The following is a 57,013-nucleotide window of genomic DNA, read 5'->3' as shown; positions in this document are numbered from 1 at the left end:
AGCCAAAGCCAATACGTAACAGCGCCAAAAAAGGCAAAAATGCCCGAAGAAATTACGCTCCAGTAAATTTCTTTCCGCACCTGATTTTTTTTCAAAGGCCGCTGACTCAGGATTTTATTACCGGTTTTATTGTTTTTGGTTTTCAAATAATACGAAAAGAAAAATCCGGCCGTGATGAAATAACGGATCAGAAGTATCGCAAAAAAGATGAAAACAAAACCAAAAAAATTTGCCATTTAAACCCGATATTTTTTCAAAATTACAAATTACTTTTTTAGCGTTTCACACCTTCCGGAAACTGAACTTTGTCAGGAGCGTTATTTAAAACCGGCAACACCGCTTTCAAAATCCTGGTTCTGCGTCCGGTTGTATCAGAAGGTTCTACGGGATAACTGATGACAGCTTCCAGCCACGCAAAAGTGTTGTTCCGGAAATAAACCGAAGCTTCCCACTGGCTGTATTTCCACTTTTCAAATTTCGGATATTTTGTCGCGAAATCCTGCTTCGCGGCATTAAGCAAACATTCTTCCACATAAGGCAAATCACTTGTAAAAGCAATTTGCAGCGCCGTTTCATTCCAAATAAAAGGCATTTGTGGCCCGGAATAATTCGTGATTTCTTCCTTTAAGATCAAACTATTCGGAAAACGGATGGTTCGTCCGCTTCGCCGGTCATTGCCCAGATAATCGCCACTGATTTCTAAAATCGAAGTATCCAAATAATTGATCTCCACCACATCGCCGCGGAAATTTTTAATTTGTATTCGGTCTCCGACCAAGTATGAACGCCGAAAAATGAGGTAAATCCACGCGATAAAAGAAGCAATCGGCGCCTGCAGTGCAAAACCCACAACCAAGGAAATTAAACCAAAACTGACCGCCGCCGCATATAAATTTTGAAACAGAAAAGACGCCGCCACTATGACACTGAATACAATCGCCAGAAATCGCACGATTCGCAACAGATTATAGCGGTCACCTTCCAGACTGTCCTGACTGTTGATAAGCCGCTCTAAAACCTTGCTGATGAGAAAAATTACTGCAATCAAAAAAAGACTGAAAGAGAATTTTCGCACAAACGGAATATATTCCCGAAACGGTTGGAAAACAGGTAACATCACCAAATAATAAGTCGCGATCAGCAGCAGGCCAAATGATCCGTAAATCATAATCCATTTTTTATTATCGCGATTTCCCATAAGTGAATTTTCTGATAAAAAGGTAAGAAAAAAAGAAGGCTGGCGCAAACTTTAATTGATGAAGGAAAACGAAAGTGCAAAAAAATAACCTGTTATAGCAGCAAATTTTTTAATTAAATGACAGAAATTCCTGCTTTTTCCGCAGAATTTCATTTAGAGTCTTTCCGCGCAGTCCCGGCAAAAAACTTATCTTTGCACCTGAAAAAATTGCAACAAAAATGAACGCTTTTATTGAAGAATTGAAATGGCGCGGCCTTTTTGCCGACATGATGCCGGGAACCGAAGAACAACTCAATAAGGAAATGACTACTGCTTATATCGGCTTCGATCCTACCGCAGATTCGCTTCATATCGGAAGTTTAATTCAGATTAAAATATTGGCGCATTTTCAGCAACACGGTCACAAACCAATCGCTTTGGTGGGCGGTGCAACGGGCATGATCGGCGATCCTTCTGGAAAATCAAGTGAAAGAAATGCGCTTGATGAAGCAACATTAAATCATTATGTAGATTGTCTTAAAAATCAGCTTTCCCGCTTTTTAAAATTCGACGGAACGGAAGCCAACAGCGCGGAGATGGTGAACAATTACGATTGGATGAAAGATTTTTCCTTTTTGGAATTCATCCGCGAAGTTGGCAAAAACATCACCGTGAATTATATGATGGCGAAGGATTCAGTAAAGAAAAGAATCACCGGCGAAGGCGGCGCAGAAGGCATGAGTTTCACCGAATTTTCTTACCAGCTTTTGCAGGGTTATGATTTCCTTCATTTATATAAAGCGAAAAATGTGCGGCTGCAAATGGGCGGCTCGGACCAATGGGGAAATATCACCACCGGAACTGAACTGATCCGCCGAAAAGCGCAGGGCGAGGCTTTCGCACTTACGGTTCCATTGATTACAAAAGCGGACGGTTCGAAATTCGGAAAATCTGAAGCTGGTGAAAATTACTGGCTGGATGCTAAAAAAACTTCGCCGTATAAATTCTACCAGTTTTGGGTTAATGCCACCGATGCTGATGCTGAAAGATTTATTAAATTCTACACTTTCCTGTCAAAAGAGGAAATTGAAAATTTAATTGCAGAGCATCAAACCGCGCCGCACGAAAGAAAACTTCAGAAAAAACTTGCAGAAGAAGTAACCGTTTGGGTTCACAACCGTGAAGAATATGAAAAAGCAGTAAAGGCTTCGGAAATTCTGTTCGGCCGCTCCACTGCTGAAGATTTGGTAAATCTGGATGAAGCGACTTTCCTGGAAGTTTTTGATGGTGTTCCGCAAAAAGAAATCGCTATTGATGAAGTTGTGGGCGGAAATTTCATCGATCTTATTTCGGAAAAATCCGGATTTTTAAAATCAAAAGGTGAAGCAAAGCGAGAATTGGCCGGAAATTCAATTTCCATAAATAAAGAGAAAGTAACCGACACTTTCCAAATAGAAAAAAAAGACCTTATTGACGGCAAATTTTTGCTTTTACAAAAAGGGAAAAAGAATTATTTCATTGTAAAAGCCATTTAAAATCTGAAAAGAAATATTTAACATAATATTATGAAAGCCGGAAGATTTCCGGCTTTTATTTTTAAAGATTTCACCTTATCTTTGCCTTTAATATTTTATTATGGTTATCCTTCTATTTATCGTAGTTCTGTGGTATTCGGGACTATTTTTCCAAACCTTTTTTCTGCACCGTTACGCGGCACATCAAACCTTTAAAATGTCCAAATTCGGCGAAAAACTGTGCTATATTTTAACGTGGGTTACACAGGGTTCCAATTATTTATCAGCTTACGGTTACGGCGTCATGCACCGCATGCACCATGCGTATGCAGATACCGAAAAAGATCCGCATTCCCCGAAATACGACGACAATCTATTCAAAATGATGTGGCGTACAAAGAAAATTTACGCTGATATCAATGCTCAGAAAGCAATCATCGAAGATAAGTTCACCAAAAATGTCCCACAATGGGAAAAATTCGACAAGTTCGCGAGCTCCTGGGGTTCTCGAATTGGCTGGGGAATCGCGTATACTGCATTCTTTTACTTTTTCGCAACTGCGTGGTGGCAGTGGCTTTTGCTTCCGGTTGCATATATGATGGCGCCAATTCACGGCGTGATTATCAACTGGTTTGCACACATTTATGGTTATACTAACTTCAAGGTTTCTGATACTTCCAAAAATCTGCTGCGTTTCGACTGGCTGATGATGGGCGAAGCCTATCACAATAACCACCACAAACACGGTGGCAGAGCCAATTTCGGCGGTGTGAGATGGCACGAAATAGACGTCACTTATTTAATTATGATTTTGCTGGATAAGATGAAACTCATCAAACTGAATCCGGTTGCGGTCGTAAAAAGAGAACATTAAAAATTACCGGGTATTTCCCGGTTTTTTTGTTTTTTATAAAATTTCCAAAACGTTATCTTTGCTTTATGGATTTACATTACCGCATTCGCGAACCCGAAAATATCACTTCAGAAACTCCTTTATTAATTCTCTTGCACGGCTACGGCAGCAATGAAGAAGACCTTTTCAGCTTCGCGCCGACGTTGCCGGAAAACTGGTTGATCATCAGTTTCCGCGCGCCGCTTACAAGCGCTTATCAGGGATTTTCGTGGTATGATATCGATCTGATGAAGCTCGAAAACCGAATTGATGTACCACAGGCAAAAGCTTCTGTACAGGCAATTTTAGAACATATTGCGAAAATCAGGCAGCAGTACGGACTTACCGAAGGACCGACCCATTTGGCCGGATTTTCTCAGGGCGGAATTATCAGTTATGCTTTGGCGCTGCAAAACCCTGAACTTTTCAGTAAAGTAGCCTGTTTAAGCTGCTATTACGAGGAGAAATTAGTTGGTGATGTTTCAAAAAACAAAAAAATGATCGAAAAACTCCGGTTTTTTATCTCACACGGAACCGACGATACCGTAATTCCGCTGGAATGGGGACGAAAAGCTGCTGATATTTTATACGATATGGGCGCATATTTTTCCTTCCGGGAATACATGAATGGTCACGGCGTGAACCAGAAAAACTATATGGATCTAATGGAATTTTTTAATAAATAAAAGCAAATTTTCCTACATTTAAGCATCATTTTTAAATCAAAATTTATGAAAAGATTTCTCCTTTTTTTAGTTTTAATAGCTGCGCAAATTTCTGCGCAAATCACATTAAAAATCACTGCAGTTCCGGCAAACACGCCCGCGGGAGCTACAATTTATGTTGCCGGAAATTTTAATGGCTGGAATCCGGCTTCCACACCGATGGTTTCCGACGGCTCAGGTAATTACACTTATACCATCCCGGAAGGAAGTGGCACTTTGGAATACAAATTCACGCGCGGCAGCTGGGCGACCGTTGAAGGAAACGCAACGGGCGGACAGTTACCAAACAGAACGGCGACTTTTACCGGGAGCGCACAGACTTTAAATCATACTATTCAGACCTGGGAGGATTTAGGTGCCGGAAATCCGAGTACAGCTGCTTCTAACGTGCATATTTTAAGCACTGACTTTGCTATTCCGCAACTGAACAGAACCAGAAAAATCTGGATCTATCTTCCACCGGATTACGAAACGTCTACCAAAAAATATCCTGTTTTATATATGCAGGACGGCCAAAATATTTTCGACAACAAAACTGCTTATTCAGGCGAATGGCAGATTGATGAAACTTTAAACAAATTATTTTCTGAAGGTGATTATGGCGCTATTGTTATCGGAATTGATAACGGAGGTGAAAAACGCATTGATGAATATACACCGTGGAATAACCCAAAGTACGGCGGTGGCGAAGGTGATCTTTATATGCAGTTTATTGCAGAAACGCTGAAGCCTTATGTGGATTCGCACTACCGTACAAGACCTGAAAAAGAGTTCAACGCTTTGATCGGAAGTTCTTTAGGTGCTTTAATTTCTAATTATGGCGGAGTGAAATACAGCGAAACTTTCGGGAAAATTGGCTCTTTCAGCCCGGCTTACTGGATTGTTTCCCAACAGTTTAATGACTTCATTGCTAATTCTACCGCTGATTTGTCAAGAACCCGTATCTATTTTGTTGCCGGTGCCACCGAAAGCACCACGATGGCAGCCGATATTGCCGCGGTGAAAAACGGCATGGAAGCAGACGGTTTAAAAGCTAAAAATACATTGGTGAAATTAGACAGTTACGGCCAACACAATGAAAATTACTGGAAAGGCGAATTTGCTGCGGCGTATCAATGGCTTTTTAAAACCACAACGCTGAATACCAAAAATGCTGTTAAAAAAAAACTCGTTGTTGGTTTCGAAAAAAATCAGATATACGTTGAAGGTTTAACCCAAAAATCGCAAGCTAAAATTTATGATTTGTCTGGCAGACTGCTTGAAAAAGTTGAACTAAAAAACGGCTGGAACGAGATTAAGAACACCTTGAAAAAAGGTCATTATATTCTTCAGACAGAAAACGCCGCGGTGCGGTTTATGTCAAAATAAAAAAATCAAAAAAACGAAGCTGATTTCTCAGTTTCGTTTTTTTTTAAAATCTTAAAAAATGCGGTTTTAACGGCTAAAATTTAAGGTTCAATTACGGTGGAATTTTTCACTTCTTTAATCATAAATGAACTTTGCGTACTCGCGATATGTTGCAAATTGGTCAGTTTACTTACCATAAAATCACGATATTCTGAAATATCGGCAACACAGATTTTCAGGATATAATCGTAATCGCCGGAAACGTGAAAACATTCCAAAACCTCCGGAAACTGCGTAATTTCATTTTCAAACTGTACGATGTACTGCTTTTTATGCTGCGCCAGTTTTACATGACAAAGCACCACAAAACTTTTATGCAGCTTGCCTTTATCCACAAGCGCCACATATTTTTTAATCACCTCGTTTTTTTCGAGCTTTTTAATTCTTTCGAAAACTGCAGTAACCGATAAATCAAGCGCCGCCGCGAACTGTTTCGTGGTTTTTTTGGAGTCATTTTGAAGCAAAACGAGCAATTTTTTATCTTTATAGTCAAAAATCATCGGTAATATTTTCGGCATTTGATTAAATGCTTATCCAAAATTAAAATAAAAATCTAAAATTTACCACTTTAACCGTTAATTTTTCTAAAGTTTAGGCAAACCTTTGTTTTTAAATTGGATTAATAACAATTTTAATCAATACAAAAACAAAGCTTATGAAAAAGTTCGATGCGGCCAATAATATTCAGGATTTGCAATATTTTGGCGAATTTGGCGGTGTAAATCCGTCAATTTCAGACAGTTCAACCTACACTTTTCTTTCCGCGAAAACCATGTTCGATACTTTCGAGGGAAACACCGAAGGCTGCTATCTTTATTCACGACATTCTTCACCGAGTAATCTTTACCTCGGCGAAGCTTTAGCACAAATGGAAGGCACAGAAAGCGCGAACGTTACGGCTTCCGGAATGGGCGCCATCACTTCTACCCTGCTGCAGCTTTGCAAAAGCGACGATCACATTATTTCAAGCCGTACAATTTACGGCGGAACGTATGCTTTTATGAAGAATTTTCTGCCGCAATATCACATCAAATCTACGTTTGTTGATATTACCGACCTTTTACTAGTGGAAAATTCAATTACCGAAAAAACCAAGGTAATTTTTTGCGAAACGGTCAGCAATCCGTTACTTGAAGTTGCTGATTTACGTGGCTTGGCCGCTATCGCGAAAAAACACAATATTAAATTGGTGGTCGATAATACCTTTTCACCACTTTCAATTTCGCCAACGCTTTTGGGCACAGACATTACAATTCACAGTTTGACAAAATTCATCAATGGAAGCAGCGATGCCGTAGCAGGTGTAGTTTGCGCCAGTTCAGAGTTCATCAATGATTTAAAAGACGTAAACACCGGCGCATGCATGCTTTTGGGACCAACGCTCGACAGTTTTCGCGCTGCAAGTATTTTGAAAAATCTGCGCACACTTCATATCAGAATTAAAAAACACAGCGAAAATGCCCAGTATTTAGCGGAAAAATTTGAACAGGACGGCGTATCGGTAAAATATCCAGGTTTAAAAAATCATCCGCAACACGAGCTTTTCAAAAGTATGATGAATGCAGATTATGGTTTTGGCGGACTTTTAACTTTGGACGTAAATACCGTGGTAAAAGCAAACGAGTTAATGGAACTGATGCAGAAGGAAAACCTTGGTTATCTCGCGGTAAGTCTCGGTTTTTACAAAACGCTTTTCTCCGCTTCGGGAAGCTCAACTTCGTCAGAAATCCCGGAAAACGAGCGAAAAGAAATGGGACTTTCAGACGGCTTAATCCGAATGTCCGTCGGCCTTGATCACGACATCAAGCGAACCTACGAAAAAATGAAATGGTGCATGGAGCAGGTCGGCATTCTGCAACCAAGAAAAATGGAAAAAACACTCTAAATATCAGCGTAAAAAAACAACCAAACTTGGTTGTTTTTTTTGTTCAAGAATTTATTTATCAAAAGTGTTAGGATGAACTTTTTTGATTTCCGTCACCGTTCCAAGCACTTTATCTTTCAGCGAAACCTGGTATTTTATAAGTTTCTGAGCAATTTCCTCATCACAGATTGCGACAATTTTCGCGGCAAGAATTCCGGCATTTGCGGCGCCGTTTAAAGCGACCGTCGCCACGGGAATTCCCGACGGCATCTGTAGGATTGAAAGAACCGAATCCCAGCCATCAATAGAGTTTGAAGATAAAATCGGAACACCGATAACCGGCAAAGTTGTACAACTTGCCACCATTCCAGGCAAATGTGCGGCGCCGCCAGCACCCGCGATGATTACTTTTAGGCCTCGTGATTTTGCGGTTTTCGCGTAATCGAACATGCGCTCGGGCGTGCGGTGCGCAGAAACTACCGTCAGTTCATAAGGAATTTCGAGTGAATTGAGAAAATCTGCCGCCTGTTCCATGATTTCCAGGTCACTTTGGCTTCCCATAATTATTCCGACCATATTGATATTTGTTTTAAAGCTTAAAGGTAAGGAAATTTAAAAATTATTTTTTGGCTGTTAAAGGGGCATTTTTTTCAGAATCAGCAATTGCCCGGGCGGCCGCAGCTCCGGTGCTAAAACACGCCTGCAAAAGATATCCACCGGTCGGTGCTTCCCAATCTACCATTTCACCGATGCAGAAAACGTTCGGGAAATTTTTTAATTCAAAATTTGAATTTAATGCTGAAAACGAAACGCCGCCCGCCGTAGAAATTACTTCGTCGATCGGACGGAAACTGAGAACATCCAGCGGAAATTTTTTGATGAATTTCGCAAGCTTTTTGACATTTGTATAACTTTCCTTATCTAAAGTTTTTAAAAGATTAATCGCAGTCGTCGGCAGTTTAAATTTTCTTTTTAAAACAGAACTTATTTTTTCGGTGCCACTCAAATTTTCTAAAATTTCAATTTCAGGTAAATTGGGTTTCAGATCTATATAAATCGTTTGCGGAAAATCGTTTTTTCTTGTAAAACGGTTCAAAAAATAAATCGGGCTGCCTTCCACGCCGTATTTTGTAAAAACAATTTCGCCGGTTTTGCTGTGATCGTTAAAATAAACTTTTATATTTTTCAGATATTGGCCTTGCAAATGGTGAAAACCTGAACTGGTATTGTATCCGGAATTTGCAGATTCTAACGGCTTTATGGCGATTTTTTTCGCTTTCAAAATGTCAATCCATTTCGCATCTGAACCTGTTTTTTTCCAGGAACCGCCGCCCATTGCGAGAATTAATTTTGAATATTTAAGCTTGATTTCACCGTCTTTATTTTTAAGCAAAACAGATGAATCATCGAAATCTAAAAAAGTATTTTCGTAATGAATCTGCACACCCAACATTTCCAGTTTTTTCAACCACTCATTTAAAACCTGAATGGGTTTAAAGTTTTTCGTCGGGAAAATCTTGCCCGAACTTCCCACATAAGTAGTTATTCCCAAATCATTTAACCACGCAATAACTTTTTGATTATCAAAACTTTGTACCGATTCGCGAATTTCTGGCGCGTCGTATTTTTCAACAAAAGCATTCAATTCTTCGCTGTGTGTCAAATTAAAACCGCCCTTTCCCGCCACTAAAAACTTTCGTGCGGCAGCTTTATTCTGCTCATAAACGTGAACGCTAAAACCTTTTTCTGCCAGCTTTTGCGCCGCCATAAGTCCGGCTGGACCGGCACCGATGATAATAATTTGATTTTCGAACATTTGCACAAAAATAGGTTTTTAGAATTCCGGAAAAAAATGCCGTTTTAGCAGTTAATTTTTGTTCCAGTCTGTGAATGGAAAAAGCGTCAGATTCGAATTGTAATATTTTTCATCGCCGGTCACTTCATCTTCCACCCAAACCGGAATCTGAAAAAGTTCTGCTTCGTCTTTCAGTTCAATTTCCGCGACGATGAGACCTTCGTTGTCACCGAAAAATTCGTCAACTTCCCAAAGATTATTTCCCACCAGAATTTTATACCGCATTTTCGACAGCGAAGTACTCGCAAACTGATCCAACAACTCATTAGCTTCATCAAATGGAATTTCATATTCAAATTCCGCGCGCGTCGCTCCGACACAAATTCCTTTAATTGTTAAAAAACCTTTGTCCGGAGTCTGCTGCACACGGATGGTCTTTGCGGGATCGGTCAGCAGATAACCTTGCCGGTACATTTCGCCGGCGGGCTTTTCCAGCATTTGCCACGCTTTTTTATCAACCAAAAATTTTCGCTCAATTTCTACACCCATAATTTTTGCTTTTGTTACAAAGTACACGCATTTCGGCTTTTAAACCAACTTTCAGAAAGAAAACACCATACATAATTGGTCAGCACTTTCATAAAATTTACCTTTGCAAAGATATATTTCGCTCGTTTCTGCAACAATTTTCAATATTTAAATGTTCAAAGATTCCAGATTAGTTATCGCCATCGTTACCGTTGCTATATTTTGGGGAACTACATTTTTGGGAATCCGCGTCGCGGTAGAAACCATTCCGCCCTGGTTTGTTGCCGGAATCCGCCAGTTTTTAGCCGGTATAATCCTGTTTTTTCTGCTTATTTTTTCGAAAAAGCTGAAGTGGATCGGTTGGATCAATTTCCGAAATCAAATCATTCTTTCCACTTTAATGCTTATAGTAGCAAACGGAATGACCACCGTCGCCGAAAAACACCTCACAAGCAGTTTGGCATCGCTGATCAGCGCCGCTTCGCCGCTTTTGGTGTTTCTGCTCAGCATTTTATTCAGCATGCAGAAGTTCAACATTCGCGGGTTAATCGGTGTATTGCTGGGTTTTAGCGGAATTGTGCTGATTTTCAAAAACGGCTTGCAGGATTTGCTAAACGCAGAATATCGGATTGGCGTCATTTGTATGTTCATTGCGATTTCGGGCTGGGCTTTGGGCACCATTTTCACAAAAAAAATCAATCACAGCCCACAAAATATTTCGCTGAATCTTTTTTACCAGTTCAGTTTTGCGGGCGTTGTACAGATCATTTTCGGTTTTATCGCGGCAGACAATCTCAGTTTTTCTTCATGGTCGCTTACAAGTATTGCGGCAACGGTTTACCTTGCAATTTTCGGCTCTGTAATCGCCTTTTTTGCGTTTCATTACGCTTTGAAAAAAATCAGTCCGACACAGATTTCCATTTTGTCGTACGTCAATACAATTATCGCCATTTTCCTCGGTTGGCTGGTTTTAAACGAAGAAGTCTCCGCCACATTTATCGCCGCCACCGCGCTGATCATTATCGGCGTTTTCATCACCAATTACAAACCCGGAATGTTCAGAAAATCCTGATTTTGGGCGCCTTTTTCCGTCTTCCACTCCCTCCCGATTTTACATCGGGATCCGTTCAAGCCGGGGCGCGGTGTTAAAACTCCAGATTCAGCCCAAAAATAAAGTTCCGTTTCGCGGCCGGATTGTAAAAACGGCCACCAAAAGCATTAATGTCATAACCTAAAACATATTCTGAATTATATAGATTCTGAATCTGCACGCGGAAATCAGCTTTCGTTTTTCCGAAGTTTAACGGATATTTCAGCAGTAAATTGACGATAAAACTCGGTTCAGACCAGACGGAATTTGCGTCATTCAGCGGAAATTTCGAGGTATAAAAATGCGAAAAAGCAACATTCATTTTTTTAAAAAAAACCAAATTAATTAGGCTGGCGAAACTTTCCTGCGGAACGCCGGTCAAATCATTTCCGGAAAAATTCGCTGCTTCCTGACCATATTTTCCGAATTTAAAATCGTAAAAATTGCCTGAAAATCTCAGCTTTAAATTGCTGAAAAAAGCATTGTTTAGCTCGAAATTTTTTGTTTCAAAAAGAATTTCTACGCCTTTCTGCACCGTATTTCCCTGATTTAGAAAATATTCCTGACCGTTTTCATTCTGCCTTCTTACAATTGCGTCTTTCAAGCGGAAATCAAAATAACTTGCTTCAACGAAAAGCAAATCTGCAAATTCTTTCCGGAAACCAATTTCTTTATTCCAGCCGTATTCCGGCAACAAATTCACATTAATTTCCTGAGTCGATGAGCGGATTTCTTCATTTGTCGGCGCAGAATTTCCTTTTCCGATTTTTCCTCGCAACGAAAAACCTTTATCAAGTCGATATGTTGCGCCAAAATTCGGTAAAATGTGGTTTTTAAATTTCACTTTTCCGCTTGCAGAATTTGGAAAAATATTTTGCCATTCGTAAGAATTGTAGTTTAAACTTACCGCAATATCCGTAAAAAGTCTTTGGTTAAAATTTAGCTTTTGGGACAAAAAATAAAACCCAGAGTTATTCTTCAGCTTATCGAAATTTTGCGGAAGACCCTGTTTCCCGCTATTGTTATAGTAATTTTTAATATAAATCGAATTGGTGGCGCCTTCAAAACCTAAGCGCCATTCTACATTTAAGTCATTCCAACTCTGTTCATAATTCAAGTGCGTTCTAAGGGCAAAATTACTTTCAAAACGGTTTTCAAAATTGGTGATAAACGGATTTTCAAAATCGACATAAGAACCTTGCACGAGGAAAAAATTATTCAGTTTATCCGTTAATTTCAGGTCATTTGAAATTCCCGCCAAAAGCATTTTATTTCGGATTCCCGCATTTTGCTCTTTTGCACCGGGAAGCGTTTTCGTGGGAAGTCGCGCCTGCCGCAGGTCTTTTTCCATTTGCTCCAAAGTCAATCCGCCAGGCGTTTCGTACGCTAAATCGGTAAAAGTGATCACCGATTTCAACACGCCCTTCTCGGAATAAGAAAAATTGTCTTTCAGAAAGATTTGTTTTCTGTTTACCGCCGATTGTTCGCGATACGAATCGGTGCGGTAAAAATTCTGGAAAATCTGGAAAAAATGTTTGCCAATCGTCTTCGAAAAATTCGTGCTTTCGTTAAAAGTTCCGAAACTTCCCGCAGAAAAATTAGCTGCTAAACCGTCACTTTTTTTCGTTTTCAAAAGTAAAGTTCCGCCAGTAACAGCGCCAAAATCACCACTTTCCGGACCTTTATAAATTTCGATACCGTTGATGAGTTCCGGAGAAATCACATTAAAATAAGTATTGCCCGAAGCGTCCGACAAAATAAAATTATCGAGGTAAACTTTAATATTTCTGACGCCAAACGGCGAGCGCAACGAACTGCCGCGAACCGCAATGCGGTAACTTCCGGGCGAACGTTCTTCAACGGTGCTGCCGGGATTTTGGTTAATGGCTTCCAGCAAACGTTCGGGCGAATTGCTATCGAGAATATTTTGCGAAATTACACCAACTGATTTGGTGGAATTGAGAAAAGCCGTCGGTTTTTTATAAGCTTCAATGATGACTTCGGAAATCAAAGTCGCGGAATCCTTTTGCTGAGCGGAGATTCGTAGAAAGATGGCGAAAAGGAAAAAAGTGAAAAATTTGCCCATAAACCGCCCAATTTTTTTTTATTCCGCAATAACTTTTACCAACGACTTGATGTGAATGAGCTGCTCCAAAAGTTCTTCCCGCGAATTTGCCAAAACATTGATGTGGCCCATTTTTCGGCCAGGTTTTGTTTCGGTTTTTCCGTAGAGATGCACGTAAGAATTTGGTAATTTCAAAACTTCTTCCAAACCTTCATATTTTACTTTTCCGCTGTAATTTACTTCACCAACTAAGTTCAGCATTCCGGAAAATTGCTTTACGGAGGTGTCCGCCAAAGGTAAATTTTTTAAAACGCGGTAAAACTGTTCAAACTGCGAATTTGCGTTTCCTTCCTGGGTCTGGTGCCCGGAATTGTGCAGACGCGGCGCGGTTTCATTCACCCAGACTTTTCCCTCTTTATCGAGGAATAATTCGATGGCGAACAAGCCTGCCGAATCCGCAGCGGACATGAACTGTTCCGCGATTTTATCAATTTGTTCCTGAACTTCCGCGGAAATTTCGGCGGGACAAATATTAAAATCCAGTAAATTGAGTTTTGGATCGGCAATCATTTCCGTTACCGGAAAAGTTTTGATTTCACCGGCTTCATTTTTCGCGATAATAATCGACAATTCTTTTTCGATGTCCACCAAATTTTCTAAAACTGAAGGTTCATCCCACATTATATCCAGATCAATTTCCGAACGAATGACCTGAACGCCTTTGCCGTCGTAGCCACCGGTGTTGAGCTTTTGAACAAACGGAAAAGCAATTTTTATCTCATCTTCTAAACTTTGTATTACCTGAAAATCCGGGCTTGGAATGCCGTTTTTTTTGTAAAATTCTTTCTGAAGAATTTTCTGCTGAATAATTTTAATAATATTTGCGCTTGGAATAACTTTTATCCCCTGATTTTCAAGTTCTTCCAAAGCTACCGCGCTGACATGTTCAATTTCGATGGAAACGACATCTTTGTCTTTTCCGAAATCTAAAACTGTTTGAAAATCATTAAAATTCCCTTGGGTAAAAGTGGAAATTTTGGCACAGGAGCAGTCAGAATTTGGATCGAGTGTGTAAAATTCGTCATCATATTTTAAAGCTTCCTGAATTAACATGCGGCCAAGTTGCCCGCCTCCTAGAATTCCGATTTTCATTTATTTTATTTTACTGATTTTTAAATAGCCGATTTGCGTAAAGTTTTCCTGATTTTCAGCGTCCGATTTTTCCAGAATGATGGAATATTTTTCCTTCATTTCAGCAGGTAAAATATCGTGGACATTGTAGATGTCATCAATGTCAACGCCGTGTTTGTCATCAATATGACTGGTTGCATTTTCGAAACCCATGGTTTTGTAAAAAGTGGTTTGCTTTACTCTTTTTACAATTTCCGCCATCGATTTTCCGACCATCAAAAACTGCTCGTGCAGTTCTTCAAATTTTCCGGGTTGATAGCCGCCGAGATTGATGAAAAAAAGCTGGTTTTCCTGCATATTTTTCCGCTTTTCTACAATCTTGATTTCAAAACCGTCCACAAAGCGGACTTCTTGATAACAGTCGATGTGAATCTCACCGTTCGCTTCGGACCAGAAATTTTTCATGTCTGGAATCAGGTCTCTCAAAGAAGGGGCAATCCCGAAAAACACGTCGTGCTGCTCGATATTTCTGCCTTCCGGCGAGGCGCCTAAAATGATGTAAAATAATTTCATGGGGTAAAAAAACAAAAATACGGTTTAAAAAACTTTTAGAAAATAAAAAACTGAGATTTAAAGCGCGCAAGCGGCAGCATAAAATATATAATTCTTAAATTTGTGACATGTCGGAAATCTTAATTCTGTTCTTTGGCGCTGTCAGCGCGGGTTTGCTTGGTTCATTAACCGGTCTCGGCGGCGGCGTCGTCATCATTCCTTTATTAACACTCGGTTTCGGCGTTCCCATGCATTACGCCATTGGCGCGTCACTGATTTCGGTGATCGGTACTTCGTCTGGGGCGGCGGCGGCCTTTGTAAAAGAAGGTTTTACGAACGTGCGCGTCGGGATGTTTCTGGAAATCGCGACTACGACGGGCGCGATTGTCGGTGCTTTAATTTCCGGACTATTAAATCCGAACACCATCGGGATTATTTTTGCGAGTATTTTAATACTGACCGTAATTTTGAATTTACGCGCGAAACCCGATCATCAGGAACAATTGATTAAAGGAAGTTTGGAGCATAAACTGCAACTTTACGGTTCTTTTCCGGACAAAGGTATTATTAAAGATTATTCCGCGCGAAATACTGTTTCCGGATTTTTCATGATGGCTTTTGCCGGCGTAATGTCCGGTTTACTTGGCATTGGTTCCGGCGCGCTGAAAGTTTTGGCAATGGATAATCTGATGAAACTTCCGTTCAAAGTTTCCACAACAACAAGTAATTTTATGATTGGCGTAACTGCCGTGGCGAGTTCACTGATTTATTTCCAACGTGGCGAAATTATTCCTGTGATTGTAGCTCCGGTGCTGATTGGCGTAGTGGTCGGAAGTTATATTGGATCGAAAACGCTGATTGTTTCGAAAACCAAAAAGCTAAAAGTGGTTTTTGGCGTTGTGGTAACCATCCTTTCGATTTATATGATGTATAACGGAATCAGCCAAAATTTTAAATAAATGAAGAGACATTTTACAGATCTTGATTTAAACCGGTCCGTGGGAAATCTCCTGCGTTTAGGCGTAATTTTGTCGGTAATAACCTCATTTATCGGTTTTCTGAAACTGTATTTTGAAGGTTTTGAAATGCCGAAAAATTATGCGGCGCTGGAAGTTCCCGAAGGTAAAATTTGGGCTACTTTTTGGCAGGCACTCTTAAATGTAGAAGGTGTCGCGATTATTCAGCTTGGGATTTTACTGCTGATTTTTACGCCATTGGTGCGCATTATTTTCGCGATGATTGGTTATCTGAAAGAGAAAGATTACACGTATGTCATCGTTTCGCTGATCGTTTTGGGAATTATGCTGGTGAGTTTCCTGATGGGATTCGCGCATTAAAAATGAAAAAATTTGCCGTTAGAAGGGCGAAAATTTTAGATTTTTCAAAATAGCTTCGGCTTTCAATTCGGTTTCCTGCCATTCTTTTTCCGGTGAACTGTCTGCGGTAATTCCGCCGCCAACGTACAGCAAAGCAGCATCACTAAATATTTCCGCGCAGCGAAGATTTACGAAATACTGGATTTCGGCCGAAGTTTCAACTTTAATGTAACCGGCGTAAAATTTTCGCGGATTGGACTCAAACTCTAGTATCGCATTTTTACAGAATTCCTTCGGAATGCCGCAAACAGCGGGCGTCGGGTGAAGTGCTTCAATCAGTTTTTCAACATTTTCAGCATCAATTTTTGCTTTAAAATCAGTTCGCAAATGTTTGATATTTCCGGAAATTTGGTCGTAAGTTTCAGATTGCGCAAGGTTTTCAGCGAAATTTTCTAAAGTATTTTTGATGAAATCCGTGACGGGTTTTTGCTCTTCGATTTCTTTCGTCGACCAATTTTCGTTCAGCGGAAGTGTCGCCGCCAAACTCATGGTTTCAAATTCGCCGTTTTCTTTATTAAATTTCCCTAGAACCTCGGAAAAAGCGCCAATCCAGCAAATTCCATCTTTCAGAAAAAAATAGACAAAAGCGTTTGGATATGTTTCGCATAAATTCAAATAGGTCTCGGAAAGATTCAGTTTTCGGTTTTCGAAATCGACTAATTTTCGGCGCGAAATGACGAGTTTTTGGAGATTTTCCTTTGTAACAAAATCGATGACGCGCGAAATTTTTTCGGTATAATCTTCTTTTTTTTCCGGGCTAAAAGCCGGTAATTTTCTGGAAATTTCCGTGCTAAAAACCGGATTTTCTAAAAACTGTTCTTTCGAAATTTCCTTTATTTCGCCTTTAAAATCGATTTTTTCCAAAAGATCAAAGTTGAAAAACGACACCGCATTTTCCGCAGAAGAATCTTCCGCGGTTAAAATCTGATCTGAAAATGGAAACCGAAAGTAAATCATTAATCCAATTTAATTAAAAAAATTGCCGCCAAATTGGCAAAAAATGCCTTTTTAGCGCGGAATAATATTGTTGGTCATCGTGGTGTGATTGATGAGCACGCCTTTCTCATCGCGAATTTCGATTTCGGAAACGTGCATTGTGTTGCCTTTTCGGATGAAACGCGCGGTTCCGGTGACGATTCCCTCTTTTTTGCTTCGCAAATGATTGGAATTAATATTCGTGCCGACCGGCGCAAATTTTTCAATATCGACGTGCAGAACGGAAAGACACGAACCCAACGTTTCGGCTAAAACGCAGCTCGCGCCGCCGTGCATTATTCCGTACGGCTGATGAATTTTCGGCGTTACGGGCATCGTGGCAGAAAGTGTTTCGTCGGTAACGTCGGTGAAAACGATGTCTAAAGTTTTGCCGAGCGATTCTTCGCCCCAGGAATTTAATTTATCTAGAATTTCTTCTTTGCTTTCCATGAAACTTTTAATAATTAAAATGAAATTTTTTGCCTTTTTAGCGCCTAAAAAATTTTAGGATTCCAATTTTCCGGGTATTTCGGGGTAATTTTCTTGTAATACTGTTCCATGTCCGTCATGATTTCTTCGTAGCTACGGCTTTCCAGTTCTTCTACCGAAATTTTTTTGCCCAGATACATCACTTTTTCTTTAAAATCTCCAGCAGCATAAACAATCGGAACTTTTGCGGCAAGCGCCATGTGGTAAAAACCTTTTCGCCATTTCGGCACGCGGCTTCTGGTGCCTTCCGGCGTGATTACCAAACTGAAATCTTCTTTTTTAAAGAGATCGACGACGAATTTCACCAAATCGTTTTTCTGGGAACGGTCAATGCCGATTCCGCCAATCGCTTTTACGATAAATCCGTACCAGGCTTTTGTGTGCGCGTCTTTGATGATAACTTTCAGCTTTTTTCCCATGGACCAATAGGCGAGATTTCCGAGGAGATATTCGCCATTCGAAGTGTGTGGCGCGACAACGAGAATGCATCTGTCGAGATTATCGACATCACCTTCAAGAACGACTTTCCAGCCGATGATTTTGAGAATTAATTTGGCTAAAAGTTTTTTCATACAATAGAAATTTTTGATTCAGTTCCTGGCAACATTAAAACAAAAAAGTATAACCAAACTCAACTGGTTATACTTTACAAAGATATTGATTAAAATCCGTCTTAAAATAAATTGCTGACGAAATCTACAATCTTGATGGCTATTTCTAATACAAACTGTACCATGTTTTTAAGTTTAAATGTTAATTGCTGTGCTGAAAAATTAACTCTACGAAATTAGGGATATTAAATTGGATATAAAAACCCTTAACTGTTAATTTATTATTAAACTTTGCAGATTTTCGAAGACTTGCTGGAGTCTGTTGAATTATCTGCAGTAAAGGCGGCTATTCTGTTTTGATAGAAATTACTTTTTTGCCGTCTTTAATGGAAATATTTACGTTTTCCATTCGTTTAAAGTTATTTTTCATTGAATCCATAATTTTATCAGCAGCAGCTTTTGGCATTTTGGTCCCGTTGATGATTACGCTGTCTTTGTCGTTAGAATTGTACTCGATGGTGGAACCGTTTACTTTCACTTTATTTTTCTGGATTACAATTCCCTGTGCGTCGTCATCGTCATCATCAGTTCCATCGCCGTTCAGGTCACCATCGAGGTTTAATGCATTTTCTTTTACTTTGAAAACCTGAGTAGTCATGGGAACTACGAGTTCATATTGCACATTGTAATCGCGGAAACGGTCCTGATAAGGATATTTTACAAAGTTTGGCAGCAAGATTTTATTACCTTGGATTTCTACCGGAACATCAAGCTGAACAGGAACATTATAACCTTCGCCATCTTTTTTGATAATAAGGTAAGGCGCCTGAACGTCAGCTTTTCTGGTTACTTCAACGTATGGATAATCACCTTCGTACACCATTTTTTTGTCCGAAAAAATATCGTCATCATAAGCGGTAAAATTCTGCGGAATGGTAATTTGCTTCACATCAACATACAAGCTGTCAGATGTCGTGTTGATTGCCACGTTTTCCACGTCTTCTTTATGACCTTTGTAAATCATATCGCGTTTTGCCATATTTACACCGAAATAGGTTCCGAAGGCAAGTAAAATCAGGAAAAGCGCTCCAACTACATAACCCACATTTCTCAATTGAGTTTTTGGTGAAATCAACTTAATGGAAAGCAAGCTGAATAAAATTGCCGGAATTAAAACACCGATGAGCATCATCGCGTATAAAACCTGGCTCATGCCATCGTCATCGAAAAGGAAATTAAATTCCTGCATTGGTGGGAAATCTGCACCACCGAACAAGCCGAAGATGAAAAATGCTCCGATAATGGAACCCAGCGCCATCAGTCCAAAAATCCCGCCTAAAACGTAACGGATCACGTTCCAGATTCCGCTACCGGCTCTGGTGATATAAGGTTTGTTTTCGTTGTAAATTTCGCCTACTCTTTGCGTAGATTCGTTGGCGAACTGTACTACTTTGGTAGATTCCTGCTTTAAATTATCGAAGTTCAAAGGCTTTCCCTTCATTTTCAAAAAATCGGTGGCTGTTTGTGCATTTGGTAAAACAATCCAAAGAATGATATAAATAATGATGATAAGCGTGGTTGAAATAGCAGCGGTAAAAATTCCCAGCACTGCAATACCAATCCAGATAGCGCGCATGGCGCTGATATCTAAACCTACATAATGTGCCAGTCCGGCGCAAACTCCGGCAATTTTCGCGTGTTCCGGATCGCGGAAAAGCTGTTTGTTGCCTGTAAAAGCTGCGGAAGATTTTTGGCTTTTTCTTTTTCCAGATGGTTTCTCAGAAAAATACACTTCTTCCTGCTCTTCAATCATTTCCGGTGAGCCGATTTGTGAAATCACTTTTTCAACATCGCCATCGTTAATCACTTCGCGTTTTCCCAAGAGATCGTTGAAGATTTCCACCATTCTTATCTCGATGTCGTGCATAACTTCTTCGACTTCAGTTTCATCAAGTGAGCTTCGCAGCGCGTTCAGATAATCACTGAGTTTAATATAAGCGTGTTCCTCTATGGTAAAAGAGTAGCCCGCGAGTCCTATAGAGAGTGTCTTGTTCATAGTTTTAAGAATTTGGTTGGAACGTACTTTGGGCATCGTTCGCTGGGTTATTGTTTTTAGTGATTTGGTCTACGGATTCTGTCAGTTCCTTCCAGGTGTTTTGCAGTTCGGTAAGGAATAAACCTCCTTTTTCCGTCATCTGATAGTACTTTCTTGGCGGTCCCCCGGTGGATTCTTCCCAACGGTAAGAAAGAAATTCGCCGTTTTTCAGGCGGGTAAGCAAGGGGTAGAGCGTGCCCTCCACCACATCCAGTTTTCCGTTTTTAAGTTCTTCAATGAGATCGGAAACATACATTTCGCGGTCATTGATCAAACTCAAAATACAGAATTCCAGAATGCCTTTTCGCATTTGCGCTTTGGTGTTTTCTGTGTTCATATTATTTTGGTTATTTGGTTCTGTATTGCAAAATTTTAAAACATTCCATTTTTCATTTTTTAGAAAAGAGCAGAATTTCATCAATCTTACATTGCAAAGATATAAATAAATAATAGTATTATGCAATACAAAGTAGTAAATATTTTAAAAATATTTCTAATTTTTCATTGATTAAAGTCCGGACACAAAAAAAACCGCCCATTTCAGGCAGTTTTTTAGATTTTTCCAATTTGAAAAAAAAGCGGTTAAAAGCAGCATTTTTTTAAAGTTTATTTAAAATTAAAAAATATGCCCAAAAAGCGGCAAATAAATCGCTTATTCTTCCGGCCATTTTATAGAATGGTAATGCAGCGTACGATTTTCTGACTGTAATTTCTCCATTTTTTCTAAAAGATGACTGATGATTTCCAGCCCGGGCAAGTTCACTTCCAAATCATAATACCAGTTGGTAAACCTTTCGAAAGCCGGCAGCTCATCGTAGAGAAGATATTTAATTTCATTTTCGGTCACCGGAGAAACCAGCCCAGCTTCTTCCAAAGAATCAAAGAAGGTAATTTCTACATTATATATTTTTACGAGTTCTTCTCGGGAAATTCTTTCGCTCATTTTGCTAAATTTTTAAGTTTCAGGAATAATTCTTTTTCCTCTTCGGAAAGATTTTTCGGCAAATCGATGTGATAAGTTACGAGCAAATCCCCAAATTCGCCGTCTTTTTTATAAACGGGAAAACCTTTTCCCTTCAGCCGCACGGTGGTTCCGTTCTGGATTCCGGGTTTTACTTTCAAGTTTACATTTCCGTTCAAAGTCTGTACGTGCACTTCGCCACCCAAAATTGCAGTGTATAAATCAATGTGCAGTGGTGCGCTCAGATTATCGCCCTTTCTTTTAAAATGTGAATCTTCTTCGATATTAAAGGTGATGAAAAGATCGCCGTTCGGTCCGGCATTGTGCCCTGGATTTCCGTGACCTTTCACTTTGATTTTCTGACCGTCTGCGATTCCGGCAGGAATGGTGATGCGCACTTTTTTACCGTTGATTTCAAAAGTTTGCTGATGCGTTTTTGCCGCTTCGCGAAGTGGTAAATTCAGAGTTGCTTCCACATCCTGGCCTTTAAATTTCCCCGAAGCACTGCCGCGCGTTCGGCCACCAAAACCACCGCCACCGCCAAACATACTTTGGAAAAAATCAGAAAAATCAGCGCCATCTGCAAAATCTTCAGCGCCGAAACCTCCATACGACTGTTGGCCACCACCTTGTCCGCGATATTGCTGCTGCGCTTTCTGATATTCCTCGCCATGTTTCCAGTGCTCACCGTATTTATCGTATTTCGCGCGATTCTCCTTGTTGCTCAGGACTTCATTGGCCTCGTTGATTTCTTTAAATTTTCTTTCCGCTTCCTTATCGCCGGGATTAATGTCGGGGTGATATTTTCGGGCTAATTTCCGGTAGGCTTTTTTGATGTCGTCCGCAGATGCTTTCGAATCTATTCCCAACACTTTATAATAATCGATAAACGCCATGAAATAATGCTTTCTTCAAATTTATAAAAACTAAAACGTTTTCTATTTTAAAATTTTGTTAAAACTCCGGCGGAAAAATTTATAATTATTTTACTAAAAAATTCCGGGCAAAATGACACGATTTTTGCTACTCACCTAAAATGAAAAATTACCTGCTGCTTTTTTCAGTTCTCGCGCTTTTAAACTGTTCCAAAGAAAATTCTGCTGTTTCGGAAAGCACGAAAAACAGTACGGTAATCACCGATGAAAAAACCAAAAATTTGCCCGAAAAGCCGGTAAAAATTCCTGTTTCCGCTCAGATAAAAGAGCTTAATGAAGAAATTCTTGATACTTTAAAAAGTAGAGATATTGCTGCTTTTGCACAATTTATTCACCCTGAAAAGGGCGTTTTATTTTCAATGTACGGATACGTCGAGCCCGCAACCGATAAGCATTTCAGCCGTTCAGATTTTATAAAGTACAGCAACACCAACACGAAGTTTACCTGGGGCGCAAAAGACGGCACCGGCCAGCAACTCGTACTTTCTATCCAGGATTATCTCGCAGATTGGGTTTTCAAAAAAAATTTCTCCGGCGCTGCTTACTATTTTAATGTATTTAAAGGCAGCGGAAATTCTTTAAATAATTTGAAAACCATTTATCCGGGCGCTGTCTTCACAGAAAATTACATTGCCGGAACGGAAGAATACGGCGGTTTAGACTGGAATTCCCTGCGTTTTGTTTTTGAAAAACATGAAGGAAAATACTTTTTGGTCGCGGTGGTAAATGACCAATGGACTGTTTAGTTCGACAACAAACCGGAATTATAAACATTCAGTTATATTTGATTAAATTTTTATAAATGAAAGAAGTTCTAAAAAACTATTCCGGCATTATTTTCCTTTTAGGCGGGATTATCATCGGAAGTCTCATTGGGATATTTGCTCCAGATACAGTGGGATATTTAAAACCACTCGGCGATATTTTTCTGAATTTACTTTTCGTGAGCGTAGTTCCGCTCGTTTTTTTTGCTGTATCAAATTCCATTGCCCAAGTAGAAAAAGAAGGAAAATTCGGGAAAATTATATTATCCATGATTTTTACATTTCTTCTTTTCATCATTATTGCAGCACTTTTTACCATTGCCGTTGTTTACTTTTTCCCGACAGAGGCGCTACCTTCAAACTCACCTGAAACACTTGATGTCGGAGCGGATGTCACTTGGGGAGACCGCATTGTAAGCTTTTTCACCGTCGGTGAATTTACTGAACTGTTTTCGCGAAAAAACATGTTGGCACTGCTTATTTTTGCCTTCCTCACGGGAACCGCTGTACGAAAAGCGGGTGAAACCGGCAGACCATTCGCTCTTTTTCTCACTTCGGGTTACGAAGTCATGAAAGAACTTTTGCTCATTGTGATGAAAGCTGCACCCATCGGTTTGGGTGCGTATTTTGCGTATCAGGTTGCAACGGTAGGTCCGCAACTTTTCGGCTTTTATGCAAAACCACTGGCCGTGTATTATGTTGCCGGGATCGTTTATTTTCTGCTGTTTTTTACGTTGTATGTTTTTTTAGCCAAAGGAAAAGACGGCGTCCAAAAATTCTGGAAAAACAATATTTATCCAAGTTTAACCGCCATTTCTACGTGTAGCAGCTTTGCGACGATGCCTGCCAATTTGGAGGCCGCTGCAAAAATTGGAGTTCCTGACGCGATTTCTAATATTGTGATCCCGATTGGAAGTACACTGCATAAAAACGGTTCGTCCATGTCCTCTATTATTAAGATCTACGTTGCTTTTCTAATAATTGGCGAAGATTTTTTCGATCCGATGAATTTACTTTTAGCTTTGGGAATCACCGTTTTTGTAAGCATCGTCGCCGGCGGAATTCCGAACGGCGGTTATATCGGTGAGATGCTCATGATTTCGGTATATCAATTGCCGGTAGAAGCTATTCCTGCCGTAATGATTCTCGGGACTTTGGTTGATCCTTTAGCGACGGTTTTAAATTCTACTGGCGATACGGTCGCGGCGATGTTTGTAACTAAAATTTCCGGCGCAAAGTTTACGGAACCCAAAGATTTTGCGGTGTAAGATTCCATTTAATTCGTACTAAATAAAAAAGGCCGGTTCTCACGAACCCGCCTTTTCTTTTGCTGAAATATGAGTTATTTATAAGCTTCAATCGTTTTGTTAATCAAATCGATTTGTGCATTGATGGTTTTGCTTGTCGGATTTGCTTTTAGAACCTGCATTTTTTTCAGCAGCCCGTCCTGAAGAATTTTTACAATCATCATTTTCGCCTGCGAATTATTCCCGATCTGACCTTTCACCTGAGTTAAAACTTTGGTCACATTTTCGGTAGCTTTAAGGTTGTCCGAACTCATAATCCAGTTGAAACCATCTTCCGCGGCAGCGCCCAATTCCGGGTTCTGAAATTTCAAAAACGGATAAAATGCCGCTGTAGACGCAATGGCGGGCATTTGTTTTTCAATTTTATTTTTAACAATTGCCGGAAGAAGTTCAGCAATCAGTTCATCGCTGGAATTTTCCAGATCAATTTTGTCCGCTAAAGCAGCGATTCTACTCGGATCAATCGCCGCGATTGCGGAAAGTGAATTTGCTTTCACCGAATTGGAAACAGCATTCATTCCTTTTTCAAAAAGCGGCAAATATTTTTTGTCTTTTGTTTTTCCTAATGCTGAAATCGCCGAACCCTGAACCAAAGTTTTTGGGTCTGAATTGGCTATTTTTTCCACTTCTGCCAAGGCAGATTTTGCCTGATCAGCTTTTGATAAATCCAAACCGCTCAGCGCTTTCATTCTGATTCTGAAATTCGAATCTTTTAAAGCTGCAGTTAAAGTTTTCAGTGCCGCCGGATTTTTTGAAGCATTTTCCGCCGCATTTTCAACGGCTTTATAGCGGCTTAAAAATTCTTTCGAATTCTGATACTGCATTAAAAACTGCTCCGGTGTTTTGCTGTCGGTAAATATTCCAACTACCACTCCATCTGCATTGACGTTGATAAAGTCTGGATTTTTGGTCACATTAAAGGTGAAATCATTTTTATCTTTTGCGCTTACCCACACATTTTGCCGCGTTGGTTTTCCGTTGTCATAGATATCAATGGCGAGCGGAAACTGGAAAGCTGATCCGGGCTGCGTTTGGTTGATGGTCACTTTCACCTGTTTTTTAACCGGCTCAAAAGTCGCGGTATAACTCACCGTCGGATGCCCGCTGTTAAAATACCACTGATTGAAAAACCAGTTCAAATCTTTCCCCGAAACTTTTTCAAGAGCCAGACGCACTTGATGAGCTTCGCCAGTGCCATATTCATTGGTTTTTAAATAATCGGTCAAACCGGCAAAAAATGCCTCATCACCCAGATAATTTCTCAGCATGTGCAGAATTGCGCCGCCCTTGTTGTAAGAAACACCATCAAACATATCTTCGCGGTCATGGTAACTGAAACGCACCAAATCTTTAGTCGGATTTGAAGGATCCATGAAATAGCCTTGCAATGCTTTCATCATTCCATAATCCGCGAAATCTTTTCCGTATTTATGCTCATTCCAGATGTATTCTGAATAATTGGCAAACGATTCGTTAACGGTCAAATTACTCCAGCTTTCAGCCGTTACCAAATCGCCAAACCAGTGGTGGAAAAGTTCGTGTGAAATTACGTCTTCCCATTTATTTTCATCGATGAGGTCCCCGGGTTTTTGTTGCGCCGATTCCTGGTGAAGAACGGCAGTCGTATTTTCCATCGCACCGGAAACATAATCGCGCGCCGTCATTTGTGCATATTTTGACCACGGGAAATCGTAATTCAATCGTTTAGAAAAGAACTCGATCATTTCCGGCGTGTTGCCAAAAATCTGTTTTGCGTAGGGTTCATATTCCTTCTCAACATAATAATCTACGTCGATATTTCGCCATTTATCTTTCACGACGGCGTAATCTCCAACGCCCATAAAAAACAGGTAAGGTGCATGTTTTTTATCCATCACCCAATGGTCAGTGCGCAGTCCGTTGGCTTCTTTGGTAGAAGATTTCATTAAACCGTTGGATAAAGTCACGTATTTGTCGGGCACGGTCATATAAATTTCCTGCGTGGTTTTCTGGTTGGTTTTATCGATAGTCGGAAACCAGGCTGAGCTGGCTTCAGTTTCACCTTGGGTCCAGATTTGCGTCGGTTTGTCAGCAACTTTTCCCTGCGCGTTGATGAAATACAAACCCTTTGCATCAGAAATTGCGGCGCTTCCTTTGGTGGTTACTTCGTTCGGTCTCGCGGTATATTTGATGTAAACGGTATAATCCTGATTTCGGTTGTAAGTTTTATCGAGATTGATTTTGAGCATATCATCTTTATACTCATATTTTAGGGGGCTTTTTGCGCCATTTTTGTCCAAAGCCACTTCGTGGATGAGCATTGCCTTCGCATTTAAAACCAAAGAATCGGTTGGATAGAAATACGGTGCGGCGGTGAGCCATTCTTCGCCCGCCATCTGCTCTTTTTCGTAATCAAATTTCACCTTAAGTTTCGTATGTTTCAGCTCGTTCATTTTGGTGTGCGAAGCACGGTAAACTTCCGATCTGCCGGAAGTTTCGGTTTGTGCGAAGACATTTCCGGAAAAGAAAATTCCGAGCAAACTAAGGGAAATAATTATTTTTTTCATATGAATTTAGACTATGTTTTAATTTGAAAAAATTTGCCGTTAAAAGCAATATTTTTTTGTTTTTCTTAAGTTTTAAAAAGTTCTCTGAAATGCTGAAAATCAACATTTTTTGGTATAAAAAACTTTTTGAATTTATAAAATAATTGGTAGCTAAATGCACCAAAAAGTTACAAAAAAAAGTGAAGAGCAAACTTCACTTTAAATTTATTCTAAATCGCAACCGGCGCTTTGATTGCCGGATCCGGTGAATAATTTTCAAGTTCAAAATCCTCGAATTTAAAATCGAAAATATCTTTAATTTCGGGATTTAATTTCATCGTCGGCAAAGTTTTCGGGGTGCGCGAAAGCTGCTCATGAACCTGGTTGAAATGGTTATTATAGATATGAACATCACCAAAAGTGTGCACGTAATCGCCGACTTCCAGATCGCAAACCTGCGCCACCATCATCAAAAGCAAAGCATAGCTCGCGATATTGAACGGAACACCTAAAAAAACGTCCGCGCTTCTTTGATACAATTGAAGTGAAAGTTTTCCATCCGCGACATAAAACTGAAACAGCGCGTGACAAGGTGCTAAAGCCATATTCGGGATTTCTGCCACATTCCAGGCGGAAACAATCAAGCGGCGGGAATCCGGGTTTTTTTTAATCTGGTCAATTACTTCGGTAATCTGATCGATCACTTTTCCGTTGGCACCTTCCCAGCTGCGCCATTGCGCGCCGTAAACCGGCCCGAGATCACCATTTTCGTCTGCCCATTCGTTCCAGATGGAAACGCCGTTGTCATTCAGATATTTAATATTCGTATCACCATTTAAAAACCAAAGCAATTCATAAATAATGGACTTTAAATGAACCTTTTTTGTAGTCACAAGCGGGAAACCTTCTGCCAGATTATAGCGCAGCTGCGCACCGAAAATGCTGCGCGTTCCCGTGCCGGTTCTGTCCATTTTGTCGTTGCCGTGATCTAAAATATATTGAAGTAAATCGTGATAATTTTGCATTTCAGAGATATAATTGAAGTTTTCAGGCTAAAAATCAGGCGTTAAATTAAGCAATTTTCACGAAATATTTTTAATGATTTGCGTGTTGCCGTTCAGCGAGATTTCATCACCGTTTTTCTTTCCGGTTAAAGCATTTGCTAAAGGACTTTCGGGCGAAATCAGAAAAATCTTCTGCTTTCCGAGGGTAATTTCTCCCAGCGAAACCGCGATGTAAAAAAGACCTTTATCGGTTTCCACCAAACTTCCCAAACCCACGATTTGGTGCGGATTTAGATTAATGAATTGCAGCGAATTCCGGGCTTTTACATTTTCATTGAGCTGAATCTGCAGATTGTTGATTTCCTGCTGCACCATTTCACGAGAGGTTTCATATTTGTCGCCCATGGAACTTTTGGTTTCGTTGTTCGCAGCGCGGGTTTCCGCGATAAGCCGTTCGAGATTTTCGATTTTTTCCGAGAGCTTCGCGTGCAGAAGATCTAAAATTTCACTTTTATCCATTTTAAAAAAAACCTTAAAAAAGCCCCAAATTTTTTATTTTTTCAAAACAGCGTAACCGCCCACCGGCAAATAAAATTCTTTGTTCGTGGCGAAATTTTTCACCGGACCGCTGAAAACATTGGTAAAAGTTCCGGTAGCATTTTCGTCATCAATGCTGAAATTCACGTTTTCTTTCGAGAAATTTAAAACGGTCAAAACCTCATTTTTTCCGTTTTTTCTGATGTATGCAAAAATCTTGTCATCAGCAGAAGTTTTTAAAATCTGTGTTGTCGCTGCCGGATCACCGCCGCGTAGTGCAGGGTTTTCGGATTTTAAAGTAAGCAAAGCTTTATAGAAATCGTGCAGTTCATTTTTTCCGGTCCATGGAATTGGATCTTTTTCGAAAAACTCCAGACGTTTCGTTTTTAAAGGCAATTCCTGACCGTTATAAATAAGCGGAACGCCGTTCCAGGTCACGGAAAAAACCGCTAAAGGCTGCGCCAAATCACCATATTTTTCATATTCGGTTCCGTTCCAGGTATTTTCGTCATGATTGCTCGTAAACCAGGCGCGCATGGAAGAATCGCCGATTGCAGAATATCTGCCTAATAATTGCTTTAAATCCTCAAATGAAATTTTACCTTCATTATATTCCTGAGTTTTATGCATCCAGGTCCAGACATAACTCGCATCGAAAACTTTTCCGTATTCAGGGCTGTCGAGCTCATCAAATTCTCCGAGGAAAAACAGCGGCTTCAATTTTTCAACTTCTGGTCTTGCCTGCTGCCAGAAATCCACCTCAACCCAACTTGCAAGGTCACAACGGAAACCGTCAACATCCGCTTCGCGAACCCAAAATTTCATGGCATCGATCATTGCCTGGCGCATCGCGGGATTTGAATAATCGAGTTCGATAATGTCATCCATGCCGGAAGCGATCTGAAAATCGTTGGTTTTCGGATCTTTTAAATAATATTCCGGATGCGTTTTGGTCCAAACATGATCCCAGCCGGTGTGATTCGCCACCCAATCGATGATGACTTTGAAACCCATTTTATGTGCTTCGTCCACCATATGCTTGAAATCTTCCATCGTGCCGAATTCCGGGTTGATGGCGGTGTAATCCTGCGCCGCGTACTGGCTGCCCAAAGTTCCTTTTTTATTTTTTTGCGCGATGGGTGTAATCGGCATAAACCAAAGTGTTTTCACGCCCATGTCTTTCAGGCGCGGCATTTCTTTTTCGAAAGCGCGGAAAGTTCCTTCCGGCGTATATTGTCTGATGTTTACTTCGTAGATATTGGTGGTATGTTTCCACTCGGTCGGTACTTCCATTGTTTGGGTATTTTTTTGCGGCGTGCAGGAAACGAGTCCTACACCAAGAATTGCTAAAAGAATCAGTCTTTTCATGGCTAATGATTTAGCGCAAATGTAAAGTTTTTAATTGAATTGGTCTTTAAGTAAAGGTTGCGTTTTGTCATTTTAAAGAAAAATTCGCCGTTTTAAGGGCAAATTTTTTCAATAAAAAAACCCTGGAAAAGCAGGGTTTTTTCTATTTTTTTAAATAAAACTAGTCCAGATCATCGTCATCGAAATCGTCGTCTGCAAAATCATCGTCCTCGTCATCATCAAAAGAATCATCCTCGTCCTCAAAACTTGCACCGGCATAACCATCATCGAAAGACCCGAACTCATCGTCAGCCAAAGGAATTATTGTATTTTTCTTGCTTTTAGCACTGGATTTTGATGGCGCTTTTAAAGGCATTTTACCGAAACGGAAAACGGTAATCGGGTAATTAACCGCAGGTTTTTCATCGATGATTTCCACCAGTTCGCAGAAAAACTCCCACAAATCCATAAAACCGTACTGGAAGTGGATTTTGTCTCCAACGTTTTCGAAAACTTCGGTAATATAAACATCAGACATAATCTCGCCGTCACCATCATCGCTCATATCTTCCAGCGGAACCGATTTCACCACCACTCCATCTTCATCCAGAATATTGAAAATAGACAAATCCTCACCCATGAGTGAAAAAGCACTTTTGATCCCTAAATGCAGGTTCCAAAGTGTCTGTTTGCCTCTAATCTCTACATCTCTGAAAATATCCTCCTTGGCGTCTAAAATAATTCGGAGTTTATAAACCATTATTGCTTAAATTTTAATTAATTTTTAGATTTACTTGTGGGTACAAATATAAAACAATTGAAATTTGGCAAAAAAGTTATTCGGGGATTTTATTAAAAAAGTTTTTCATACATTTTGCCCCAAAACTAAACCTTCGGCAGCGAAAAACTAAATTTTGTACCTTCCAGGTAAACGCTTTCCACATTAATGGTTTCGGCGTGCGCTTCCAGAATGTGTTTTACGATCGCAAGCCCAAGACCCGAACCGCCGTCATTACGGTTTCGGCTGGATTCTATGCGGTAAAATCTTTCGAAAATTCTCGGTAAACTTTCGGCTTTTATTCCCATCCCGTTGTCTTCTACGGTGACGATGACTTTGGAATTCTGAACTGTAGTTTTTACGGTAACCGTTGCTTTTTCGCGGTTTGCATAATTAAGGGCATTGGTGATTAAATTCATCAAAACCTGAGAAATTTTCTGCTTGTCGGCATTTACAAAAATTTGGTTTGAAGCGGTTTGCAACAGGATTTTGGTATCTTTTTTCTGAGCTTCAAGATCCAACAAATCGATCATTTCACGAATGAGCAGATTGATGTCGAAACGACTTTTATTTAAGGTAATTTGGTCACTTTCGTATTGATTGATCATGTCCAGATCTTTCACGATTGTTAGTAATCTTTCCACGGATTTATCGATTCTGTCCAAATATTTATCGCGAATCGCCATATTTTCTATGGCGCCTTCGGTAAGCGTTTCCAGATAGCCCTGAATGGTGAAAAGCGGGGTTTTCAGCTCATGAGAAATATTACCGATGTATTCTTTGCGATACGTTTCCATTTCCTTCATCGTATCGATTTCGGTGGTGTTTCGAAGATTGAGATCCGAAAACCTTTTCCCGAGTTCCTGCAAATTGAGCTGATGATCTTCTTCACCAAATTCTTCCGGCAAAATGGTAGAAATTTTCTGAATTTGCCTTTTGCCGTAATAGCTGAAAAGGAAATCTACGACGAGATAATTGATGATAATCAGGAAAAAAGTGCTGATAAAAAGTCCCAGGAAAAACTCGCCGTTCGTTGCTGTATATTGGCTTTTCACCTCATCAAAAACGAAAACAAGCAGCAGCATAGAAGCCGTGAGGAAAAGCGCGGCGAGAAAAGTTAATCTGTAAATTTTCATGGTTAAAAGGGCAAAAAAATCAGTTTTACCGAACAAATTTAAACAACTAATTTATAACCGATTCCTTTTAAAGTCTGTATGGTTTCCATGCCGAGTTTTTCGCGCAGGCGGCGGATGTGTACGTCGATGGTTCTTTCGCCGACTACTACGTCATTTCCCCAAACTTTTTCCAATATTTCCTCGCGTTTGAAGACTTTTTCGGTGTTCGAAGCCAGAAGATACAGCAAATCAAACTCTTTTTTCGGAAGCAGAAAAAACTGACCGTTTTTGGTGACTTTCACATTGTCTTTATCGATAACCAAGTCGCCAATTTTCAGTATTTTGGCTTCATTGCTGACTTTTGAAGTGAGTTGCAACAGCGCATTAATTTTGGAAATGAGGATTTTCGGTTTGATGATTTTCACCACGTAATCGTTCGCGCCCGCCTGAAAACCTGCCAATTGTGAGAACTCCTCGCTTCTGGCCGATAAAAAAACGATGAGCGTGTTCTGTAGTTCTTTAATGGTTCGCAGTTCAGTGCATGTTTCAATGCCGTCTTTTTCGGGCATCATCACATCCAACAAAATAAGGTCGGGAACAATTACTTTTGCTTTTGCAATCCCGTCATTTCCGTTCGTGGCGGTGGTTACCTGATAACCTTCTTTTTCAAGATTATAAGACAGGATTTCTAAAATATCTTCTTCATCATCAATCAAAAGAATTTTTTTCTGGTTCATTGCTTAGAGTTTATCCTTTCAAAATTACTCAATTTAACGGCTAAAAAATGCATGGTAAAAAATGTTCATCATAAATTAATATTGAGCCGGTTTTGTTAAAGAAACCGTAAGATATAATTAAAGCTGGCGCAACACCTTTTCAGCGGGTAATTTCTTCCTTTGTCCCGAAAGAAAAACTAAAGAAAGAAGAAAATGAAAATTAGAAAATTGGGTCTTGCTTTTATAATGCTGAATATTTCCGCAACTTACTTTTACGCGCAGGATACCATTAATAAAGAGAAAAGAATAGATGAAGTTGTCATTACTTCCTCCGCAAATAAAAAATCTGAAAGCGCACTTTTAATAGATCAGAAAAAAGCGATTATCCAGAAGCAATCCATGGGTTCGGAAGAAATATCGCGGAAAGGAATTTCAAATATCGAACAGGCGCTTACCAAAGTTACGGGAATTACCAACGTTGAAGGCCGCGGCTTATTTGTTCGAGGTTTGGAAGACCGCTACAACACGTTGCTGATTAATGGTTTAGGTTCGCCATCAAACAATCCGTTTCAGAAAATTATCGCATTGAAGCAGTTTCCGACAGACGTTGTGGGAAAACTGAATATCTATAAGACGTTCAATTCTAATTTATACGCTGATTTTGCGGGCGCCACTTTCGATATTGAAACCTTGACTTATGAAAAACCGTTTTCAAAAGTGGAATTCGGCATTGGCATCAATACTTTAAGCACTTTTCGGAATGATTTTAAAATTAATCCGAACGCAAATACCATCGAAGGTTTTATTGGGCTAAATTCCAAAAAAAGGCAATTACCACAGCAAATAAATGGCTACCGCCCGTCGAGCTACAATTTTAATGCTGAAGAATCCAGAAATTCTTTTGGTGAAGGCTGGAATGTGGATAATATTAAATCTTTACCGAACACCAGCCTTGGATTTACCACCGCGCAAAAATTTAAAATCGGTGAAACTTCGAATCTTGGATTTTTATTTTCACTGAATCAGGGAAATAATTTTCAGTATAAAGAAGGCAAAAAAAACCAGTTCCGCCTGAACGGAAATTCCATCGATTATAACAATTTGCTGAACCGGAAAGAATACATCTACGAAACGGAATCTTCGGTTTTGCTTGGTTTAGGTTTTAAAAATAAAGGAACAGCGGTAAATTTAAACGGTTTCTTCCTGCAAAATTCCGAAAACCTAATCCAGGATTATATCGGCTACCGAAATGGTGAAACCAATAATGAGCAATTTATTCGGGTTAATCAGCAGGATATTTCCCGCTTTACCGATTTGCAGTTGACGTCTTCACAAAAAATTTCTGACAGACATTCCGTAAAAGCCGGCGCGAGCTGGGTGAATAATTTCTACCAGCAACCCGACCGAAAAATCATGTACGGAAGACCACAAGACAATAACGAAATAAATCTCTCTTTTGGCGGGAATAATTTGCTGCGACAATATCTGGACGTAAACGGTAAAAATTACTTGTCAGCTTTCGCGGAATATGCGGTTAATCTTGGTGAAAAAGGCGATAAAAAAGATTTTCCATGGCAGATCGCCTTGGGCTACAACGGTTTTGCGGATGTAAGAAATACTTCTTACCGCTTTATTTATTCGGTTTTGGACAATCCGGCGAAGTCGCAAATTACCGTAGACAGAGACGCGCCGCAGGCGCTTTTCGATCAGGCGCTGAGTGACGTAACTTATCATTACCGCGAAGGTTCTACTTCAGAATACAAAAATAATTTGTACCAGTTTGTAAACGCGGGTTACCTCAACATCAATTATAAACCATCGGAATTATGGGATATTTTGGTTGGTGGCAGAGTTGAAAATAATATCAATATAACCCGATATAAACCCATCAGCGTCGGTATTAATGATGATTTTGTAACCTTAACGAAAAACCAATATTACATTTTGCCTTCGTTGTCGGTGAAAAGAAGCTTGAACACGAAATCGAACATCCGTTTTGCGGCGAGTAAAACCATTACGAGACCTATTTTGATTGAATATATGCCGATCACGTACATCAATCCGGATAACGAAAACATTTTCGGAAATAAAAACCTGACCAACAGCGAAAATTACAATTTCGACCTCAAGTATGAAATTTTCCCGAGCAACAAGGAAATGTTCGCCGTGAACCTTTTCACGAAGAAAATCGATAAAGCCATTGAACGTTCCTACATCGCCTCCGGAAATTCTAACGGCCAAACGATTACTTTTTTCAATTCTAAAACCGCCAACCTTGCGGGCGTGGAACTGGAAGGAATCTTTTCCTTAAATCGCCTCAGCGAAGCTTTATCGCGCTGGACTTTCGGTGCAAATACGACACTGATGTATTCTGATGTGCAACGCAGCGCCGACCAATCTCAGGAAACCGACGTTGAAGCCAACCGAAAGCGCGCTTTACAAGGCGCCGCGCCGTGGACGGTAAACGCAGATTTGAAATATGAGTACAAAAACGCCCAAAATTTCACCAAAACCTATTCACTTGTTTACAATGTTTCCGGCAAGAAAATTTACGGAGTTGGCTTTTCCAAACTCGACAATATTTACGAAATGCCTTTCCACCAGCTGGATTTTGTTTACAACAACCATATATCCAAAAATTGGAACGTGAAATTCGCCATTCAAAATCTTTTAAATTCTCAATATAATCTGAAACTCGGCGACAACAGTTTAGTTCAGGTTCAGGAAAGTTCGCTGCTGATGGAAAACTACAAAAAAGGAACTTCATTTAATTTGACCATCGGCTATACTTTCTAATTCAAATCAATCACATTATAAAATAAAAAGAAATGAAAAGAAACATTTTAACATTAATGGCCCTAGGCCTTGTTCTAACTGCAACTTCGTGTACAGTAGACATTCGCGAAGATAATGACACACCGGTAAACACCGGCGGCAACACAGGAACCACCGGAAATGTACTGGACGGTTCCGGAACTTTATCCGGAGAAATTTCAAAGGATTTGCTCATTAAAAAAGGAAATTATACGCTGAAAGGCATTGTAAAAGTAAGTTCCGGAGCAACACTTACCATTGAGCCGGGCGCAATTTTTACCGCAACAACTACCGATGTTAGTGGTTTGGTGATTTTAAAAGGTGCAAAAATAAACGCTGTGGGAACACCGGATTCTCCGATTGTTTTCACTTCAGATAAAAAAACTCCGGGTGATTGGGGCGGAATTACTTTATACGGCGATGCGCCGATCAAGGCTTTAAACGGTGCAACCACCGCGCTTTCCGAAGACGGAAACAACCAATATTATGGTGGCGCGGATGCGAACTCCAATTCCGGGACCATGAAATATGTCCGTGTGGAATACGGCGGCAGAAAAATCGGTGACGGAACTTCGGAAACCAATTCCATGACCTTTTATGCGGTTGGTGCCGGTACGACTTTGGAAAATCTGGTAGCCTATAAAGGTACAGACGATGGTTATGAATTTTTCGGTGGAACAGTAAGTGCAAAAAACCTTGTTTCTTACGGAAATTATGACGACTCTTTCGACTGGCAGGATGCGTGGAGCGGCCAAACCAACTCTAACTGGTACGCGTACCAAACCGGAATCGGGAATTTCGGAATGGAAATCGAAGCTTCTTCTAACGCCGATAATATCTCACCGAAAGTAAATAATATTACCTTAATTCGTGCGGCAGGAACTTTACCCGAAGTTTCAGGTTCTGCGGAAATTTCCGCCATCCAATTTAAAAAACAGGGAACAGGAATTTTCTCCAACGTGTACATTGACGGATACAAAAACACCGGCGGAAAACAAGCGTACGGCGTGCTGATTCAGGATTTAGCAACAGAAACGAGCCAATTAGTTACCGGAAAAATCAAAGTTAGTCCGTTGTTCGCAACCGCAAATAATGACAATGTATTGAAATTCGGTTACGGATTCACTTCCGCAATCCCTGCCACTTATGTTAATGCTACAGGCGTTACAAAAGTTGCGATGACAGGCGGCGCGTGGGCAACGGTAAACGGCGAAAACTTGCTTGCACCGCTTCAATAATTTTATCGAAATTCATATCAAATTAAAAGGGTTTTCAATAGAAAACCCTTTTTTTTATTCCTCATCTTCATATTGTTCCAGATAGTAGGCAAAAGAAAAATCTTCCACTTCTTCATCGGCATCTTCCAAAGTGGTCAGCAAATCTTCGAAATCTTCCAGCTGATCGACGCCCATATTTACAAATTCAATATGCAGCGGCATTTCCACAAAACCCGTAAGCGAATCGTAAAGCGCATCTAAATTATCACCGAAAAATTCTGGAAGCTCCAGTTTTTCCTTCAATTGCTCATAGAATTCTTCGTAATCTCCTATTTCTGTAAAGTCGATATATACTGCTTTCATGGTGGTTGGTGGTCAGTGGTTAGTTGTCAGTAATCAGCGGTCCCGTTATTTACTTTTTACTTGGCTCGTTAACGCTATTGTTTTTCAAAGCTTTTATAATGATTTTTTGTCAACCAAACTTCGCCATTTTTGGTAAAAACAATTCGGTCTGCATTTCGGTTTCCGCAGTTGTAGTTTACGTCGGCTTCGAAATATTGATTTCCCGCGGGCAAAAATTTTTCACGGTTGCTGAATTTATCACCACCAATCGCGCGACCCGGCAAAACATCACAAAGATTTCCTTTTGACGGCACCCAGCCTTCTTTCCGAGCTTCAGATTTGGTTAAATAATATTCAGGCAATTCGTGATTTTCTTTAACGTAGTTGATGACCAAATTCTCTTCGGTGAGTTCATCAATATTTTTAGAAAAATTTGCCGTTGTAGCGGCATTTTTTTCAGAATTTCTGTCGTTTACATTTTGATTAACCGAAACGTTTTTATTTGCCGTTGTTTCACCTTTTTTTTCGATTTTATAATTATTGATGAAATACATCACCGAAAAAGTGGTGAGCGATCCGATGAGGAAAAAAAGCGCCAGCCTGATTTTATCTTTGTTCATTTAGGTATTTAATAAAAATTTAGTGTTTTAGCAGGATTTTTTTTTGTACAAGGTCTGATGTCTGATGTCTGATTTCTAAACTGTCAACTGACCACTATCAAATGTCTTCACCGCCATTCTTCCGGAATATCGCATACTGGAATCGGCTGAATTTTGTGTTGCGCGGCGCGGTTCATCCGCTTGAAAATTTTATAAACCTCCAGATCGCGTCCGGAGTAATCTTCTTCCGTTTTGGTGCCCCATTCTTTTTGAATTTTTTCCAGCTCCGGGTATGATGCTCCGATTTGCTGTTCATCAGTCCGTATTTCATCCCAAAGCCCATCAGCCGGAATTGCATTTTGAATTGATTCTACTAGATTTAACGAACTTGCCAAAGTGTATACTTCCGTTTTATAAAGGTCGGCAATCGGCGAAACATCTACGCCGCCATCGCCGTATTTTGTGTAAAAACCAATTCCAAAATCTTCGACTTTATTTCCGGTTCCGCAGACCAAAAGTCCGTTAATCTGGCCGTAATAATATAAAGTCAGCATTCGCAATCGGCTTCTGGTATTGGCAAAAGCAAGCTTTTCGGCCGGAAATTTTTCCTCATCAACCTGAAGAGTCGAATAAAGCTGCTCAAAAGCCGGCGTTAAATTCACAGATGAAGCTTCTATATTGGTAAATCTCCTTTTCAAATCTTCCATATGCTCCCAGGCGCGAGAAACTTCATCAGGATTCTGGCGAATGGGCATTTCCAGCAACATTGTTTTTAAGCCGGTCATTGCGCACAACGTAGAAACCACCGCGGAATCTACACCTCCGGAAACGCCCACAATATAACCGTTCACATTGGCATTTTTCGCGTAATCGCGAAGCCACGTTACAATCCGTTCCGTAATTTTTTCTGTCTGCATTTGGTTTTTATTAAAAATTGAAGGTTACTGAAGAAAGGAATTATCGCTAAAAAATTGCTTATTTTTGCTAATCTAAATACGATGTAAAAATAATGAAGTTTTTTAAATATCTCTTTTTTTCTGTGCTGTTCCTGAGTTTCAGCATTGCCTGCAACAAAAGCAAGGAAAATAACTGGAAAATCGATCTGAAAGAACCGCCACAAAAAGTAGAAATTACCGACATTTCGAAGGAATTTTACGATTCTGCCGTGCCGCTGGAATCTTTTGCAAAAAAATATCCATGGTTTCAGGGAACTGTTCCGAACGATGAATTTGAAATTCGCCGGAGCGACGCTGAGGAACAGAAAATTTATACCGAAGCGGTTTCGAAAATTGACCTGGCAAAACTTCAGACCGATTTAGGAAATTTATTTGCCCATGTTCAGTACTATTTTCCCGATTTTCAAAATCCCCAAGTTTTCCTTTATTCCTCGGCTTTGCAAGGCGCGCTGGAACCGGTTTTTTATAAACCACAGGAAAATATGCTCTTCATCGACGTGACCGGTTTTATGGGCGACAATAATCCGAATTATGCAGGAATGGAAACCTATTTCCAGAAAAGCATGAATCCGCAAAATATTTTACCAAAAGTTTCAGAGGTTTTCGCGGAACTTTTTGTGCCGGCAACCGGTGATCGCCAGAAATTCCTCGATGAATTGGTTTATCAGGGAAAAATAATGATTTTGCAGGATGCATTTTTACCAGCGGAACCCGATTATTTAAAAATCAACTACACGCCGAAACAATATGAATGGGCGCAGGCAAACGAAGCCAATATCTGGAATTATTTCGTGGAAAACAATCTGATTTTCAGTGATGATATGCGCCTTTCCGAAAGATTTATCAAGCCCGGACCGTTTTCAAAATTCTACACCGAAATCGATAACGAATCTTCACCGCAAGTCGGAATTTTCAGCGGTTGGCAGATTTGTAAAAAATATTTTAAAGAAAACCCAAATACCAAACTTCAGGATTTTCTAAAAATGAATGCTCAGGACATCTTTAATGAAAGTAATTATAAACCCAAAAACTAATGAGAAAGACCCAAATAACCATAGATATTGAACTTGATGACAACCAGGTTCCGGAAAGAATGACCTGGAACGCGGAAGACGGCGGCATCGAAAAAGAGGACACAAAAGCAACGATGATTTCCGTGTGGGACGATAAAAGAAAAGAAGCGCTGCGCATCGATCTTTGGACCAAAGAAATGCCTGTGGATCAGATGAAAATGTTTCTGCACCAAATTTTAATCTCCATGGCCAGCACCTACGAACGCGCTACGGGTGAAGAAGATGTCGCACAATGGATGGACCAAATGGCGGAAGAGTTTGCTGTAAAATCGGCAATAAAATTCTAAAAGCATTAAGCTGAATGCGGCATGCATTACGCTTATAATTACTCATTTATAATACGCTTTAAGCACTGGTGAAACGACACGCCTACCGCTTAAAGCATAAAGCATAAAACATGAATTTCAATACAAAAGTAATACACGGTGGTCAGCAACACGAACCTGCGACCGGATCGGTAAATGTGCCGGTATTTTTAACCTCAACATTTGCGCAAACATCACCTGGAGTTCATTCCGGTTACGAATATTCGCGCGCGGCAAACCCGACCAGACAGGCTTTGGAAGACAGCTTGGCAAGCATTGAAAACGGTGCGCGCGGCTTGGCTTTCGGTTCCGGTTTAGCGGCGATAGACTGTGTTTTAAAATTATTAAATCCGGGCGATGAGGTAATTGCGGTTGATGATTTATACGGCGGAACCTACCGTATGTTTACCCGTTTATTTGAAAAATATCAGCTCAAATTTACATTTGCCAGCTTTGATGATGTTTCAAAAATATCGGCCTTAATCACCGAAAAAACCAAATTAATCTGGTTGGAAACTCCTACAAATCCGCTAATGAAACTCGTTGATATTAAAGCCGTGACGGATTTGGTTAAAGACAAAGATATTTTGGTCGCTGTCGACAATACCTTCGCAACACCATATTTGCAGCTTCCGTTGGATTTGGGCGCAGATATCGTGATGCATTCCGCAACAAAATATCTTGGTGGGCATTCAGATGTCATAGCGGGAGCTTTGGTTGCAAAAACCGAAGAACTGGGCGAAAAACTTCATTTCATTCAGTTTGCGAGTGGTGGAATCCTCGGTCCACACGATTCTTATTTGGTTTTGCGAGGCATTAAAACTTTGGCTTTACGTGTTCAAAGACACTCTGAAAACGGTTTGGAAGTCGCAAAATATCTGGAATCGCATCCGGCTGTGGACAAAGTGTTCTATCCAGGTCTGGAATCTCATCCGCAGCACGATTTGGCTAAAAAGCAAATGAAAGATTTCGGCGGAATGGTTTCTTTCACCTTTAAATCCGGAAAAAAAGAAGACGCAATTAAATTCTTAGAAAAACTTAAAGTTTTCACTTTAGCAGAATCTTTGGGCGGTGTAGAATCTTTGGCCAACCATCCAACGTTGATGACACACGCTTCAATTCCGGCAGAAAAACGTTCCGAATTAGGCATTACCGATGATTTAGTTCGCTTAAGTGTTGGTATTGAAGACAAAGCTGATTTGCTTGCTGATTTGGAAAGAGCATTTGGCTAATCTGGCAATTTGGTAAGGTGGCAATTTTAACTCGGTAAAATTATAAAATGACCGATTTTCAAAAATATATTCAGCGCTATCTCGATTTAATTCCATCCGAAAACTGGTTGGAAGAAATGAAAAAATCCGGGCATAAAACGGCAAATTTTTATGAAAACCTTTCGCCGGAAAAAGCAGAATTTGCATATGCTGAAGGAAAATGGACTTTGAAAGAATTGCTGCAACACCTCATCGATGCGGAAAGAATTTTTGCCTACCGTGCGCTACGTTTTGCCAGAAAAGACAAAACAGAACTTGCCGGCTGGGACGAAGAATTATACGCGAAACATTATTTTTCTGAAGACAGAAACTTAGAAAGTTTGGTTGAAGAATTTCAGGCTGTCCGGAAATCATCAGTGCTATTTTTTCAAAATTTAAATGCGCAGCAATTAGCGGAAACGGGAATTGCAAACGGCAACGAAATCTCCGTAGAAACGCTGGGGAAATTAATTGCGGGGCACAATATTCACCATTTGAATGTTATCGAGGAAAGGTATCTGGTAGGATGATGGGTGATGGATGATGGATGATGGGTGATGGGTGATGGGTGCTAAAAGTAAAATTATCGAAAGCAGAAAAATTTGCCCGTTTTAGCCGCGATTTTCTGCTTTCTTTTTTTGTCTCAAAACGTAGAGGTATAAACTTTCAACTTTTGCACGCGCCCACTCCGTTTTTCGCAAAAATTTTAAGGAGGAATTGATGCTCGGATTATCCGTAAAGCATTTGATGTTGATCTGCTTCCCCAAGTCTTCAAAACCGCCGTAATATTGCACCAATTCTTCCAGAATTGCGTCCAGACGCTTTCCGTGCAGCGGATCTTTTGATTTTTCTTCCATAATAGCCGTAAATTTAAACATAAAAAATTTGCTGTTATAACGGCAAATTTTCCTGTATTTATTTAATTTTGATCATTCAAACTCAATTATGCAAAACCTCATCGATGCCGTACAGGCCGGCGGCACCATTTTATATCCGACAGATACGATTTGGGGAATTGGCTGTGACGCTACCAATGTGAGCGCCATTAATAAAATTTTCGAAATTAAAAAGCGCGAAAAATCCAAATCGATGATTATCCTCGTGGAATCGGTAAAACGGTTGCAGGATTTGGTGGAAGTTCCCGAAATGGCATGGGAAATTATGGATTTGTCGGAGAAACCCGTGACGCTGATCTACGATAACCCGAAAGGTTTGCCGAAAGAAATTCTCGCTGAAGACGGCAGCATCGGCATTCGTTTGGTGAAAGACGTTTACCTTAAAAAACTCATCGGAAAACTGAATAAACCGCTCGTTTCAACTTCTGCGAATTTTAGTGGTGAAAAATCTCCTCTAAAATTTGCCGATATTTCGCCAGAAATCATTAATTCTGTGGACGCTGTGGCAGAAGAAAATCACGATAAAATATCGGAATATGCCGGTTCGTCGGTAATCAGAATGTGGAACGACGGACGCGTGAAAGTTTTGCGGGAATAAAAAATATGCTGCTAAACAGGCAAATTTTCTATTTTTTGTAAAGCTTTTCGTAGAGAGAAATCCACTCTTTAGGTGACATTTTGCGGGATAATTCTGCAATCAAATCAAACGGAATATCATCCATTTTTTTGAAGCGGATGCACGATTTTCCCATATCCAGTTTCCGTTTCGAATACTTCGGAAATTCAGCCACAAACCAGTTTAAAAGTGCCGGATCCGCGTAAATTCCCATGTGATACAACGCCACAAAATTCTTCTGCGACGCCAAATTTAAAAAAGGCAACGGCGTATTTGGCGTACAATGGTAACCAGACGGATAAGTTTCCAGCGGCACGCTCCAGCCAATCATTCCATAGCTAAGGCTTTCCTGAAAGCCTTTCGGAAGATTCTTGGAAACCGTTTCATAAAGCATTCTGAAGGATTCCTGCCGTTCTTCCGGAACATGCGAAATATAATTTTCAATGGATTTTGCGGGAATTTGCATCGCTTTATTTTTTACTAAATTACTCAATCAACTCTTTAAAATAAAAATCCGGAAAATTAATTCCGGATTTTCTTCTTTATTTTTTCAAATATTCATCAAAATAATCGGTGACTTTCTGCATAAGATGCACGCGGTCTTTTCCTAAAACATTATGTTCATGTCCCGGATACACGAAATAATCCAGCTGAACACCATTATCCACAGCGGCTTTTAAAAATTTAATGGAATGCTGCCAAACCACCACGTTGTCCTGCGCCCCGTGAATCATTAATAAATTTCCTTTCAGATTCTGAACTTTGTCCAAAAGATTCGCCTGTTTATAACCTTCCGGATTGGTTTGCGGCGTATCCATATATCTTTCGGTATACATAATTTCATACATATTCCAGTCGATTACCGGTCCGCCGGCAACGCCTACTTTAAAAACTTCCGGGTGTTTCAGCATAAAACTTGTAGTCATAAAACCGCCAAAACTCCAGCCGTGTATTCCCAGTTTCTGCGCATCAACGTAAGGCAGTGATTTCAGATAATCCACACCTTTCAGCTGGTCTTTCATTTCCACTTCGCCTAAATGACGGAAAACTGCCTGCTCGAATTTCATTCCGCGGTTCGAAGATCCGCGCCCGTCCATCGTGAAAATAATATAGCCGTTTTGCGCCATATATTCATACCAAAGGTTGCCGGAAGATGGGAAACTGTTGGTCACCAGCTGCAAATGCGGCCCATTGTAAAGGTAAACGATGGTTGGATATTTCTTCGCCGGATCAAAATCCGTAGGCAAAATAATTTTACCGTAAAGTGGCGTTCCGTCGTCAGCTTTTAAGGTAACATTCTTTATTTCCGGTCTTTTATAGTTTTTTAAAGGATTTTCTGCCGTTAAAATATTTTTTGATTTCAAAGTAGCGGTATTAATCACATTCACCGATCTTGGCGTGCTCGCATTGCTGTAAATATCGTAAAGCTGTGTACCGTCTTTGCTTAAAATACCGGTGTGCATTCCCGGTGCGCTGTCTAATCTCTGGGTTTTAAAATTGTTCCAGTTTACACGATAAATATGTCTTTCCAGCGGCGATTCCTGCGTAGAAATGTAATAGATTTCTTTCTTTTTTTCATTAAAACCTAAAATATCAGTCACCAGCCAATCACCTTTTGTGATTTGCGAAATCAGTCCTTTTTCTAAACTGTAATGGAATAAATGGTTGTAACCCGTGCGCTGACTTTGCCAGATAAAATCGGTGTTGGAGTTCGGTAAAAATAATAGCGGATGCTGTGGTTCAACATATTTAGCATCTTTTTCTTCAAATAAAGTTTTCACCAAATTCCCGGTAACCGCGTCGTACTGATTCATTTTCAAATGATTCTGGTCGCGGTTCAGCACGCCTACGAAAATATATTTTGAATCCGGGCTCCAGGTCACGGCGGTTAAATATTGTTCTTTGTCACCATCAATATTTAAAAATATTTTTTTCTGAGAATTGATATCGTAAACGCCCAATGTCACCTGATGCGAAGTGTTTCCCGCCATCGGATATTTGATGTTCACGTTTTTTGCCGGCGTTACAGACCAGTCGATGATCGGATAATCCGTGACCATGGTTTCATCCATTCGGTAAAACGCAATTTTTGTGCTGTTTGGCGCCGAAAAAATTCCGCCATCGATTCCAAATTCGCTGCGGTGAACGGCCTGTCCATTTACAATTCCTTCATTCTGATCATCGGTAATCTCAACCGTTTTTCCGTTTCGGTTCAGGTAAAGATTATTTTTTACCGTGTAAACGATGGTTTTTTTATCATCCAGCACTTTTACGTTTACAGCATTTTCGTCAATGGAAGTCCAGGGCGAAATTTTCCAGTCGGAGCCGAATTTTTCAAGCTGAAAATATTTACCGTCTACAGTAAAATATCCTTGGTTTTTGCCGGTAAATTTTACCTGCGGAAAAGATTTAAGCTTTTGCTCGGCGGAAAGATTTTTATTGATTTGGTTCAAAGAAACCAAAGTGTCCGCTTTCATGCTTTGAACTTCTGTTATCAGGTATGCGTTTTTGGTTCCCTGAATGTAAAATTTAGCATCATCGGACCAGGAAAACTGCGGAATACTTTTAATAGCAAGATTGCTCCGAAGCCCGTTTACCGCTTCGGCCATGGTGTATTTCTGGTTTTGCGCAGAAAGCAAACTGCTGAAACCGAGTAATAATAAAGGTAATTTTGAAAATTTCATTTCTTAGATTTATAGTGTTAAAAATAAGAAATAAAAAACGATTTGTTAAAGGAATGTTAATTCAAATGCAGATAAATTTCCGCAAGCGGATCTTTGGAACTTTTTTGCTTATTCCATTTATATTGATGCGTCCAGTAAGCAGCTTTTACGGAGAGAATTCCTAAGCCGGCACCGAATAAAACATCAGATATATAATGTTTGTTGTTCGCCATTCGCATTACGCCAATTCCGCTTGCAAAGGCGTAAGAAACATACGGCACCCACTTGTGATTTTCGCCATATTCAATTGCGAGCATCGTGGCGCCCGCAAATGCATTCGCCGTGTGGCCGGAAGGAAAAGAATAAGCAGTGCCGTCGGGACGCGTTTTTTTCAGAGTAGTTTTCAGCACATACACCAAACCGAGATTCACCACTTGAGCCTTCAGCAAAATAGCGGTGCGGTTTTGCCAGTCGGTGCGCGGTTTCATTCCGGCAACTTCAAAACCATAAACTGCTACAAGAGGAGCAAACTGGGCGTAATCATCCAGATGGTTGGTAAAACCAAAAAGATGTTCATTTCGCTCTTCTACTACTTCGTTTTTCACGGATTCGCGGCCGTTCCCATCGAACACAATTCCGGAAGTCATTAAAGCAGCCGGAGCAATAGTGCCTCTTAAATCGAAAGCTAGATGCCGGTTTTCAATTTGTATGCTGTCTTTCTGCTGTGCAAATGTCAGCAGAGGAAAATTTAAAAACAGAAAAAAAGCCAGAAAATGCCGCATAAAAATTTTTCTTTAAAACTAAGGAATGAAAGGCTTACTGCGTTAAATATTATTAAAATTTCTGAGAACTGCTTTTTATTAAATAAATTTATGGTTGAAGGTGACAAAAAAATGCTAAAAGCGTTTCTTAACTTACATCAATGTCTTTCTGCGCTCGCGACGGTATCTTTGTACTATCAAAATTTAATACTAACCAATAAACAAAATATTATGTCAACAAAATGGAATTTAGACCCTACACACAGTGAAATCACTTTTAAAGTAAGACACATGATGATTTCTAATGTTAAAGGCGAATTTAAAGACTTTAATGTAGAAATGGAAAGCGAAGACGACACTTTCAAAAATGCTAAAGTAACAGCGAAAATTGATACCGCTTCCATCAGCACCAACAATACTGATCGCGACACGCACCTGAAATCTGCAGATTTCTTTAATGCTGAAGCCAATCCGGTTATTACTTTCGAAACAGATTCTTTAAACGATGATATCACCGGTAATCTCACCATGAACGGCGTTACAAAACCAATTAAATTGGATGTAGACTTCGGTGGAACTAATGTGGACCCGTGGGGACAGACAAAAGCTGGATTCTCTTTTGAAGGTAAAATCAACAGAAAAGATTTCGGATTAAACTGGAATACCGCATTGGAAACAGGTGGTGTAATGGTTTCGGACGAAGTAAAAATTGCAGGTGAACTTCAGTTCGTAAAAGCATAAAAAATTTCATAGTTTATTTTTTTAAGGTTCACCAGAGTTGAAAGGCTTAGGTGAACTTTTTTCATTTCTTAAAAAACACCAAGATGAATTTAAACGATCTCGAAAATATTTCTCAGCTTTATAAAAATACCGAAAAAATGCCGGTACTTTTTCTCGGCCACGGTTCACCGATGAACGCGATTGAAGAAAACCAGTTCGTGCAGGGTTTCCGGAATATCTCCAAAGAAATTCCGCGTCCGAACGCCATTTTATGCGTTTCTGCACATTGGTTTACGAACGGAACATTTGTCACCGCGATGCAGGATCCAAAAACAATCCATGATTTTTACGGCTTTCCGAAGGAACTTTTTGAAGTGGAATATTCCGCGCCGGGCAGCCCCGAACTGGCGAAAGAAACCACCGAATTACTTTTACCGGAAATTGTGGAAGAAGACCACAGTTGGGGACTGGACCATGGCGCGTGGAGCGTCATCAAACATCTTTATCCAAATGCCGAAATTCCGGTAATTCAGCTCAGCATTGATTACTCAAAACCACCACAATATCATTTCGATTTGGCGAAAAAACTGCAAAAACTGCGGGAAAAGGGAATTTTAATCATCGGAAGCGGAAATATCGTACACAATCTCCGCATGGTGGACTGGAAAAATATTAATACCGCCGGCGCCGGTTGGGACTGGGCGATTGAAGCACGAGAAATGACAAATAACTGGCTTTTAGACGGAAATTTTCAGAATCTTATCAATTACCAAAATCAGGGAATTGCACTTCAAACCGCGGTGCCGAGCCCGGATCATTATCTGCCGCTACTTTACTCTTTAGCTTTAAAGGAAAAAACCGATGACCTCTCGCTTTTCAACGATGAACTTATCGGTGGCAGTTTAAGCATGACGAGCGTAAGAATTGGTTAATTCAAAAAAAAGATTCAACATTATGCTGAATTTTTTTTTCGCCTTAAAATCAGTAAAAATCCCAGTAATTAGCGTCGTAAATTTTGGTGAAATCGCGAACGCAATGCGCAGATTTCACATTTAATTTTAAAGCTCTAATGCCGTTTTCTTTGGTGAAATTAAATTTCGCCGTAGGTTCAGCTGAAGTTTTTTGCTCGCCGTTTTCGTATTCTGCAATCCAGGTATATTTTAAGTTTTCCACCATATTGTCCGGAGCATAAGAAACCGTGCTGTCGTTTGCTTTTATTTCTTTAAAACCGTTAATATCGAAATCGCATTCTTCAGCAACCGCGCTGAGTTTTTTCGGTAAAGCACTAATCACTCTTATGGTTTTATAACATTTTAAAAGACCTTTGTCCGAATCCATTTCCATTGCTAGAAGCGTGCTTCCGCCGGAAATCCCTTTCACCTGCAGTTTACTTTGTTTTAAATTACCATCAAGCAAAATAATGTTGTCTAAACTCGACCAGGTATGACAGTCATCGCATTTTGCGGTATTGTTTTTAACGGTGTAAACCTGCGATTCACCAACGTTAATCACGGATTTTCCTTCAATATAACACTGTGAAAAAACCGCCGTATAACTCAGAATTGTAAAAAAGAACAGAATTTTTTTCATGATATTGTGTTTTAAATTTTCTTAAACCTGAATAACACCTAAATTGAATTTCTCTGTAATTGGTGCATGATCCGCAGCTTCAATTCCCATCGAAATCCAGGTGCGCGTATCTACGGGATTAATGATTGCATCGGTCCAAAGCCGCGCTGCTGCGTACGTTGGCTCGGTTTGTTTTTTATATCTTTTCGAAATGGTGTCCAAAATTTCCTGATGTTCTTCCTCGGTGATTTCTTTTCCCTGTTTTTTCAGGGTAGATTCCTGGATTTGCGCTAAAACTTTTGCGGCCTGGCTGCCACCCATCACCGCAAGTTCACTCCACGGCCACGCCACAATTAAGCGCGGATCGTAGGCTTTTCCGCACATCGCGTAGTTTCCGGCACCGTAAGAATTCCCGGTTATAACGGTGAATTTTGGCACTACAGAATTTGCCACGGCATTCACCATTTTTGCGCCGTCTTTAATAATTCCACCATGTTCAGATTTTGAACCGACCATAAATCCGGTGACATCCTGTAGGAAAATCAACGGAATTTTTCTTTGGTTACAGTTCGCGATAAAACGCGTCGCCTTGTCTGCAGAATCCGAATATATTACGCCACCAAACTGCATTTCTCCTTTTCCGCTTTTTACCAGTTTTCTTTGGTTCGCCACAATTCCCACGCTCCAGCCGTCAATTCTTGCGGTTGCACAAATAATGGTTTTGCCATAATCTGCCTTATATTCTTCATATTCGGAATTATCGACCAGGCATTTAATAATATCAAAAGTATCGTATTGGTCAGCTCTGGACGCGGGCATATGTCCGAAAATATTTTCGATTTTTTCTTTCGGCGGAAAGCTCTCAATGCGGTCGAAACCTGCTTTGTCGTAACTTCCGATGGATTTCATAATATTTTTAATGCGGTCCAGCGCATCTTTATCGTCTTTTGCTTTAAAATCGGTAACGCCCGAAATTTCGCAGTGCGTGGTTGCGCCACCCAGAGTTTCGTTATCGATATTTTCACCAATCGCCGCTTTTACCAAATAACTTCCAGCTAAAAATATAGAGCCTGTTTTATCCACGATCATGGCTTCGTCGCTCATAATCGGAAGATAAGCGCCGCCGGCAACACAACTTCCCATCACTGCTGAAATCTGAACAATTCCCATCGAACTCATTTTAGCATTATTGCGAAAAATACGGCCGAAATGCTCTTTATCGGGGAAAATTTCGTCCTGCATCGGCAGGAAAACACCCGCAGAATCTACGAGATATATTATCGGTAGCCGGTTTTCCATCGAAATTTCCTGTGCGCGCAGATTTTTCTTCGCCGTAATCGGAAACCAGGCACCCGCTTTTACCGAAGCGTCATTGGCAACCACCAAACATTGTTTTCCGGAAACGTAACCCATCACTACAACAACGCCGCCGCTTGGACAACCACCTTGTTCTTCGTACATTCCGAAGCCGGCAAAAGCACCGATTTCAATGGAATCCGAATTTTTATCCAAAAGATAATCTATACGTTCGCGCGCGGTGAGTTTTCCTTCATCGCGCTGTTTCTGCAATCTCTTTTCGCCACCGCCTTTTTTTATTTCGCTTAATAAGCTGTTTATTTCGCCTAATTTTAGTTTATTTTGGTCTTCTCTTTTGTTAAATTCTAAATTCATATGGTGGAAAAATTTGGTTTAAAGGTAACATTTTTAATTATAATATTCTGTAAAACACGATGAACAGCCAGCAAATTTAAATAACAAAACTTTAGTACTTTTTTAACATTTTTACCTAAAATAACGGCATATTTTTACCGTTTACAGGTAAAGTAGAAATTTTTCAATTCCTAGTTTTATTTTTTTAATAGTTTATTATTTGAAGGACCCTAAAAGTTGTAGAGACTTTTAGGGTTTTTTTGCCGCTAAAATGACATTTTTTCCGAAAATTGTCTAAATGGATTTGTAGCTTTGCAGAAAGTATAAAAATAAATTATTGTGGTAAAAAAATCTGCCCTTTTCCGTTTGCATCTTATTGTTTTTTTATGGGGCTTTACCGCAATTTTAGGCAAACTGATTCATGCTGATGCGAGCATTTTGGTTTTTTACCGGATGTTTTTTGCGGCAATTTTCCTTTTTATTTTCATCAGGTTTTTTAAAAAAGAGAGCCTGAAAATCTCCAAGAAATTATTTCTGCAGTTAGGAATAATTGGTGGTTTTATGGCGTTTCACTGGCTGTGCTTTTTTTATTCCATTAAAGTTTCCAACGTCTCCATAGCGTTAAGCTGCCTTTCGCTTTCAACATTGTTTGCGTCGGTGCTGGAACCCATTGTTTTTAAACGGAAAATCGATATTTCGGAGGTCGTTATGGGCATCGTCATTTTAATATGTATGGGTCTAATTTTTAAAACCGAATTTCAGTATAAAGAAGGCATATTTTTCGGAATTTTAACCGCCCTGTTCGGAACCGTTTTTTCGGTGTTTAACGGCCGAATTTTTGGGAAAACCACGTCTGGAAATATTATTTTTTATGAAATTTTTTCGGGTTGCGCCATACTTTCTGTGCTCTATCTCTTCACCGGACAACTCTTTCAGCTGCACGACATCAGCATGCGCGACCTCGGTTTAGTTCTGATTTTAGCCAGCTTTTTCACCGCTTTTCCGATGTTGGAATCAGTGAATTTAATGAAATACATTTCGCCGTTTACCTTAATTCTTACGGTAAATCTGGAGCCTGTTTACGGGATTATCCTGGCTTTTTTTATCTTTGGTGAATCCGAGCAAATGAGCCCTATTTTTTACGTAGCTTCGCTCGTGATGATTTCTGCAATTGTAATCAACGGTGTTTTAAAAGCCAGAAAAGCTACCGCCGCAAAAAATCTTGAAAATTCATGAAAAAACTCGTTTTCGCTACCTTTTTGCTTTTCGGATTTTTCTCCGAAGCACAAATTGTGCGGAAATATTCAAATGAATTTTTAAGCATTGGCGCTGGCGCACGCGGTCTTGCAATGGGCGGGGCGGTAATTTCGAGTCAAAATGATGTTTACTCCCCAATGTGGAATCCGGCCGGACTTATCGCTATAGAACGAGACTGGCAAGGCGCAGCGATGCACGCTGAATATTTTGAATCGATTGCGAAGTACGATTACCTGGCTTTTGCAAAACCTTTGGACCATAACGGTGGTGTTTTCGCGGTTTCTGTGGTGCGCCTCGGCATCGATAATATTTTAAATACAACACAGTTAATCGATCCGGAAGGAAATATCGATTATGATAAAATCACAAGTTTTTCTCAGTCTGATTACGCGGCTTTGATTTCTTACGCATTTCATCCAGGCGGAAATCACCGGCTTGATGTCGGTGCCAATGCGAAACTCGTGTACAGAAATGTGGGAAAATTCGCGAATGGTTTCGGTTTCGGTTTTGATCTCGGCGCGATTTACCACGCAGATTCAGGTTGGAATTACGGCGCCGTGCTAAAAGATGCCACTACAACCGTTAATTTTTGGACGGTGAATCAGGATGAACTTTCTGCCGTGGTGAACGGTGAAGAATTTAATCCCGCACCGAAAGACAAAATGGAACTCACGATGCCTAAACTCAACTTGGGACTTAGCCGGAATTACGAAATCAACCGTGATCTGGAATTGTTACCCGAAGCGGGATTGAACGTAGATTTTGCAAAAACCGCGGCCGTAATTTCCACCGAATTTGCGAGCATTACGCCATATGCCGGCGCGGAACTTATGTTTCAGGATATGATTTTCGTACGCGTTGGCGTGAACCGTTTTCAAAATATTACCGATATCGAAAACCTGAAACGCAAAATTTCATTTCAACCAAGCGCCGGAATTGGCATTAAATATCAAGGTTTAACATTAGATTACGCAATTACAAACTCCGGAATTGGCGGTTCGAATTTCTTTTCAAATTTCTTTTCCCTGAAATTGGATATGGGCGATTTCAGGAATTAAATTTATCTTTACTTAAATTACCGCGATGAAAAAACTTTTGAAATTTGCATTTTTCCTTTTGTTTACCGCAGCGTACAGTCAGAATATTTCAGATTATAGCTTCGTTTATATTGCTGGAAGGACAGGCGATTTTGACGCTAACAAATACGGTCTGGCAACGCTTTTGAGTTCTAATCTTACCGGCAAGAAATATGTTGTTATCAGTGAAAATAATGATTCCTGGCCGGAAGCTCCGAAAAATAATCCCTGCGGAGTTTTAAAAGCGGAACTTGTGGACGCCAGTACTTTCCTGAAAAACAAACTCCAGATTAATTTCAAGGACTGCAGCGGAAAAACCGTCGCTTCATATGAAGCAAAAACAAACATCAAAGAATTTCAACCCGGATTTATAGATGCTTTAAATACCGCTACGAAAACACTTCCCGCTTCAAATCCCGTGCAACTGGCGGTTACCACTCGTACTGAACTTCCAAAACAAACGGCGGCGCGCGGACCAGAACTTGGCAAATCAAGCCAAAGCCAAAACAGCGGCACAAAGAGTGAAAGCAAAGCACAAACGTTCAGTAACGGTACATTAAATTTTAACCGGATTTATATTTCAGACAATCAGTTTATTTTGGTCAACCCGAAAAATTCGACTCCGTATGCGATTTTTAAAGCTTCCACTAAAAAAGACGTGTACAGAGTGCAGCTTCAGGATGGCACCCAAACTTTAGGATATATAGAAGACGGCGCAATAATTATTGAATTACCAAATGCTGATGGAAGCTACAGGAAAGAAGTATTTAAAGAGACTGCTAAAGTGGTGTATTAAAATATGCCCAAACCATTTTGCCTTTCGATTTTCCCAAAATTTCTTCCAGAGTTTCTAAACTGGATTCTTTCACTCTTTTCACCGATTTCAGTTTCAGAAGCAGCATTTCAATCCCGCGCGGGCCAACACCTGGAATCTCTTCAAGCTCCGATTTTATGGTGGAATTTTTACGCCGTGTACGGTGATGTTTTACACCAAAACGGTGCGATTCATCGCGAACCCGCTGTAAAATTTTCAGCGTTTCCGACTTTTTATCGAGGTACAACGGGATGGAATCTTCCGGAAAATAAATTTCTTCCAACCGCTTCGCAATACCAATAATGGTAATTTTTCCGTACAAGCCAAGTAGCTTCAAACTTTTCACCGCTGAAGATAACTGGCCTTTTCCACCATCAATTAAAATAAGCTGTGGCAAAGGTTCCGCTTCATCCAAAAGTCTTTTGTAGCGCCGGTAAATCACTTCTTCCATCGTTTTGAAATCATCAGGACCGACGACGGTTTTCGGGTGAAAAATGCGGTAATCTGCTTTGCTTGGTTTTCCGTCTTTAAAAACCACACACGCGGAAACGGGATTCGTTCCCTGAATATTCGAGTTATCAAAACCTTCGATGTGTCGCGGTTCTGTAGGCATACGCAGAAGCTTCTGCATTTCCGCCATTATGCGATTCGTGTGTCTCTCGGGATCCAGAATCTGAACTTGTTTCAGTTTTTCAATGCGATATTCTTTCGCGTTTTTTTCCGAAAGTTCCACGATTCTTTTTTTGTCGCCAACTTTCGGAACGATCAATTTTACATTCGGAATTTCAAGTGTCAGATGAAACGGAATCAGGATTTCTTTCGAATCAGAATCGAATTTCTGCCGGATTTCAATCATAGCTTCTTCAAGCAAATCTTCATCTGATTCTTCGAGAACTTTTTTAATTTCGGTCGTAAAACTTTGTATGATATTTCCATTCTGAATTTTGAAGTAATTAATGTACGCGGCCGTTTCATCGCTCGTCATCCCAAAAACGTCAACATCATTGATGCTCGGATTTACCACCGTGTGTTTCACCTGGTAATTATCAAGCAAATCCATCCGTTCTTTTACCATCTGCGCATTTTCGAATTCCAGATTTTGCGCGAAAGCCATCATTTGATTCACCAGATATTCTTTTGCAATACGGAAATCACCTTTAATAATTCCGCGAATCGCTTCAATTTTCCGGTCGTAGCTTTCCTTCATTTCAAGCATTTCGCATGGACCTTCACAATTTTTAATGTGATATTCCAGACAAACTCTGTATTTTCCTTCAGCAATTTTTTCAGGCGCTAAATTCAGATTACAGGTCCGGATTTTATAAATGTGTTTGATAGTATCCAGCAAAAACTTCGCAGGACGCACTTTTGCGTACGGACCGTAATATTCCGAACCGTCTTTTATTTTAGTCCGCGTTAAAAAAACACGCGGAAAATCTTCATTTTTAATGCAAATCCACGGGTAGGTTTTGTCATCTTTCAGCATCACGTTGTAAAACGGCTGATGTTCTTTTATCAGATTATTTTCAAGCAGAAGGGCGTCGTACTCGCTGTTTACGACGGTTGTTTCCAGGCGCACGATTTTGCTCACCATGATTCGGGTGCGGTAACCTGCCTGGTTTTTATTGAAATACGATAAAACCCGTTTTTTTAAATTCTTAGCCTTTCCAACATACAAAAGCTGATTAAATTTGTCATAATAGCGGTAAACGCCCGGATCTGACGGTAAAGTTTTAAGTTGAAGTTCTAAATCCGAATTCATAATACAAAATTAGGGATTTGGATTTTAGCACGCGACGGGATTTTAAAGAAATGAAAATTAAAAAAATGGCTCAAACAGCCGGTAAAAAAAATATAAATCAGGTTTTAAAAGCAATTTGCCTTTTGACAGGTTCTTAAAAAACAGTAATTTTAAGCAAAATCTAAACATGAAAACTTACGGTATCGATGAACTGACCATCGAAGATATAATTGCTATTTTAGAAAACCCAAAAAATGCAAGTATAAACGACGAAGCAAAACAAAAAATACTGCAATCTGAGCAAAATGTGCGCGAAATTGTTGAATCGGACCGCACGGTTTATGGCATCAATACCGGCTTTGGACCGCTGTGCGATGTTAAAATTTCGGAAGAAGAAACCGCGCTATTGCAGCATAATTTAATTATTTCTCACGCTGTCGGCGTTGGAAAACCCATTGCAAAAGATCTATCGCGCGTGATGATGATTACAAAAATTCACGCCTTATCAAAGGGATTTTCCGGAGTTTCACTTACTGTTATCGAGCGCCTGATTTTAATGTTGGAAAAAGACATTATTCCCGTCGTACCTGAGCAAGGTTCTGTGGGCGCATCCGGAGATTTAGCACCTTTGGCGCATTTGGTTTTGCCGCTTTTAGGTTTAGGAAAAGTTTGGCAAGGTGAAGAAATTCGCGACGCATCTTCAGTTTTAAACGAAAATAATCTCGAAGCTTTGGTGCTTGGCCCAAAAGGAGGTCTGGGCTTAATTAATGGTACACAGTTTATTTTGGCGCACGCCATTTTAGGCTTATTTAAATTTGAATATTTACTCAATTTAGCAGATTTAACCGCTGCTTTAAGTCTGGAAGCATATCGAGGTTCCGCAAGTCCGTTTAAAAAAGAATTGCACGAAATCCGCCCTTTTGCCGGCAGCAAAAAAGTTGCCGCCAGAATGGTGAAATTTCTCGAAAACTCCGAGAATTTAAAAAGCCATGAATATTGCGACCGTGTGCAGGATCCGTATTCAATGCGCTGTGTGCCGCAGGTTCACGGTGCGAGTAGAAATGCTTTTGAACATTTGAAAAATTTGGCTGAAACGGAACTAAATTCCGTCACCGATAATCCGATTGTTTTAAGCGCCGATGAAAGCATTTCCGGCGGTAATTTCCATGGACAGCTTTTGGCTTTACCACTAGATTACGCGACTTTAGCTGCCGCAGAGCTCGGAAATATTTCAGACCGCAGAAGTTATCTTTTGCTGGAAGGAAAATATGGTTTACCACGTCTGTTAACTGCAAGTTCAGGTTTAAATTCCGGATTTATGATTCCGCAATATACTTCCGCGGCGCTTGTAACTGAAAACAAAACCCTGTGTTTTCCAGCATCCGCAGATTCCATTCCGACCAGTTTAGGACAGGAAGATCATGTATCGATGGGAAGTATTTCCGGCCGGAAATTCAACCAGGTTTTGGGCAATTTAGAAAATATTTTGGCAGTGGAACTTCTTTTTGGTGCTCAGGGCTTAGAATTCCGACGTCCAGCGAAATGCGGTGAATATGTTGAAAAAGCATATTCTGTTATACGGTCAAAAGTTGAAAAGTTGGAAAATGACCGTTTAATTGGTGAAGATATTCTTGCTATTGCAGAAATGATTCGCGAGCGCAGATTTGTTGTAGAATAAAATAAGGATAATAAGTATTGGTATAATAAAAAAAACCTGCGAATTTGCTTTAATAAAGCAAGTTTGCAGGTTTTAAATTTTCCAGGACTGAAACAGAATTATTTTTTTCCAAACTCTTTCCAGCTTTTTTCATTCATCTCGATGTCGAAGTGCTTGGCCGCTTTTTAATATTGGCAAATGCCAGGTCTCGGTCGGCATCTGATACATCTTTCACCTGATCAAAACGCGCCATGGCATTTCGTACGTGCGAAGCGTCGGTCATCGGTTCTTTTTTCTGTTTGGGAAGGCCAAAAACACTTTCCGGCAGATCATTTTTCTCGGCAATTGAAAGTTTGCCGTGCTCTTCGTGTGGTTTCCAGGTTGTTTCGATAATCCCAAAGCAGCAAAATTTAAACCAACCTGAATTTCAATTAATTTATTTCATCCCAAAAAATCCGTGCTAGAACGGCATTTTTTTCCCGTTTTACAGATTGAAAAAACTGCTTAAATGGGCGCAAATTTTTGTCAGCGAAAATAATTTGCATTCTGTTTTTAGGTATTATTAAAAACCGGAATACTTGATTCTTGGATCTTGGTTCTAATCTTTAACATTTAACTTCCAGCATCTAACTTTTAGCATCCGACATATAGCCACAAAAAAACCTCATACAAATAAATGTATGAGGTTTAAAAAAACTGGCGGCGACCTACTCTCCCGCTTTCGCAGTACCATCGGCGCTAGAGGGCTTAACTTCTGTGTTCGGAATGGGAACAGGTGAGCCCCTCTGCTAAAACCACCCTAAAATTGGTATTAGCTTTTAG

57 protein-coding genes and 1 rRNA gene (1 of these 58 cut by a window edge) are annotated in these 57,013 nt (G+C 40.1%); 23 read left to right on the top strand and 35 right to left on the bottom strand.

Annotated elements, in window-relative coordinates; genetic code table 11:
* A protein-coding gene (locus OA84_RS10990) for a sterol desaturase family protein (protein ID WP_039346499.1) crosses the window boundary here: on the bottom strand, positions 1–236 show its start. Its footprint begins 496 nt before the window's first position; 236 of the gene's 732 nt are visible here — the first part of the coding sequence; it begins with the start codon at positions 234–236; its stop codon lies off the left edge, out of view.
* Positions 237–274: 38 nt separating this feature from the next.
* A complete protein-coding gene (locus tag OA84_RS10985) occupies positions 275–1,198 on the bottom strand; it encodes a mechanosensitive ion channel family protein (RefSeq protein WP_039346531.1) in 924 nt (307 codons plus the stop codon).
* A gap of 218 nt (positions 1,199–1,416) precedes the next feature.
* On the opposite strand from OA84_RS10985, the gene tyrS reads away from it, so the two are divergent.
* The 4 genes from tyrS (at position 1,417) to OA84_RS10965 (ending at position 5,676) form a co-directional block, all read left to right on the top strand.
* Complete coding sequence (tyrS, locus tag OA84_RS10980; RefSeq protein ID WP_039346495.1) at positions 1,417–2,712, top strand: tyrosine--tRNA ligase; 1,296 nt, start codon at positions 1,417–1,419, stop codon at positions 2,710–2,712.
* Positions 2,713–2,812: 100 nt separating this feature from the next.
* On the top strand, positions 2,813–3,565 hold the full coding sequence (locus tag OA84_RS10975) for an acyl-CoA desaturase (protein ID WP_039346492.1): 753 nt from the start codon (positions 2,813–2,815) through the stop codon (positions 3,563–3,565).
* A gap of 65 nt (positions 3,566–3,630) precedes the next feature.
* Positions 3,631–4,269, top strand: a complete 639-nt coding sequence (locus OA84_RS10970) for an alpha/beta hydrolase (protein WP_039346489.1) — start codon at positions 3,631–3,633, stop codon at positions 4,267–4,269.
* A gap of 45 nt (positions 4,270–4,314) precedes the next feature.
* Positions 4,315–5,676, top strand: coding sequence for an alpha/beta hydrolase-fold protein (locus OA84_RS10965; RefSeq protein WP_052252206.1), 1,362 nt, complete (start codon positions 4,315–4,317; stop codon positions 5,674–5,676).
* Positions 5,677–5,756: 80 nt separating this feature from the next.
* Here OA84_RS10965 and OA84_RS10960 read toward each other — a convergent pair whose 3' ends face one another.
* Positions 5,757–6,215, bottom strand: a complete 459-nt coding sequence (locus tag OA84_RS10960) for an Lrp/AsnC family transcriptional regulator (protein ID WP_039346525.1) — start codon at positions 6,213–6,215, stop codon at positions 5,757–5,759.
* A gap of 155 nt (positions 6,216–6,370) precedes the next feature.
* Between OA84_RS10960 and OA84_RS10955 the strand changes: the two genes are divergently transcribed.
* Complete coding sequence (locus OA84_RS10955) at positions 6,371–7,600, top strand: aminotransferase class I/II-fold pyridoxal phosphate-dependent enzyme (RefSeq protein WP_039346486.1); 1,230 nt, start codon at positions 6,371–6,373, stop codon at positions 7,598–7,600.
* A 51-nt stretch (positions 7,601–7,651) separates the two neighbouring features.
* Here the strand turns inward: OA84_RS10955 and purE are convergent, their stop codons facing one another.
* The 3 genes from purE to OA84_RS10940 are packed head-to-tail and all read right to left on the bottom strand — an operon-like array spanning position 7,652 to position 9,923.
* Positions 7,652–8,155 (bottom strand): 5-(carboxyamino)imidazole ribonucleotide mutase, encoded by a 504-nt coding sequence (gene purE / locus OA84_RS10950; RefSeq protein WP_039346482.1) that lies wholly within the window; start codon positions 8,153–8,155, stop codon positions 7,652–7,654.
* Positions 8,156–8,198: 43 nt separating this feature from the next.
* Positions 8,199–9,395 (bottom strand): BaiN/RdsA family NAD(P)/FAD-dependent oxidoreductase, encoded by a 1,197-nt coding sequence (locus OA84_RS10945; RefSeq protein WP_039346479.1) that lies wholly within the window; start codon positions 9,393–9,395, stop codon positions 8,199–8,201.
* A gap of 51 nt (positions 9,396–9,446) precedes the next feature.
* Complete coding sequence (locus OA84_RS10940; RefSeq protein ID WP_039346476.1) at positions 9,447–9,923, bottom strand: CYTH domain-containing protein; 477 nt, start codon at positions 9,921–9,923, stop codon at positions 9,447–9,449.
* Positions 9,924–10,074: 151 nt separating this feature from the next.
* Here OA84_RS10940 and OA84_RS10935 point away from each other — a divergent pair, with 151 nt between their 5' ends.
* Positions 10,075–10,974, top strand: coding sequence for a DMT family transporter (locus OA84_RS10935; RefSeq protein WP_039346472.1), 900 nt, complete (start codon positions 10,075–10,077; stop codon positions 10,972–10,974).
* A gap of 73 nt (positions 10,975–11,047) precedes the next feature.
* On the opposite strand, the gene OA84_RS10930 is transcribed toward OA84_RS10935, so the two are convergent.
* From OA84_RS10930 to OA84_RS10920, 3 genes are read right to left on the bottom strand one after another with little or no spacing between them, the layout of a single operon-like run.
* On the bottom strand, positions 11,048–13,078 hold the full coding sequence (locus OA84_RS10930) for a TonB-dependent receptor (RefSeq protein WP_039346469.1): 2,031 nt from the start codon (positions 13,076–13,078) through the stop codon (positions 11,048–11,050).
* 18 nt (positions 13,079–13,096) lie between these two features.
* On the bottom strand, positions 13,097–14,209 hold the full coding sequence (locus tag OA84_RS10925; protein ID WP_039346465.1) for a 5-(carboxyamino)imidazole ribonucleotide synthase: 1,113 nt from the start codon (positions 14,207–14,209) through the stop codon (positions 13,097–13,099).
* Complete coding sequence (locus tag OA84_RS10920) at positions 14,210–14,761, bottom strand: DUF1543 domain-containing protein (RefSeq protein ID WP_039346463.1); 552 nt, start codon at positions 14,759–14,761, stop codon at positions 14,210–14,212.
* A 107-nt stretch (positions 14,762–14,868) separates the two neighbouring features.
* Here OA84_RS10920 and OA84_RS10915 point away from each other — a divergent pair, with 107 nt between their 5' ends.
* Positions 14,869–15,699, top strand: a complete 831-nt coding sequence (locus OA84_RS10915) for a sulfite exporter TauE/SafE family protein (protein WP_039346460.1) — start codon at positions 14,869–14,871, stop codon at positions 15,697–15,699.
* The gene (locus OA84_RS10910) at positions 15,700–16,077 is read left to right on the top strand and encodes a DUF1634 domain-containing protein (protein ID WP_039346457.1); all 378 of its coding nucleotides are present in this window, start codon (positions 15,700–15,702) and stop codon (positions 16,075–16,077) included.
* Positions 16,078–16,095: 18 nt separating this feature from the next.
* Here the strand turns inward: OA84_RS10910 and OA84_RS10905 are convergent, their stop codons facing one another.
* The 7 genes from OA84_RS10905 to OA84_RS10875 all read right to left on the bottom strand — a co-directional run bounded on the left by OA84_RS10905 (position 16,096) and on the right by OA84_RS10875 (position 22,083).
* The gene (locus OA84_RS10905) at positions 16,096–17,073 is read right to left on the bottom strand and encodes a chorismate-binding protein (RefSeq protein ID WP_039346454.1); all 978 of its coding nucleotides are present in this window, start codon (positions 17,071–17,073) and stop codon (positions 16,096–16,098) included.
* 51 nt (positions 17,074–17,124) lie between these two features.
* Entirely contained in the window at positions 17,125–17,541 is a 417-nt protein-coding gene (locus tag OA84_RS10900; protein WP_039346452.1) for a PaaI family thioesterase, read from the bottom strand.
* A 44-nt stretch (positions 17,542–17,585) separates the two neighbouring features.
* The gene (locus tag OA84_RS10895) at positions 17,586–18,152 is read right to left on the bottom strand and encodes a 1-acyl-sn-glycerol-3-phosphate acyltransferase (RefSeq protein WP_039346449.1); all 567 of its coding nucleotides are present in this window, start codon (positions 18,150–18,152) and stop codon (positions 17,586–17,588) included.
* Between the two features lie 325 nt (positions 18,153–18,477).
* The gene (locus OA84_RS10890; RefSeq protein WP_039346446.1) at positions 18,478–20,187 is read right to left on the bottom strand and encodes a PspC domain-containing protein; all 1,710 of its coding nucleotides are present in this window, start codon (positions 20,185–20,187) and stop codon (positions 18,478–18,480) included.
* 4 nt (positions 20,188–20,191) lie between these two features.
* The gene (locus tag OA84_RS10885; RefSeq protein ID WP_052252208.1) at positions 20,192–20,563 is read right to left on the bottom strand and encodes a PadR family transcriptional regulator; all 372 of its coding nucleotides are present in this window, start codon (positions 20,561–20,563) and stop codon (positions 20,192–20,194) included.
* Positions 20,564–20,878: 315 nt separating this feature from the next.
* Entirely contained in the window at positions 20,879–21,169 is a 291-nt protein-coding gene (locus OA84_RS10880) for a chaperone modulator CbpM (protein ID WP_039346444.1), read from the bottom strand.
* Positions 21,166–22,083, bottom strand: coding sequence for a DnaJ C-terminal domain-containing protein (locus tag OA84_RS10875; protein ID WP_039346441.1), 918 nt, complete (start codon positions 22,081–22,083; stop codon positions 21,166–21,168). The genes OA84_RS10880 and OA84_RS10875 overlap by 4 nt, the downstream gene beginning before the upstream one ends.
* A 140-nt stretch (positions 22,084–22,223) precedes the next feature.
* Between OA84_RS10875 and OA84_RS10870 the strand changes: the two genes are divergently transcribed.
* Positions 22,224–22,868: a hypothetical protein gene (locus tag OA84_RS10870; RefSeq protein WP_039346438.1), complete on the top strand. Its 645-nt coding sequence runs from the start codon at positions 22,224–22,226 to the stop codon at positions 22,866–22,868.
* Between the two features lie 56 nt (positions 22,869–22,924).
* On the top strand, positions 22,925–24,154 hold the full coding sequence (locus tag OA84_RS10865; protein WP_039346435.1) for a dicarboxylate/amino acid:cation symporter: 1,230 nt from the start codon (positions 22,925–22,927) through the stop codon (positions 24,152–24,154).
* 74 nt (positions 24,155–24,228) lie between these two features.
* On the opposite strand, the gene OA84_RS10860 is transcribed toward OA84_RS10865, so the two are convergent.
* The 7 genes from OA84_RS10860 to OA84_RS10825 form a co-directional block, all read right to left on the bottom strand.
* Positions 24,229–26,739: a M1 family aminopeptidase gene (locus tag OA84_RS10860; protein WP_039346432.1), complete on the bottom strand. Its 2,511-nt coding sequence runs from the start codon at positions 26,737–26,739 to the stop codon at positions 24,229–24,231.
* A 209-nt stretch (positions 26,740–26,948) separates the two neighbouring features.
* Positions 26,949–27,743 carry a thymidylate synthase gene (locus OA84_RS10850; RefSeq protein WP_039346425.1) on the bottom strand — a complete coding sequence of 265 codons (795 nt, stop codon included), beginning with the start codon at positions 27,741–27,743 and terminating at the stop codon, positions 26,949–26,951.
* Positions 27,744–27,800: 57 nt separating this feature from the next.
* On the bottom strand, positions 27,801–28,241 hold the full coding sequence (locus OA84_RS10845) for a GreA/GreB family elongation factor (RefSeq protein ID WP_039346422.1): 441 nt from the start codon (positions 28,239–28,241) through the stop codon (positions 27,801–27,803).
* 33 nt (positions 28,242–28,274) lie between these two features.
* Positions 28,275–29,627 carry an alpha-amylase family glycosyl hydrolase gene (locus OA84_RS10840; RefSeq protein ID WP_039346419.1) on the bottom strand — a complete coding sequence of 451 codons (1,353 nt, stop codon included), beginning with the start codon at positions 29,625–29,627 and terminating at the stop codon, positions 28,275–28,277.
* A 160-nt stretch (positions 29,628–29,787) separates the two neighbouring features.
* On the bottom strand, positions 29,788–30,366 hold the full coding sequence (locus tag OA84_RS10835) for an IS1096 element passenger TnpR family protein (RefSeq protein ID WP_039346417.1): 579 nt from the start codon (positions 30,364–30,366) through the stop codon (positions 29,788–29,790).
* Between the two features lie 125 nt (positions 30,367–30,491).
* Positions 30,492–31,520 carry a sensor histidine kinase gene (locus OA84_RS10830; protein ID WP_039346518.1) on the bottom strand — a complete coding sequence of 343 codons (1,029 nt, stop codon included), beginning with the start codon at positions 31,518–31,520 and terminating at the stop codon, positions 30,492–30,494.
* A gap of 38 nt (positions 31,521–31,558) precedes the next feature.
* The gene (locus tag OA84_RS10825; protein WP_039346414.1) at positions 31,559–32,236 is read right to left on the bottom strand and encodes a response regulator transcription factor; all 678 of its coding nucleotides are present in this window, start codon (positions 32,234–32,236) and stop codon (positions 31,559–31,561) included.
* A 192-nt stretch (positions 32,237–32,428) separates the two neighbouring features.
* Here OA84_RS10825 and OA84_RS10820 point away from each other — a divergent pair, with 192 nt between their 5' ends.
* Positions 32,429–35,011: a TonB-dependent receptor plug domain-containing protein gene (locus tag OA84_RS10820; RefSeq protein WP_039346411.1), complete on the top strand. Its 2,583-nt coding sequence runs from the start codon at positions 32,429–32,431 to the stop codon at positions 35,009–35,011.
* A 32-nt stretch (positions 35,012–35,043) separates the two neighbouring features.
* Positions 35,044–36,267, top strand: a complete 1,224-nt coding sequence (locus OA84_RS10815; RefSeq protein WP_039346409.1) for a hypothetical protein — start codon at positions 35,044–35,046, stop codon at positions 36,265–36,267.
* A gap of 54 nt (positions 36,268–36,321) precedes the next feature.
* On the opposite strand, the gene OA84_RS10810 is transcribed toward OA84_RS10815, so the two are convergent.
* The 3 genes from OA84_RS10810 to nadE all read right to left on the bottom strand — a co-directional run bounded on the left by OA84_RS10810 (position 36,322) and on the right by nadE (position 38,104).
* Complete coding sequence (locus OA84_RS10810; RefSeq protein WP_039346406.1) at positions 36,322–36,609, bottom strand: barstar family protein; 288 nt, start codon at positions 36,607–36,609, stop codon at positions 36,322–36,324.
* A gap of 74 nt (positions 36,610–36,683) precedes the next feature.
* Positions 36,684–37,208: a ribonuclease domain-containing protein gene (locus OA84_RS10805; RefSeq protein ID WP_039346403.1), complete on the bottom strand. Its 525-nt coding sequence runs from the start codon at positions 37,206–37,208 to the stop codon at positions 36,684–36,686.
* 107 nt (positions 37,209–37,315) lie between these two features.
* Complete coding sequence (gene nadE / locus OA84_RS10800; RefSeq protein ID WP_039346401.1) at positions 37,316–38,104, bottom strand: NAD(+) synthase; 789 nt, start codon at positions 38,102–38,104, stop codon at positions 37,316–37,318.
* Positions 38,105–38,196: 92 nt separating this feature from the next.
* Between nadE and gldB the strand changes: the two genes are divergently transcribed.
* The 4 genes from gldB to OA84_RS10780 all read left to right on the top strand — a co-directional run bounded on the left by gldB (position 38,197) and on the right by OA84_RS10780 (position 41,301).
* Positions 38,197–39,177, top strand: a complete 981-nt coding sequence (gene gldB, locus OA84_RS10795) for a gliding motility lipoprotein GldB (RefSeq protein ID WP_039346398.1) — start codon at positions 38,197–38,199, stop codon at positions 39,175–39,177.
* Positions 39,177–39,503 (top strand): gliding motility protein GldC, encoded by a 327-nt coding sequence (gldC, locus tag OA84_RS10790; RefSeq protein WP_039346395.1) that lies wholly within the window; start codon positions 39,177–39,179, stop codon positions 39,501–39,503. The genes gldB and gldC overlap by 1 nt, the downstream gene beginning before the upstream one ends.
* Before the next feature lie 110 nt (positions 39,504–39,613).
* Positions 39,614–40,753 (top strand): cystathionine gamma-synthase, encoded by a 1,140-nt coding sequence (locus OA84_RS10785; RefSeq protein ID WP_039346392.1) that lies wholly within the window; start codon positions 39,614–39,616, stop codon positions 40,751–40,753.
* A gap of 47 nt (positions 40,754–40,800) precedes the next feature.
* Positions 40,801–41,301: a DinB family protein gene (locus OA84_RS10780; protein WP_039346389.1), complete on the top strand. Its 501-nt coding sequence runs from the start codon at positions 40,801–40,803 to the stop codon at positions 41,299–41,301.
* A gap of 81 nt (positions 41,302–41,382) precedes the next feature.
* Here the strand turns inward: OA84_RS10780 and OA84_RS10775 are convergent, their stop codons facing one another.
* Entirely contained in the window at positions 41,383–41,628 is a 246-nt protein-coding gene (locus OA84_RS10775; RefSeq protein ID WP_039346515.1) for a VF530 family protein, read from the bottom strand.
* Between the two features lie 85 nt (positions 41,629–41,713).
* Here OA84_RS10775 and OA84_RS10770 point away from each other — a divergent pair, with 85 nt between their 5' ends.
* Complete coding sequence (locus OA84_RS10770) at positions 41,714–42,265, top strand: L-threonylcarbamoyladenylate synthase (RefSeq protein ID WP_262493320.1); 552 nt, start codon at positions 41,714–41,716, stop codon at positions 42,263–42,265.
* 28 nt (positions 42,266–42,293) lie between these two features.
* Here the strand turns inward: OA84_RS10770 and OA84_RS10765 are convergent, their stop codons facing one another.
* The 3 genes from OA84_RS10765 to OA84_RS10755 form a co-directional block, all read right to left on the bottom strand.
* Entirely contained in the window at positions 42,294–42,749 is a 456-nt protein-coding gene (locus OA84_RS10765; RefSeq protein WP_039346513.1) for a DUF1801 domain-containing protein, read from the bottom strand.
* Between the two features lie 76 nt (positions 42,750–42,825).
* Entirely contained in the window at positions 42,826–44,967 is a 2,142-nt protein-coding gene (locus tag OA84_RS10760; RefSeq protein ID WP_039346383.1) for a S9 family peptidase, read from the bottom strand.
* A 56-nt stretch (positions 44,968–45,023) separates the two neighbouring features.
* Positions 45,024–45,728, bottom strand: coding sequence for a phosphatase PAP2 family protein (locus OA84_RS10755; protein WP_039346380.1), 705 nt, complete (start codon positions 45,726–45,728; stop codon positions 45,024–45,026).
* A 210-nt stretch (positions 45,729–45,938) separates the two neighbouring features.
* On the opposite strand from OA84_RS10755, the gene OA84_RS10750 reads away from it, so the two are divergent.
* Together OA84_RS10750 and ygiD are read left to right on the top strand one after the other, a co-directional pair.
* Positions 45,939–46,448 carry a YceI family protein gene (locus OA84_RS10750; protein ID WP_039346510.1) on the top strand — a complete coding sequence of 170 codons (510 nt, stop codon included), beginning with the start codon at positions 45,939–45,941 and terminating at the stop codon, positions 46,446–46,448.
* An 83-nt stretch (positions 46,449–46,531) separates the two neighbouring features.
* Entirely contained in the window at positions 46,532–47,359 is an 828-nt protein-coding gene (ygiD, locus tag OA84_RS10745; RefSeq protein ID WP_039346377.1) for a 4,5-DOPA-extradiol-dioxygenase, read from the top strand.
* Positions 47,360–47,408: 49 nt separating this feature from the next.
* On the opposite strand, the gene OA84_RS10740 is transcribed toward ygiD, so the two are convergent.
* Together OA84_RS10740 and OA84_RS10735 are read right to left on the bottom strand one after the other, a co-directional pair.
* Positions 47,409–48,017, bottom strand: a complete 609-nt coding sequence (locus tag OA84_RS10740; protein WP_039346373.1) for a hypothetical protein — start codon at positions 48,015–48,017, stop codon at positions 47,409–47,411.
* Positions 48,018–48,038: 21 nt separating this feature from the next.
* Positions 48,039–49,667, bottom strand: coding sequence for an acyl-CoA carboxylase subunit beta (locus tag OA84_RS10735; protein WP_039346371.1), 1,629 nt, complete (start codon positions 49,665–49,667; stop codon positions 48,039–48,041).
* A gap of 318 nt (positions 49,668–49,985) precedes the next feature.
* Here OA84_RS10735 and OA84_RS10730 point away from each other — a divergent pair, with 318 nt between their 5' ends.
* From OA84_RS10730 to OA84_RS10720, 3 genes are read left to right on the top strand one after another with little or no spacing between them, the layout of a single operon-like run.
* Positions 49,986–50,882: a DMT family transporter gene (locus OA84_RS10730; RefSeq protein ID WP_039346367.1), complete on the top strand. Its 897-nt coding sequence runs from the start codon at positions 49,986–49,988 to the stop codon at positions 50,880–50,882.
* Complete coding sequence (locus OA84_RS10725; protein WP_039346366.1) at positions 50,879–51,961, top strand: putative type IX sorting system protein PorV2; 1,083 nt, start codon at positions 50,879–50,881, stop codon at positions 51,959–51,961. The genes OA84_RS10730 and OA84_RS10725 overlap by 4 nt, the downstream gene beginning before the upstream one ends.
* 25 nt (positions 51,962–51,986) lie before the next feature.
* Positions 51,987–52,775, top strand: a complete 789-nt coding sequence (locus OA84_RS10720; RefSeq protein ID WP_039346364.1) for a hypothetical protein — start codon at positions 51,987–51,989, stop codon at positions 52,773–52,775.
* Here the strand turns inward: OA84_RS10720 and uvrC are convergent.
* A complete protein-coding gene (gene uvrC, locus OA84_RS10715; RefSeq protein WP_039346362.1) occupies positions 52,759–54,555 on the bottom strand; it encodes an excinuclease ABC subunit UvrC in 1,797 nt (598 codons plus the stop codon). The genes OA84_RS10720 and uvrC overlap by 17 nt on opposite strands.
* Positions 54,556–54,721: 166 nt before the next feature.
* Between uvrC and hutH the strand changes: the two genes are divergently transcribed.
* Positions 54,722–56,212, top strand: coding sequence for a histidine ammonia-lyase (gene hutH, locus OA84_RS10710; RefSeq protein ID WP_039346360.1), 1,491 nt, complete (start codon positions 54,722–54,724; stop codon positions 56,210–56,212).
* A gap of 133 nt (positions 56,213–56,345) precedes the next feature.
* On the opposite strand, the gene OA84_RS11600 is transcribed toward hutH, so the two are convergent.
* Positions 56,346–56,519, bottom strand: coding sequence for a DUF6582 domain-containing protein (locus OA84_RS11600; RefSeq protein WP_316930522.1), 174 nt, complete (start codon positions 56,517–56,519; stop codon positions 56,346–56,348).
* Between the two features lie 366 nt (positions 56,520–56,885).
* Positions 56,886–56,993 (bottom strand): 5S ribosomal RNA (gene rrf / locus OA84_RS10700).
* Positions 56,994–57,013 lie beyond the last annotated feature (20 nt).

This window comes from Kaistella solincola (genome assembly GCF_000812875.1).
In the GTDB taxonomy this organism is placed as follows: Bacteria; Bacteroidota; Bacteroidia; order Flavobacteriales; family Weeksellaceae; genus Kaistella; species Kaistella solincola.
This window is presented reverse-complemented; position numbering and strand designations above follow the sequence as displayed.

Excerpts from the sequence above, each read along its gene's own strand:
- OA84_RS10915 (WP_039346460.1), top strand. The coding sequence starts at position 14,869 with ATGTCGGAAATCTTAATTCTGTTCTTTGGCGCTGTCAGCGCGGGTTTG.
- OA84_RS10840 (WP_039346419.1), bottom strand. The coding sequence starts at position 29,627 with ATGAAAAGACTGATTCTTTTAGCAATTCTTGGTGTAGGACTCGTTTCC.
- OA84_RS10885 (WP_052252208.1), bottom strand. The coding sequence starts at position 20,563 with ATGAACACAGAAAACACCAAAGCGCAAATGCGAAAAGGCATTCTGGAA.
- OA84_RS10825 (WP_039346414.1), bottom strand. The coding sequence starts at position 32,236 with ATGAACCAGAAAAAAATTCTTTTGATTGATGATGAAGAAGATATTTTA.
- nadE (WP_039346401.1), bottom strand. The coding sequence starts at position 38,104 with ATGCAGACAGAAAAAATTACGGAACGGATTGTAACGTGGCTTCGCGAT.
- OA84_RS10740 (WP_039346373.1), bottom strand. The coding sequence starts at position 48,017 with ATGAAAAAAATTCTGTTCTTTTTTACAATTCTGAGTTATACGGCGGTT.
- OA84_RS10965 (WP_052252206.1), top strand. The coding sequence starts at position 4,315 with ATGAAAAGATTTCTCCTTTTTTTAGTTTTAATAGCTGCGCAAATTTCT.
- OA84_RS10875 (WP_039346441.1), bottom strand. The coding sequence starts at position 22,083 with ATGGCGTTTATCGATTATTATAAAGTGTTGGGAATAGATTCGAAAGCA.
- OA84_RS10900 (WP_039346452.1), bottom strand. The coding sequence starts at position 17,541 with ATGGAAAGCAAAGAAGAAATTCTAGATAAATTAAATTCCTGGGGCGAA.
- OA84_RS10720 (WP_039346364.1), top strand. The coding sequence starts at position 51,987 with ATGAAAAAACTTTTGAAATTTGCATTTTTCCTTTTGTTTACCGCAGCG.
- OA84_RS10920 (WP_039346463.1), bottom strand. The coding sequence starts at position 14,761 with ATGAAATTATTTTACATCATTTTAGGCGCCTCGCCGGAAGGCAGAAAT.
- OA84_RS10930 (WP_039346469.1), bottom strand. The coding sequence starts at position 13,078 with ATGGGCAAATTTTTCACTTTTTTCCTTTTCGCCATCTTTCTACGAATC.
- OA84_RS10890 (WP_039346446.1), bottom strand. The coding sequence starts at position 20,187 with ATGAACAAGACACTCTCTATAGGACTCGCGGGCTACTCTTTTACCATA.
- OA84_RS10725 (WP_039346366.1), top strand. The coding sequence starts at position 50,879 with ATGAAAAAACTCGTTTTCGCTACCTTTTTGCTTTTCGGATTTTTCTCC.
- OA84_RS10735 (WP_039346371.1), bottom strand. The coding sequence starts at position 49,667 with ATGAATTTAGAATTTAACAAAAGAGAAGACCAAAATAAACTAAAATTA.
- OA84_RS10905 (WP_039346454.1), bottom strand. The coding sequence starts at position 17,073 with ATGATTTACTTTCGGTTTCCATTTTCAGATCAGATTTTAACCGCGGAA.
- OA84_RS10865 (WP_039346435.1), top strand. The coding sequence starts at position 22,925 with ATGAAAGAAGTTCTAAAAAACTATTCCGGCATTATTTTCCTTTTAGGC.
- OA84_RS10820 (WP_039346411.1), top strand. The coding sequence starts at position 32,429 with ATGAAAATTAGAAAATTGGGTCTTGCTTTTATAATGCTGAATATTTCC.
- OA84_RS10870 (WP_039346438.1), top strand. The coding sequence starts at position 22,224 with ATGAAAAATTACCTGCTGCTTTTTTCAGTTCTCGCGCTTTTAAACTGT.
- OA84_RS10940 (WP_039346476.1), bottom strand. The coding sequence starts at position 9,923 with ATGGGTGTAGAAATTGAGCGAAAATTTTTGGTTGATAAAAAAGCGTGG.
- OA84_RS10815 (WP_039346409.1), top strand. The coding sequence starts at position 35,044 with ATGAAAAGAAACATTTTAACATTAATGGCCCTAGGCCTTGTTCTAACT.
- OA84_RS10970 (WP_039346489.1), top strand. The coding sequence starts at position 3,631 with ATGGATTTACATTACCGCATTCGCGAACCCGAAAATATCACTTCAGAA.
- uvrC (WP_039346362.1), bottom strand. The coding sequence starts at position 54,555 with ATGAATTCGGATTTAGAACTTCAACTTAAAACTTTACCGTCAGATCCG.
- OA84_RS10775 (WP_039346515.1), bottom strand. The coding sequence starts at position 41,628 with ATGGAAGAAAAATCAAAAGATCCGCTGCACGGAAAGCGTCTGGACGCA.
- OA84_RS10830 (WP_039346518.1), bottom strand. The coding sequence starts at position 31,520 with ATGAAAATTTACAGATTAACTTTTCTCGCCGCGCTTTTCCTCACGGCT.
- OA84_RS10955 (WP_039346486.1), top strand. The coding sequence starts at position 6,371 with ATGAAAAAGTTCGATGCGGCCAATAATATTCAGGATTTGCAATATTTT.
- OA84_RS10760 (WP_039346383.1), bottom strand. The coding sequence starts at position 44,967 with ATGAAATTTTCAAAATTACCTTTATTATTACTCGGTTTCAGCAGTTTG.
- OA84_RS10750 (WP_039346510.1), top strand. The coding sequence starts at position 45,939 with ATGTCAACAAAATGGAATTTAGACCCTACACACAGTGAAATCACTTTT.
- OA84_RS10910 (WP_039346457.1), top strand. The coding sequence starts at position 15,700 with ATGAAGAGACATTTTACAGATCTTGATTTAAACCGGTCCGTGGGAAAT.
- OA84_RS10835 (WP_039346417.1), bottom strand. The coding sequence starts at position 30,366 with ATGGTTTATAAACTCCGAATTATTTTAGACGCCAAGGAGGATATTTTC.
- OA84_RS10880 (WP_039346444.1), bottom strand. The coding sequence starts at position 21,169 with ATGAGCGAAAGAATTTCCCGAGAAGAACTCGTAAAAATATATAATGTA.
- OA84_RS10925 (WP_039346465.1), bottom strand. The coding sequence starts at position 14,209 with ATGAAAATCGGAATTCTAGGAGGCGGGCAACTTGGCCGCATGTTAATT.
- OA84_RS10985 (WP_039346531.1), bottom strand. The coding sequence starts at position 1,198 with ATGGGAAATCGCGATAATAAAAAATGGATTATGATTTACGGATCATTT.
- OA84_RS10845 (WP_039346422.1), bottom strand. The coding sequence starts at position 28,241 with ATGGATAAAAGTGAAATTTTAGATCTTCTGCACGCGAAGCTCTCGGAA.
- OA84_RS10860 (WP_039346432.1), bottom strand. The coding sequence starts at position 26,739 with ATGAAAAAAATAATTATTTCCCTTAGTTTGCTCGGAATTTTCTTTTCC.
- OA84_RS10780 (WP_039346389.1), top strand. The coding sequence starts at position 40,801 with ATGACCGATTTTCAAAAATATATTCAGCGCTATCTCGATTTAATTCCA.
- gldC (WP_039346395.1), top strand. The coding sequence starts at position 39,177 with ATGAGAAAGACCCAAATAACCATAGATATTGAACTTGATGACAACCAG.
- OA84_RS10935 (WP_039346472.1), top strand. The coding sequence starts at position 10,075 with ATGTTCAAAGATTCCAGATTAGTTATCGCCATCGTTACCGTTGCTATA.
- OA84_RS10895 (WP_039346449.1), bottom strand. The coding sequence starts at position 18,152 with ATGAAAAAACTTTTAGCCAAATTAATTCTCAAAATCATCGGCTGGAAA.
- OA84_RS10850 (WP_039346425.1), bottom strand. The coding sequence starts at position 27,743 with ATGCAAAATTATCACGATTTACTTCAATATATTTTAGATCACGGCAAC.
- OA84_RS10785 (WP_039346392.1), top strand. The coding sequence starts at position 39,614 with ATGAATTTCAATACAAAAGTAATACACGGTGGTCAGCAACACGAACCT.
- OA84_RS10945 (WP_039346479.1), bottom strand. The coding sequence starts at position 9,395 with ATGTTCGAAAATCAAATTATTATCATCGGTGCCGGTCCAGCCGGACTT.
- OA84_RS10765 (WP_039346513.1), bottom strand. The coding sequence starts at position 42,749 with ATGCAAATTCCCGCAAAATCCATTGAAAATTATATTTCGCATGTTCCG.
- tyrS (WP_039346495.1), top strand. The coding sequence starts at position 1,417 with ATGAACGCTTTTATTGAAGAATTGAAATGGCGCGGCCTTTTTGCCGAC.
- gldB (WP_039346398.1), top strand. The coding sequence starts at position 38,197 with ATGAAGTTTTTTAAATATCTCTTTTTTTCTGTGCTGTTCCTGAGTTTC.
- OA84_RS10960 (WP_039346525.1), bottom strand. The coding sequence starts at position 6,215 with ATGATTTTTGACTATAAAGATAAAAAATTGCTCGTTTTGCTTCAAAAT.
- OA84_RS10975 (WP_039346492.1), top strand. The coding sequence starts at position 2,813 with ATGGTTATCCTTCTATTTATCGTAGTTCTGTGGTATTCGGGACTATTT.
- purE (WP_039346482.1), bottom strand. The coding sequence starts at position 8,155 with ATGGTCGGAATAATTATGGGAAGCCAAAGTGACCTGGAAATCATGGAA.
- hutH (WP_039346360.1), top strand. The coding sequence starts at position 54,722 with ATGAAAACTTACGGTATCGATGAACTGACCATCGAAGATATAATTGCT.
- OA84_RS10805 (WP_039346403.1), bottom strand. The coding sequence starts at position 37,208 with ATGAACAAAGATAAAATCAGGCTGGCGCTTTTTTTCCTCATCGGATCG.
- OA84_RS10810 (WP_039346406.1), bottom strand. The coding sequence starts at position 36,609 with ATGAAAGCAGTATATATCGACTTTACAGAAATAGGAGATTACGAAGAA.
- ygiD (WP_039346377.1), top strand. The coding sequence starts at position 46,532 with ATGAATTTAAACGATCTCGAAAATATTTCTCAGCTTTATAAAAATACC.
- OA84_RS10755 (WP_039346380.1), bottom strand. The coding sequence starts at position 45,728 with ATGCGGCATTTTCTGGCTTTTTTTCTGTTTTTAAATTTTCCTCTGCTG.